At 57.8% G+C, this 57,671-nt stretch carries 51 protein-coding genes (2 of these 51 only partly in view); 32 read left to right on the forward strand and 19 right to left on the reverse strand.

Annotation, left to right across the window (positions count from 1 at the left end; all coding sequences use genetic code 11):
• Positions 1-99 carry the 5' portion of an alkene reductase gene (locus J4P41_RS02100; RefSeq protein WP_426065950.1) on the reverse strand. It extends 996 nt beyond the left edge of the window, so only the first 99 of its 1,095 coding nucleotides appear in the window; it begins with the start codon at positions 97-99; the stop codon falls past the left edge of the window.
• A 127-nt stretch (positions 100-226) separates the two neighbouring features.
• On the opposite strand from J4P41_RS02100, the gene J4P41_RS02105 reads away from it, so the two are divergent.
• Complete coding sequence (locus tag J4P41_RS02105; RefSeq protein ID WP_426065951.1) at positions 227-1,126, forward strand: LysR family transcriptional regulator; 900 nt, start codon at positions 227-229, stop codon at positions 1,124-1,126.
• A gap of 474 nt (positions 1,127-1,600) precedes the next feature.
• Here J4P41_RS02105 and J4P41_RS02110 read toward each other — a convergent pair whose 3' ends face one another.
• Both J4P41_RS02110 and J4P41_RS02115 read right to left on the reverse strand, forming a co-directional pair.
• Entirely contained in the window at positions 1,601-2,371 is a 771-nt protein-coding gene (locus tag J4P41_RS02110; protein WP_426065952.1) for an exodeoxyribonuclease III, read from the reverse strand.
• Positions 2,372-2,375: 4 nt separating this feature from the next.
• Positions 2,376-2,720 carry a HesB/IscA family protein gene (locus J4P41_RS02115; protein ID WP_415515410.1) on the reverse strand — a complete coding sequence of 115 codons (345 nt, stop codon included), beginning with the start codon at positions 2,718-2,720 and terminating at the stop codon, positions 2,376-2,378.
• A 185-nt stretch (positions 2,721-2,905) separates the two neighbouring features.
• On the opposite strand from J4P41_RS02115, the gene J4P41_RS02120 reads away from it, so the two are divergent.
• The 10 genes from J4P41_RS02120 to J4P41_RS02165 all read left to right on the forward strand — a co-directional run bounded on the left by J4P41_RS02120 (position 2,906) and on the right by J4P41_RS02165 (position 12,521).
• The gene (locus tag J4P41_RS02120) at positions 2,906-4,069 is read left to right on the forward strand and encodes a deoxyguanosinetriphosphate triphosphohydrolase (protein ID WP_426065953.1); all 1,164 of its coding nucleotides are present in this window, start codon (positions 2,906-2,908) and stop codon (positions 4,067-4,069) included.
• A 45-nt stretch (positions 4,070-4,114) separates the two neighbouring features.
• Positions 4,115-5,923, forward strand: coding sequence for an arginine--tRNA ligase (gene argS, locus J4P41_RS02125; RefSeq protein WP_426065954.1), 1,809 nt, complete (start codon positions 4,115-4,117; stop codon positions 5,921-5,923).
• Positions 5,920-7,047, forward strand: a complete 1,128-nt coding sequence (locus J4P41_RS02130; RefSeq protein WP_426065955.1) for an SPOR domain-containing protein — start codon at positions 5,920-5,922, stop codon at positions 7,045-7,047. Before argS ends, J4P41_RS02130 begins: the two co-directional genes overlap by 4 nt.
• A gap of 10 nt (positions 7,048-7,057) precedes the next feature.
• Positions 7,058-7,816: a segregation and condensation protein A gene (locus J4P41_RS02135; RefSeq protein ID WP_211567434.1), complete on the forward strand. Its 759-nt coding sequence runs from the start codon at positions 7,058-7,060 to the stop codon at positions 7,814-7,816.
• Positions 7,798-8,403 (forward strand): SMC-Scp complex subunit ScpB, encoded by a 606-nt coding sequence (gene scpB / locus J4P41_RS02140; RefSeq protein ID WP_426065956.1) that lies wholly within the window; start codon positions 7,798-7,800, stop codon positions 8,401-8,403. The genes J4P41_RS02135 and scpB overlap by 19 nt, the downstream gene beginning before the upstream one ends.
• A gap of 9 nt (positions 8,404-8,412) precedes the next feature.
• Positions 8,413-9,003, forward strand: a complete 591-nt coding sequence (locus tag J4P41_RS02145; protein ID WP_023945147.1) for a Sec-independent protein translocase subunit TatA/TatB — start codon at positions 8,413-8,415, stop codon at positions 9,001-9,003.
• Entirely contained in the window at positions 9,000-9,779 is a 780-nt protein-coding gene (gene tatC, locus J4P41_RS02150) for a twin-arginine translocase subunit TatC (RefSeq protein WP_010502703.1), read from the forward strand. Before J4P41_RS02145 ends, tatC begins: the two co-directional genes overlap by 4 nt.
• A 14-nt stretch (positions 9,780-9,793) precedes the next feature.
• Entirely contained in the window at positions 9,794-11,056 is a 1,263-nt protein-coding gene (gene serS / locus J4P41_RS02155) for a serine--tRNA ligase (RefSeq protein ID WP_426065957.1), read from the forward strand.
• Positions 11,057-11,070: 14 nt separating this feature from the next.
• Positions 11,071-11,787: an META domain-containing protein gene (locus J4P41_RS02160; RefSeq protein WP_426065958.1), complete on the forward strand. Its 717-nt coding sequence runs from the start codon at positions 11,071-11,073 to the stop codon at positions 11,785-11,787.
• Between the two features lie 344 nt (positions 11,788-12,131).
• Complete coding sequence (locus J4P41_RS02165) at positions 12,132-12,521, forward strand: helix-turn-helix domain-containing protein (RefSeq protein ID WP_426065959.1); 390 nt, start codon at positions 12,132-12,134, stop codon at positions 12,519-12,521.
• 68 nt (positions 12,522-12,589) lie between these two features.
• On the opposite strand, the gene J4P41_RS02170 is transcribed toward J4P41_RS02165, so the two are convergent.
• On the reverse strand, positions 12,590-15,055 hold the full coding sequence (locus tag J4P41_RS02170; RefSeq protein WP_426065960.1) for a helicase-related protein: 2,466 nt from the start codon (positions 15,053-15,055) through the stop codon (positions 12,590-12,592).
• Positions 15,056-15,191: 136 nt separating this feature from the next.
• On the opposite strand from J4P41_RS02170, the gene J4P41_RS02175 reads away from it, so the two are divergent.
• From J4P41_RS02175 to J4P41_RS02185, 3 genes are all read left to right on the forward strand, one after another.
• Positions 15,192-16,079 (forward strand): ferredoxin--NADP reductase, encoded by an 888-nt coding sequence (locus tag J4P41_RS02175; RefSeq protein ID WP_426065961.1) that lies wholly within the window; start codon positions 15,192-15,194, stop codon positions 16,077-16,079.
• Positions 16,080-16,106: 27 nt separating this feature from the next.
• A complete protein-coding gene (gene gorA, locus J4P41_RS02180; protein WP_426065962.1) occupies positions 16,107-17,507 on the forward strand; it encodes a glutathione-disulfide reductase in 1,401 nt (466 codons plus the stop codon).
• Between the two features lie 75 nt (positions 17,508-17,582).
• Positions 17,583-19,622: an FUSC family protein gene (locus J4P41_RS02185; protein WP_062023906.1), complete on the forward strand. Its 2,040-nt coding sequence runs from the start codon at positions 17,583-17,585 to the stop codon at positions 19,620-19,622.
• Positions 19,623-19,637: 15 nt separating this feature from the next.
• On the opposite strand, the gene J4P41_RS02190 is transcribed toward J4P41_RS02185, so the two are convergent.
• The gene (locus J4P41_RS02190; RefSeq protein WP_426065963.1) at positions 19,638-20,459 is read right to left on the reverse strand and encodes an alpha/beta fold hydrolase; all 822 of its coding nucleotides are present in this window, start codon (positions 20,457-20,459) and stop codon (positions 19,638-19,640) included.
• Positions 20,460-20,544: 85 nt separating this feature from the next.
• A complete protein-coding gene (locus J4P41_RS02195) occupies positions 20,545-21,000 on the reverse strand; it encodes a hypothetical protein (RefSeq protein WP_026017498.1) in 456 nt (151 codons plus the stop codon).
• A gap of 94 nt (positions 21,001-21,094) precedes the next feature.
• On the opposite strand from J4P41_RS02195, the gene alkB reads away from it, so the two are divergent.
• The 8 genes from alkB (at position 21,095) to J4P41_RS02235 (ending at position 31,477) form a co-directional block, all read left to right on the forward strand.
• On the forward strand, positions 21,095-21,751 hold the full coding sequence (alkB, locus tag J4P41_RS02200; RefSeq protein ID WP_426065964.1) for a DNA oxidative demethylase AlkB: 657 nt from the start codon (positions 21,095-21,097) through the stop codon (positions 21,749-21,751).
• Between the two features lie 48 nt (positions 21,752-21,799).
• Positions 21,800-23,194: a class II 3-deoxy-7-phosphoheptulonate synthase gene (locus J4P41_RS02205; RefSeq protein WP_034881170.1), complete on the forward strand. Its 1,395-nt coding sequence runs from the start codon at positions 21,800-21,802 to the stop codon at positions 23,192-23,194.
• Positions 23,191-24,381: a nicotinate phosphoribosyltransferase gene (locus J4P41_RS02210; protein WP_426065965.1), complete on the forward strand. Its 1,191-nt coding sequence runs from the start codon at positions 23,191-23,193 to the stop codon at positions 24,379-24,381. The genes J4P41_RS02205 and J4P41_RS02210 overlap by 4 nt, the downstream gene beginning before the upstream one ends.
• Positions 24,378-24,836 (forward strand): hypothetical protein, encoded by a 459-nt coding sequence (locus J4P41_RS02215; RefSeq protein WP_062017172.1) that lies wholly within the window; start codon positions 24,378-24,380, stop codon positions 24,834-24,836. The genes J4P41_RS02210 and J4P41_RS02215 overlap by 4 nt, the downstream gene beginning before the upstream one ends.
• A gap of 121 nt (positions 24,837-24,957) precedes the next feature.
• Positions 24,958-27,627, forward strand: a complete 2,670-nt coding sequence (locus J4P41_RS02220) for a M16 family metallopeptidase (protein WP_426065966.1) — start codon at positions 24,958-24,960, stop codon at positions 27,625-27,627.
• Positions 27,628-27,703: 76 nt separating this feature from the next.
• Positions 27,704-28,210, forward strand: a complete 507-nt coding sequence (locus J4P41_RS02225; RefSeq protein ID WP_426065967.1) for a DUF523 domain-containing protein — start codon at positions 27,704-27,706, stop codon at positions 28,208-28,210.
• Between the two features lie 80 nt (positions 28,211-28,290).
• Positions 28,291-30,108: a M3 family oligoendopeptidase gene (locus J4P41_RS02230; protein WP_426065968.1), complete on the forward strand. Its 1,818-nt coding sequence runs from the start codon at positions 28,291-28,293 to the stop codon at positions 30,106-30,108.
• 7 nt (positions 30,109-30,115) lie between these two features.
• The gene (locus J4P41_RS02235; protein WP_415577254.1) at positions 30,116-31,477 is read left to right on the forward strand and encodes an ABC1 kinase family protein; all 1,362 of its coding nucleotides are present in this window, start codon (positions 30,116-30,118) and stop codon (positions 31,475-31,477) included.
• 42 nt (positions 31,478-31,519) lie between these two features.
• Here the strand turns inward: J4P41_RS02235 and J4P41_RS02240 are convergent, their stop codons facing one another.
• Entirely contained in the window at positions 31,520-32,008 is a 489-nt protein-coding gene (locus J4P41_RS02240) for an Lrp/AsnC family transcriptional regulator (protein WP_426065969.1), read from the reverse strand.
• 93 nt (positions 32,009-32,101) lie between these two features.
• Between J4P41_RS02240 and J4P41_RS02245 the strand changes: the two genes are divergently transcribed.
• On the forward strand, positions 32,102-33,082 hold the full coding sequence (locus tag J4P41_RS02245; RefSeq protein ID WP_426065970.1) for a DMT family transporter: 981 nt from the start codon (positions 32,102-32,104) through the stop codon (positions 33,080-33,082).
• Between the two features lie 41 nt (positions 33,083-33,123).
• On the opposite strand, the gene J4P41_RS02250 is transcribed toward J4P41_RS02245, so the two are convergent.
• On the reverse strand, positions 33,124-33,537 hold the full coding sequence (locus tag J4P41_RS02250; RefSeq protein WP_061931565.1) for a hypothetical protein: 414 nt from the start codon (positions 33,535-33,537) through the stop codon (positions 33,124-33,126).
• Between the two features lie 158 nt (positions 33,538-33,695).
• On the opposite strand from J4P41_RS02250, the gene uvrB reads away from it, so the two are divergent.
• The 5 genes from uvrB to gshB all read left to right on the forward strand — a co-directional run bounded on the left by uvrB (position 33,696) and on the right by gshB (position 38,832).
• Entirely contained in the window at positions 33,696-35,903 is a 2,208-nt protein-coding gene (gene uvrB, locus J4P41_RS02255; protein WP_426065971.1) for an excinuclease ABC subunit UvrB, read from the forward strand.
• Positions 35,904-35,969: 66 nt separating this feature from the next.
• Positions 35,970-36,851 (forward strand): aldose 1-epimerase, encoded by an 882-nt coding sequence (locus J4P41_RS02260; protein ID WP_426065972.1) that lies wholly within the window; start codon positions 35,970-35,972, stop codon positions 36,849-36,851.
• Positions 36,851-37,351, forward strand: a complete 501-nt coding sequence (gene greB, locus J4P41_RS02265) for a transcription elongation factor GreB (RefSeq protein ID WP_426065973.1) — start codon at positions 36,851-36,853, stop codon at positions 37,349-37,351. Before J4P41_RS02260 ends, greB begins: the two co-directional genes overlap by 1 nt.
• Positions 37,352-37,361: 10 nt before the next feature.
• Positions 37,362-37,769, forward strand: coding sequence for an NUDIX hydrolase (locus J4P41_RS02270; protein ID WP_426065974.1), 408 nt, complete (start codon positions 37,362-37,364; stop codon positions 37,767-37,769).
• Positions 37,770-37,854: 85 nt separating this feature from the next.
• Complete coding sequence (gene gshB, locus J4P41_RS02275) at positions 37,855-38,832, forward strand: glutathione synthase (RefSeq protein ID WP_426065975.1); 978 nt, start codon at positions 37,855-37,857, stop codon at positions 38,830-38,832.
• A 28-nt stretch (positions 38,833-38,860) separates the two neighbouring features.
• Here the strand turns inward: gshB and J4P41_RS02280 are convergent, their stop codons facing one another.
• Entirely contained in the window at positions 38,861-39,046 is a 186-nt protein-coding gene (locus tag J4P41_RS02280; RefSeq protein WP_023945204.1) for a hypothetical protein, read from the reverse strand.
• Positions 39,047-39,208: 162 nt separating this feature from the next.
• Here J4P41_RS02280 and J4P41_RS02285 point away from each other — a divergent pair, with 162 nt between their 5' ends.
• The 3 genes from J4P41_RS02285 to J4P41_RS02295 all read left to right on the forward strand — a co-directional run bounded on the left by J4P41_RS02285 (position 39,209) and on the right by J4P41_RS02295 (position 42,092).
• A complete protein-coding gene (locus tag J4P41_RS02285) occupies positions 39,209-39,889 on the forward strand; it encodes a class I SAM-dependent methyltransferase (protein ID WP_010502747.1) in 681 nt (226 codons plus the stop codon).
• Between the two features lie 83 nt (positions 39,890-39,972).
• Entirely contained in the window at positions 39,973-41,148 is a 1,176-nt protein-coding gene (locus J4P41_RS02290) for a cbb3-type cytochrome c oxidase subunit I (protein ID WP_426065976.1), read from the forward strand.
• A complete protein-coding gene (locus J4P41_RS02295) occupies positions 41,145-42,092 on the forward strand; it encodes a heme o synthase (protein WP_010502749.1) in 948 nt (315 codons plus the stop codon). The genes J4P41_RS02290 and J4P41_RS02295 overlap by 4 nt, the downstream gene beginning before the upstream one ends.
• Positions 42,093-42,214: 122 nt before the next feature.
• On the opposite strand, the gene J4P41_RS02300 is transcribed toward J4P41_RS02295, so the two are convergent.
• From J4P41_RS02300 to J4P41_RS02325, 6 genes are all read right to left on the reverse strand, one after another.
• Entirely contained in the window at positions 42,215-43,120 is a 906-nt protein-coding gene (locus J4P41_RS02300; protein WP_426065977.1) for a Tim44 domain-containing protein, read from the reverse strand.
• On the reverse strand, positions 43,120-44,454 hold the full coding sequence (locus tag J4P41_RS02305) for a TldD/PmbA family protein (RefSeq protein ID WP_426065978.1): 1,335 nt from the start codon (positions 44,452-44,454) through the stop codon (positions 43,120-43,122). The genes J4P41_RS02300 and J4P41_RS02305 overlap by 1 nt, the downstream gene beginning before the upstream one ends.
• Entirely contained in the window at positions 44,451-45,716 is a 1,266-nt protein-coding gene (locus tag J4P41_RS02310; protein WP_211567411.1) for a M16 family metallopeptidase, read from the reverse strand. The genes J4P41_RS02305 and J4P41_RS02310 overlap by 4 nt, the downstream gene beginning before the upstream one ends.
• Positions 45,717-45,782: 66 nt before the next feature.
• On the reverse strand, positions 45,783-47,183 hold the full coding sequence (thrC, locus tag J4P41_RS02315; protein WP_010502753.1) for a threonine synthase: 1,401 nt from the start codon (positions 47,181-47,183) through the stop codon (positions 45,783-45,785).
• A 22-nt stretch (positions 47,184-47,205) separates the two neighbouring features.
• Positions 47,206-48,210 carry a hypothetical protein gene (locus J4P41_RS02320; protein ID WP_426065979.1) on the reverse strand — a complete coding sequence of 335 codons (1,005 nt, stop codon included), beginning with the start codon at positions 48,208-48,210 and terminating at the stop codon, positions 47,206-47,208.
• Positions 48,211-48,247: 37 nt separating this feature from the next.
• The gene (locus tag J4P41_RS02325) at positions 48,248-48,604 is read right to left on the reverse strand and encodes a hypothetical protein (RefSeq protein ID WP_061931586.1); all 357 of its coding nucleotides are present in this window, start codon (positions 48,602-48,604) and stop codon (positions 48,248-48,250) included.
• Positions 48,605-48,757: 153 nt separating this feature from the next.
• Here J4P41_RS02325 and J4P41_RS02330 point away from each other — a divergent pair, with 153 nt between their 5' ends.
• Positions 48,758-50,446 carry a tetratricopeptide repeat protein gene (locus tag J4P41_RS02330; protein ID WP_426065980.1) on the forward strand — a complete coding sequence of 563 codons (1,689 nt, stop codon included), beginning with the start codon at positions 48,758-48,760 and terminating at the stop codon, positions 50,444-50,446.
• Here the strand turns inward: J4P41_RS02330 and J4P41_RS02335 are convergent.
• From J4P41_RS02335 to J4P41_RS02350, 4 genes are all read right to left on the reverse strand, one after another.
• A complete protein-coding gene (locus tag J4P41_RS02335) occupies positions 50,415-53,261 on the reverse strand; it encodes a [protein-PII] uridylyltransferase (RefSeq protein ID WP_426065981.1) in 2,847 nt (948 codons plus the stop codon). The genes J4P41_RS02330 and J4P41_RS02335 overlap by 32 nt on opposite strands.
• A complete protein-coding gene (gene mutS, locus J4P41_RS02340; RefSeq protein ID WP_426065982.1) occupies positions 53,258-55,888 on the reverse strand; it encodes a DNA mismatch repair protein MutS in 2,631 nt (876 codons plus the stop codon). Before mutS ends, J4P41_RS02335 begins: the two co-directional genes overlap by 4 nt.
• 94 nt (positions 55,889-55,982) lie before the next feature.
• A complete protein-coding gene (murJ, locus tag J4P41_RS02345) occupies positions 55,983-57,539 on the reverse strand; it encodes a murein biosynthesis integral membrane protein MurJ (RefSeq protein WP_426065983.1) in 1,557 nt (518 codons plus the stop codon).
• A gap of 64 nt (positions 57,540-57,603) precedes the next feature.
• On the reverse strand, positions 57,604-57,671 hold the 3' end of the coding sequence (locus J4P41_RS02350; protein WP_007282397.1) for a hypothetical protein. It continues 169 nt past the right edge of the window; the window shows 68 of its 237 coding nt (coding positions 170-237); its start codon lies beyond the right edge, outside the window; its stop codon occupies positions 57,604-57,606.

Consider the following 57,671-nt stretch of genomic DNA (forward strand, 5'->3'; position numbering starts at 1 on the left):
GCCTTCACTGGCTCTCATTCGGGTGAGGGGGGCCATGACAATGCGATGGCTCAAGCGTGTTGGCCCAACGAAACGTGGTGTGAACAGAAGGTTCGTCATGATGCGGTTCCGGTCTTTGAGGAGACTGTCCGGAGTGGATGCGTCTCATGACCGTGAGAGTGGCTATTCTCATTAGGCGGATGTAGACTGTTTTTAACAATATTTGTTATTCTCAAAAGGAATAAACATGGACCGCTTTCAGGCTATGACGGTGTTTGCTCGTGTTGTGGAAGCTGGTTCTTTTTCAGGCGCTGCCCGGTTGTTGAATATGGGGCAGCCCTCCGTTTCCAAGATCATTGCACAGCTGGAAGCGCATCTGGGCACAATCCTCCTGTTACGCTCGACGCATGGCCTTGCGCCGACAGACGCAGGTCAGCGCTATTACGAACGCATTGTCAGAGTTCTTGAAGACGCCATGGAGGCGGATAGTCTGGCCCGAGGGAGTGACAGAGAACTCACAGGGCATTTGCGGATTGCATTGCCGACGACTTTTGGCCGTCTGCACCTGATACCCAGACTGGGAGAATTTACGGCCCGGTATCCGAAGCTTGCTCTGGATGTGCAGATGGATGACAGGCGTGTGGATCTGATTGCGGAGGGGATCGATATGGCCCTCAGGATTGGTCGTCCGGAAGAGACGTCCGTCGTTGGGCGGCGTCTGGCGTGGGGTCATCGTTCCCTTCTGGCCAGCCCGGCCTATCTGGAGCAGACGACCATGCCGACCTGCCCGGCAGATCTGAAAAATCATAGAATGATTCTTTATTCGCAGACCCGTCAGGTTCGAACGACATTCATGAAAGGAGAGGAAACGCAGGACGTCTCTCTGCACTCCGATCTATGTCTGAGTGCGGCGGAGGGAATTCGTGCTGCCGTCCTTTCAGGGCAGGGGATGACCGTTGCAGCAGACTGGATGTTCGCTCCCGAACTGATTTCCGGTGAGGTGCAGCGTTGCTTGCCTGACTGGTCTCTGCCGCCGGTGGAACTCTGGCTCTTGCTTCCAGCCGGGCGGATGGTCAGCGCCAAGGTTCGCGCCATGGCTGATTTTTTTGCCGAGCGGGTACAGCCGTCTTTGGGTTTGGAAAATTGAATCTCCTGAGCCGCGGAGACGTTACAGAGTGAAGACCGGAATCTTTTTTCCGCCACAGATCGGCCCAATCACTGCCTTGTGAGATCTGCAAAGTGTCGCCTTTCACACCGTTACCGTGAAAGGAGCGAGACGTATGCTGAAACATCTATCGGGCTTGCTCGCTGTTTCGACACTTTTTGTGGGTGCGATGGCATTGCCGCCGCTGAGCGGGACAGCGCATGCTCAGTTTGTCCCCTATAATGGGCCGTATCGACAGACGCCTCCCCCACCGCCTCGCCCGCCCAGGGAGAGAATTCCCTCTCATGCGCGGGGGATGCGATGGGTGCCTGGACACTGGGTCTGGATTGGGAACGGTTATCAGTGGACGCCCGGCCGTATGGTCCGCATCCGGCCTCCTGCACCTCCACGGCCGGCTCCCGCTCCGTTTTATCCCCGATAAAAGTTCGAAGGCCGCCCCAGTTGGGCGGTCTTTTTTTAACGCAGGGTGACGAGGACAGGAACGTGATCGGAGGCTTTTTCTGTAGCCCGCTCGTCACGGTCGATTGTGAAAGAGACAAGCCGTTCGGCCACGCGCGGGGACAGAAGGGCATGGTCGATGCGCAGACCCGAGTTCCGCTGGAACGCAGCGGCCTGATAATCCCAGAAGGTATAATGGCGGCCCGTAGGCTGAACAGCGCGCAGGGCATCCGTCAGACCGAGCCATTGCAGGCGGTTGAATGCTGCCCGTGTTTCAGGCCGCACCAGTGCGTCAGTCGGTGAAAGCGCGCCGGGAGCGAGATCTTCGTCTGTCGGGCAGACATTGTAGTCACCAATGAAGGCGAAGGATTTTTCGCTTTCGAGAAAGGGCTTCGCCCGGTTGGCGAGGGCCTCAAAGAACGCCATTTTCTTGGCATAGCCGTCTTCGCCGCCTGAATTGCCGTTTGGTAGATACAGATTGCCAATCGTGAGACCATCCATGCCCGCTTCGATATAGCGCGCGGTTGGATCTTCAAAACCGGGAAGGTGATGGGTCGTCACTTCAAATGGACGGCGGCCAATCAACGCAACGCCGTTATAGGCTTTTTGCCCAGTTGTGGCGACATGTAGGCCAGCTTCCTGGAAAACAGTCGGGAACTGGCTGTCCTCGCATTTGATTTCCTGAAGGCAGAGCAGATCGCATTCCGGATGGCGTTCCAGCCAGTCCTGAACGAGATGCGCGCGGGCGCGGATGGAATTGATGTTCCAGCTTGCAAAGGTAAAGGACATTCTATCAGGCCAGCGAAAAGCTTGTGCCGCAACCGCAGGCTGAAGCGGCATTGGGGTTCGTGACCGTGAAATGCGCGCCCATCAGCTTGTCCACGAACTCCAGTTCGGCACCTTCCAGAAGATCGAGGCTGGTTTCATCTACATAAACTGTCGCGCCATCGCGTTCGATCACGACGTCATCGTCATTCTTCGTACGATCCAGCTTGAACTGATACTGGAAGCCGTTGCAGCCACCGGCCAGCACGGCAACCCGCAGAGCCAGCCCTTCAGGTTCCGGCTGGGCGGAGATGATTTCCAAGATCCGCGCAGCAGCGCTGGCAGACATGGTGAAGGTGGGTGTGTCGGACATGGCTCGTTCCTGATTTCTGAAGCACTGCTGCAAGGCAGGACGGTTCTGGTCCTGATTATATGGCCTGACTAGCCCCAAGGGCAAAGGGGGTGAGTTGCGTTGCCATCAGCCTGTCGTAGAATAACACCTGTGATCCGACGAACAGCGTGCGTTTTGCGCCTGCGGATCATCGGGAGAGGGTGTTGATGGCTGCCATTTACGCGGTTCAGGAAAAAGGCGCTCGCGGAAGACTGTATCCGGAAGTGGAAAGCCCGGTTCGTTCACCCTGGCAGCGGGACCGGGATCGTGTTCTGCATTCGGCCGGCTTCCGGACCTTGCAGTACAAGACGCAGGTTTTCATCAACCATGAAGGCGATTTCTTTCGCACCCGTCTGACGCATTCCCTTGAAGTTGCGCAGATTGCCCGTTCGATTGCCCGCAGCCTTGATCTGAACGAGGATCTGACGGAAGCGCTCGCACTGGCGCACGACATGGGCCACACGCCGTTTGGCCATGCTGGGGAAGATGCTCTTGCTCTGGCCATGCAGGATTGGGGCGGCTTTGATCACAATACGCAGTCTCTTCGTCTCGTGACGTCTCTGGAGACGCGGTATCATGCTTTTGATGGCCTGAACCTGACATGGGAAACGTTGGAGGGGCTGGCCAAGCATAACGGTCCGGTCAAGCGCCCGACACCATATCTGGCAGAATATGACGCAAAGCATCATCTCGACCTCAGCAGTTATGCGTCTGCCGAAGCGCAGGTCGCGGCGATGTCGGATGATATTGCCTATCATGGTCATGATCTGGATGACGGGTTACGTGCTGGGCTGCTGACGTTTGAGGATATTGAGGATCTTCCACTTGTCGGCGATGCGCTTCGGGCCTCCCGTGAGATGGAGCGCCCGACAAATCGTGATGCGGCGGATCAGGCGCAGCGTGTGCGTCATGAAACCATTCGCGTAGTCATTAACGCTCTGGCGACGGATCTGACGGAACAGACACGTCGGAATCTGGAAGCCCTTAGCCCCCAGTCAGCGGATGATATCCGTCATGCCGATCATGCGGTTGTGGCGTTTAGTCCGGAAATGCGGGAAAAGAACAAGGCGATCCGCAAATTTCTTTATGCGCGCATGTACCGTCATTGGCGGGTCAATCGTATGGCGCGGAAAGCCAAGATCGCACTGGCCGAAATCTTTACAATCCTTTCGGAAGAACCGGGCCTTCTACCAGACCCCCTCAAGGACCGCGCCAAGGCTGCGGATGACATGGAACGGCGACGTCTGGTGGTGAATTATATTGCCGGAATGACCGATCGTTTCGCCATGGAAGAACATCGACGGTTGACGGACCTCTCCGTGCTGGGCTGATAGAGCCTCTTCAAGACGTTACAGGTTACAGGAATCGAACTGAAAATGGTCGCTGCACCCACTGCCCATACGACTGACTGCCTTTTTGCCCGCACCAGAGACCAGGTGTGCGAGGCCCTGCGGTCCGTTGTCCCCGGCCTGCCGGAAGAGGTGGTGCAGCGCGTTGAAGTGACGCCGCCGCGTGATCCGTCCCACGGGCATATGGCGACGAATGCCGCTCTGCTGGCCGCTAAGCCTGCAAAGCGGAAGCCTGCCGATATTGCTGCCGAACTGGTGCTGAAGCTCGCCGAACTGCCAGACGTCGATCACGCCGAGGCCGCAGGGCCGGGCTTCGTAAACATGACGCTCAAGCCGCATGTCCTTCAGGGTATTGCCAAGACCGTTCTGGAAACAGACGAGGCTTATGGCCGTTCCACGATGGGGCAGGGTACGCGGGTCAATGTAGAATACGTGTCCGCCAACCCGACCGGGCCGATGCATGTCGGTCATTGTCGTGGTGCCGTGGTGGGTGATGCGCTGGCCAATCTGCTTCAGGCAGCGGGTTTTGGCGTTACGCGCGAGTATTACATCAACGATGCCGGAACGCAGGTTGTGGCTCTGACATGGGCGACATACTGGCGTTATCTTCAGGCCATCGGCACACAGATTGATGCCGAGACATTCAGTCCGCTGACGCCGAATGGTCTTCAGTATCAGGGGGATTATCTGATCCCGGTGGCTGAGAGTATTGCGGCCAAGCATGGTCGCGCGCTCGCCAATGACGATGGCAGCCCGGCTGACCCGTCTGTCTGGTTCGAGATCGTCCGTCGTGAGGCGCTTGAGCAGATGATGGCGGCGATCCGTACGGATCTCGAAGCCCTCGGTATTTCGCATGAAGTGTTTGCCAGCGAAGCTGAAACGCTCGCCAGTGGACGCGTTGATGCTGCTATTGCCAAGCTCGAAAGCAAGGGCCTGTTGTACGAAGGTGTTCTGGAGCCGCCGAAGGGCAAGATGCCGGAAGACTGGGAGGCCCGCCCGCAGACGCTGTTCCGCTCCACGGATTTCGGGGACGATCAGGATCGTGCGCTCCGTAAGTCTGACGGCACGAACACCTATTTCGCCAATGACATCGGCTATCATGCCCAGAAGGCCGAAAATTCAGACGTTCTGATTGACGTGCTTGGCGCGGATCATGGCGGTTATGTCTCCCGGATGCGCGCTGCGATTTCGGCGTTGACGGATGGCAAGACCGGCTTTGAAGTCGTGATGTGCCAGATCGTTCGCGTTGTGAAGAACGGCGAGCCGGTGAAGATGTCCAAGCGTGCCGGCACGTTTGTGACGTTGCGTGATCTGCTGGATGAAGTGGGCCGTGATGCGGTGCGCTTCACGATGCTGACCCGCAAGGCTGACGCGCAGATGGAGTTTGATCTGGATGCTGTCGTTGCCCAGACGCGTGATAATCCGGTGTTCTACGTTCAGTACGCTCATGCGCGCTGTCGTTCGGTCCTGCGTTCTGCCGAGACGATGTTCGGTGTCGATGCCGTGACGCCTGAGGCACTGGCGAAGGCCGATCTTTCCGGTCTGTCTTCGGATGTGGAACTGGCGGTGCTACACCGTATTGCGTCTTTCCCGCGCTCGGTAGAATCTGCTGCCGCTGCACGTGAGCCGCACCGTATCGCGACCTATTGCATTGATCTGGCGTCTGACTTCCACGCTCTGTGGAATCGTGGACGTGAGGATACGACCCTGCGATTCCTGCATGAAAACGACCGTGCGACGAGCTTGGCCAAGCTGGCTCTGGTCTCCGCAATCGCTGGAACGCTGCGGTGCGCACTGACCATTCTTGGCGTTGTTCCGGTGGAGGAAATGCGATGACCCCTGACAGCGACGACGATCGGAATTTCCGGGACCCGGGCGATTATGGATCAGGCCCGGCCACGCCCCCACCGCGTGGCGGGCGTGAGCGCCTGAGCAGCGATTATGACGAAGACGCGCCGCCGCGCCGTCGCCCTGCATCGGCTGCGGGGAATACGGAGCGGGCAGGGGGCGTGACCTCCTTGCTGGGCAGTGATCCGGCAACGCGCAAGCTTGTTGGTGGAGCTGTCGGTATCGGTGCGGTGTTGCTGCTGGCGGTGGGGGGCTGGTCCCTTATGGGGGGGCACCATGGTGGCATTCCCATCATCGGGCCGCCGCCAGGGCCTGTGAAGGATGTTCCGGCTGATCCGGGTGGCATGCAGATCATGGGCAGTGATAGCGGCGACACGGATCTGACCGGGAACGGAGAAGCACATCTGGCTCCCGGTCCCGAGCAGCCCGATGCAAAGGCGCTGGCGCGCCAGTATGGTGTCCAGCCCGGCACGCCTGCGACCCCGGCTGACAAGCCTGCCGCAGCGCCGAATGCACCGTCTTCTGACGCTAAACCGTCTGATGGTGCTGTACCTGCCTCCCCGGATGCGCCTTCTGATAAAGCTCCGGCTGCGGTTCCGGGAGCGGCTGCGACGCCCGATGCTACCAAGGCGCCTGCGGAAAACGCGGTACCTGAAGAGGATGCCGACGACGCAGAGCCCGCGAAGCCTGCCCCGGAGAAGCCGGTCCCTGCGCCGAAGCCGAAGGCTCCTGAAGCCCCGGTTCACAAAGCTGCGCCAGTTGCTCCGGCCAAGCCTGTGCAAAAGCCGCTTCCCCCACCGGAGCCGGTGCCTGAAAATGTTGCGCCAGCCCAGAAGGCAGCCGCAACGCCGAAGGCTGAAACGGGTGGAGCGCGTGAAGTGCAGCTTGCCGCACTCGATAGTGAGGCGGCCGCACGTAAGGAATGGGAGACCCTGCGCCATCAGGCTCCTGCTTTGTTTGCCGGACACTCACCGCTGTTCGAAAAGACCACACATGGTGACAAGACGTTCGTGCGTCTGCGCATTGGTGGCTTTGAGGATCTGAAGGCGGCCCGTGCGTATTGCGTGAAGCTGCACGCGCAGTCCATCGCCTGCACTCCGGCCCAGTTCTGAGAGACCGGGCTTGAGCGAGGTTCTGCATCTGACGCTGGATGGGTTCGAGGGGCCGCTTGATCTGCTTCTCGACCTTGCCCGCGCCCAGAAAGTGGACCTCGCAAAGATTTCTATTCTTCAGCTCGTCGAGCAGTATCTGTCCGTGGTCGAGCAGGCCCGGGCGGAAGCTCGTGCCTTGCGTCTGGAACTTGCGGCGGACTGGCTCGTCATGGCGGCCTGGCTGGCCTGGCTGAAGTCCAAGCTTCTGTTGCCTGCGGAAAGTGGTGGGGAGGATGCGGAAGAGGCTGTCGAGCAGCTTCAGGAACGTCTGGTCGAGCTGGAGCGGATGCGTGCCGCGGCTGCATGGCTTATGGAGCGTCCTCGCCTCGGCATTGATGTGTTTCGTCGTGGGGAAGGGGAAGACCACACGGAAATTGATCGTTCCGGCTTGCGGGTTGATCTGTCTGCCCTGATTACGGCCTATCTGTCCGCCCGGCGACGTACGAACCGCAAGCGTGTTTATGCACCGCGGACCCGTCGGTATTGGAGTGTGCAGGACGCTCTGGCACGTCTGCGCCGAATGCTGGGAACGGACGCTGTTACGGACTGGCAGACCCTGACATCCCTGTTGCCCGAACATCTGGCCGATGACCCCGAAACCGGGCCGTATGGACGTAACGCTGCACTGGCAGGAACACTGCTGGCCGGGCTGGAAATGGCGAAGGGCGGTGCGGTGGAACTGCGTCAGCCCGAAGCTTTTGCTGAAATTGAATGGCGGGCGGTGTCGTGACATCTGACGAGATGAGGCGCGGCTGTCTGCTTCTGGAAGCCCTGATTTTTGCCAATCCGGAACCGGTGCGGCCGTCTGTCATGGCGGAGCTTCTGAAGGCTCAGGGTCTGGATCTGACAGTTTCGGATGTTTTGGTTGCGCTGTCCGAGCGTTATGCGACTCATGCGATCGAGCTTGTCGAGGCTGCCGGGGGCTGGCAGTTCCGGACGCGACCGGAATATGCCTCCGCGCTGACAAAAGTCGTCGAAAAGCCGCGCCGTCTGAGCCGGGGTGCGATGGAGACCCTCGCCATCATTGCGTATCACCAGCCCTGTACGCGGGCTGAGATCGAGGCCATTCGCGGCGTGTCTCTGGGGCAGCCCATTCTGGATGCATTGCTGGAAGACAGCCTGATTGCTCCGAAAGGGCGTAAGGAAGTTCCGGGGCGCCCGGTTCTGTGGGGCACGACGCTGGCTTTTCTGGAAAGTTTCGGCCTGCCGGATCTGGGTTCATTACCCAAGCGGGAAGATTTCCTTCTGGACAGGGCCCCGACGGAAGCGGCACCAGAAGCGCCTTCCCCCGTAGGCGAGACTGACGGGACGGGCTAGGATTGTTGCATGTTTGACTTCAGTTTCTCGGAAATAGCCCTGTTTGTCGTCGTGGCGATGATTTTCATTCGCCCGAAGGATCTGCCGGTTGCCATCCGCACGCTTTCGAACGGCATCAAGGCCATGCGCCGGATGGCAGGTGAGTTTCAGTCCCATATCGACGATATGGTGCGTGAGGCAGACCTGTCCGAGACGCGCGACCAGCTTCGGGATCTGAAGAACTTCAATATCCGGGATCGTGTGACCCGCGCCATTGATGGCGACAATTCGATCCGGCGGAGTCTTGAACTGGATACGACCGGCGCATCATCCCGGCCGTCCACGCTCAATGATCTGCCGCAGGTTCCCGCGCCTCCGCCGATGCCACCACCGTCTTTCGGTGGGGGCGACAGTAAGCCTTACAACGCCATGATGCAGGATCAGGCGGAGGAAGGGTTGAACGATGATATCGTTGATGCGCCCTCCATCCTGCCGCCTGCGACGGCGCGACGCCTGATGCATGAACGCCCCCGTTGGCGCGCCCCGGATATTCTGCCGCCTGTCATGGCTATTCATCATGGCCGACGCGTCGCCATTTCAAGCACGGAGAAAGACGCGTGACGGACTCGGATGCCATCAATGACACCCCGATGCCTCTGCTTGACCATATCGTTGAGCTGCGGCGCCGGCTGATCTGGTCCATCGGGACGTTCGTGATCGCTTTTGCCATCTGCTATCATTTTGCAGGCGATATTTATCGCTTCCTTGCCGCCCCGTTGGGGGACATCATGCGGCAGAAGGGCGAGCAGCCGCATCTGATCTATACCGCGCTGTATGAGGCGTTCTTCACCTATATTCGTGTGGCAGTCTTCGGGGCGACGTGCCTGTCTTTTCCGATGATTGCCATTCAGGCGTGGATCTTTATCGCGCCTGGTCTGTATCGCAGCGAGAAGAAGGCGTTTGCCCCGTTCCTTGTTGCCACGCCCGTCATGTTCACCATTGGCGCCGCATTAGCCTACTATGTGGTTTTCCCGTTCGCCTGGAAGTTCTTCCTGTCGTTCCAGACATCCGGCAATGGCGGGATGGATATCGAGCTTCAGGCCAAGGTGTCGGAATACTTGACCCTTGTGACGAAGATGATCCTCGCCTTCGGGATCTGTTTTGAACTGCCCGTGATCCTGACGTTGCTGGTCCGGGTCGGGTTGATCGGGACGGCACAGCTTAAGAAATTCCGTCGCTATGCAGTTGTGGCGTCCTTCGCCGTGGCGGCCGTGATTGCCCCGCCGGATGCGATTACCATGCTGAGCCTCGCCATTCCGCTTGTGGCGCTGTACGAGGTATCCATTCTTGTGGCGCGGCTGGTTGAGCCGAAGCCCGTGACTGACGAAGAAGACTGACGGAGCCCTGAACCATGCATGACCTGAAAGCCCTGCGCGCCGATCCGGCCGCATTTGACGCTGCTCTTGAGCGTCGGGGCCTGTCACCTGTGGGGCAGAAAATCGTCTCGGAAGATGAAGAGCGCCGTGCCGCTCTGGCCGCGTTGCAGGAGGCTCAGGCCACCCGCAAGACCTTGGCCAAGGAGATCGGGCAGGGCAAGCGCACGGGTGCCGATACGTCCGCTCTGGAAGCGCAGGCGGTCGAACTGCGTGACCGGATTGTGGGTCTGGAAGAGCGTGCGGCCATCATTGAGAAGAGCATCGACGATGTTCTGGCGTCCCTGCCAAACCAGCTTGATCCGTCCGTGCCGGATGGAAAGAGCGAGGATGAGAACGTCGTCGTTCATTATCGCGGCGAGAAGCGTGACTTCACATTTGAGCCAAAGCAGCATTTCGAGCTGGGTGAAGCTCTTGGCCTGATGGATTTCCCGACGGCCGCCAAGCTGTCGGGGACGCGCTTTGTGGTTCTGCGTGGCGCTCTGGCCCGTCTGGAACGTGCGTTGGGTCAGTTCATGCTGGATACGCACACGAGCGAGTTTGGGTACAGCGAGACCAGCGTTCCGCTGCTGGTTAATGACGATGCCATGTACGGGACGGACAAGCTGCCGAAATTTGCGGAAGATTCTTTCCGTACGGAAGATGGCCGCTGGCTGATCCCGACGGCGGAAGTTCCGCTGACGGCCTCTGTCATGGGCGATATTCTGCCCGCAGATGCTTTGCCGATCCGTTTGACGGCACTGTCCCAGTGTTTCCGCTCTGAAGCAGGCTCTGCGGGCCGTGATGTGCGCGGGATGCTGCGCCAGCATCAGTTCACGAAATGCGAACTCGTTTCCATCGTGAAGCCTGAAGACAGCGATGCCGAGCACGAGCGCATGACACAGGCTGCCGAGACCATTCTGGAGCGCCTTGGCATCACGTTCCGCCGTATTCTGCTGTGTGCTGGTGATACGGGTTTTGGTGCGGCCAAGACGTATGATCTGGAAGCGTGGATTCCGGGGCAGCAGGCTTGGCGAGAGATTTCTTCCTGCTCCAATACTCGCGCATTTCAGGCACGGCGCATGAAAGCCCGGTATCGCTCCGAGAATGGCCCGGCCTTCGTGAATACGCTGAATGGTTCCGGTCTGGCTGTCGGACGCACCATGATTGCCGTCATGGAAACGTACCAGAACAAAGATGGCAGCATAACCATTCCGGAAGTCCTGCGTTCCTATATGGGTGGATTGACCCGTATAAGTTGAGGATTATTTCTGACATGATGACACGCCGTTCTGCTTTGTCTGTTCTGGCTGGGAGTGCTTTTGTTTTTACATCTCAGGCAGCATCTCCAAAGACTCTCAGCGGAACGGTGGTGTATCGGGAAAAAATGGCGCTTCCTGTGGGCGCCGTGCTTTTTGTCAAGCTGGAGGATGTGTCTCTGGCTGATGCTCCAGCCAAGGTTCTGGCCGAAAGTCGGCAGACCATTCAGGGCGCTCCGCCTCTATCTTACACGTTGCGCGTTCCTGGTCTGGAGCGTGGCAGGCAGTATAGTCTGCATGCCGAAATCCGTGCGGGAAACGAAATTCTCTTCACAACCACGGAAATGCATTCTGTGAGTGAGCCAGATATTCTGGTCACGAGAGTTTCAACGCCTGCGGCTGAACTGCCTTATGGAAGCTGGACGGTTCAGTCTCTCAACGGAAAAGCGATACCAAAGACTGGGCGCCCGCCTCAACTGACGATTGGGCGTGATGGTCGAGTGTTTGCATACGGTGGCTGCAACAGGTTGATGGGACAGGCTGAGATCGTGGATCATGCGATAAAATTCAAATCGTTTGCCATGACACGCATGGCGTGTATTGGATCCGGAATGGTCTTTGAAAATCTTTTGGTGAAAACACTGGACGGTATCCGTTTCTGGTCCAGAGACGAAGCGGGACGTCTGATCTTACATTCTGACAATGAGGCTCAAGTTGTTCTTCATTCTGAGTGATGCGTCTGGCAGAGTAAAATAAACTTATGAGTATTTCGGAAAGTTACTTTTTATATTTTTTGGTAAAGTAGAGTTATTTGTCAATTTATTGTAAACTTTGAGCTGAAATAAAAATTATTTGCAATATTGGCATGTTTTTACGATAGCAGACTCGTTGTTGTCGTTTTTTACGGTCTTGAGAGTACGTCTCTCGAAGTTCGATAGGGGGCACAGAACCCGGCAGATACCGGAATGTGGAGTAGAGCAGTCAAGCGCGGGGTGTCGTGGTGTCACGACTGGTCAGGACTGACGGACTTTTCGGGATGTGTCGGGAAGCAGGTATTGAGCGTAGGGTGGATGAAGACATGAGTGACGTGACGGATAGTGCTGAGAAGGCACGGATTTCGCCGGGTCTGGAACTTGGAAGGCGTATTCGCCTGCTACGGGAAATGGCAGGATTGAATCAGCAGCAGCTGGCCAACAAAGTAGGAATTTCCCGTTCTGCCGTAGCGTTCTGGGAAACGGGTCGGTCAGGACATGTGGGGAAGCATCTTGGTGATCTTGCCGAAGCGCTGGGCGTGGATGCGGAAGTCCTGCTGACGGGCATGGCCTATAAGGAAATTCAGGAAACGCTGACGCCGGATGAAAGCATGTTCCTGAATCTGTATCGTCAGTTGAATCCGCTAATCAAACTTCAGGCGCAGAAGTGGATTGAACGTCGGGTTCGTCAGGCTGAAGAAGACGCAGGGGACTGAAGCATCCCTTCTTGCGCGTCTCCCTTCAGAAAAGAGCGAGCCTCTCCGGGTAAACAGGAGGGGCTTTTTTAGTTCCTTTTTTTCGGACCAGAGGGTTTCCCACGCTTTTTGAAGCCCTCCTTGAAGGGGGGCTTGCCAGATTTGCCAGCAAAGGGCCGATCGCTTCGTCCCTTGGGCTTGAAGTTGCCGCGCTGCTGCTTCTGGCTTTCGCGCATCCGGCTCTGAGTGCGGAGAACCTGTTCGATCCAGTCATTCAGAATGGACGTATTGATTTCTGCGTTTTGTTGCGCCGGATAGGCCTCCGGAAAACGCAGAGCCAGCCAGCGCCATGCGACGAGACGCTTGTGGCGTTTTTCAGCGCGTTCGAGTTCTTCGCGACCCGCCTGTTCCGGATGGGGCAGACGACCGGTTCCTGGGGGAGGGACGGGGCGACCCGCGGCATGGTCCGCAGCCCACGAGACCAGACGCTGGATACCATTGTCCCGTTCATCAATCGGGCACATGGCATAGGTCCAGCGGGTGGTCAGATCCAGACCTTCCACGCCTTCCAGAGCCGCTGCGATTTCAAGAGACTGTTCCATGTCCGCCAGACGATAATTGGGGTCGTCTGGCCTTAGAACGGCGCGTTTGATGCGGGTCAGGACGCCGTAGAGGCTGTCGCTGCCAATTTCTTCGGCAACGGCTCGGACGATGTCGGAATCCGGCTGAACCAGAGGGCGTAGTTCCGTGACCGGTTCCGGTGGGGCAGCCAGCATCTGTCGCACAAACGCAGGGCTTCCGGATTCTGCCAGAACACAGACCAGACCTTCTTCGTGCTTGCCGAAGCGCCCGGCCCGGCCACCAATCTGTTTGACTTCCTGCGAGATGAGATCGCGTGTCTGGCGTCCGTCGAACTTTCTCAGGGCGCTGAAAACGACGCGACGGATGGAGAGGTTCAGGCCCATCCCGATGGCATCGGTGGCGATCAGAATATCCGCGTCACCATTGTTGAAACGGGCGGCTTCTGCACGGCGGACTTCGGGGCTTAGAGCGCCATAAACCACCGCAACCCGTCGCCCGCGCGCCATGAGTTCGGCGCGCATGTCCAGCACTTCGCGGCGTGAGAACGCAATGACCGCATCGCCAGCTGTGAGTTCGCTGAGATGAAGTGTGCCTCCCGCTTTGAGGGGGCTTTTTCGTTCGAGGTGGATTTCGTCTACCGGGTCGTCGCAAAGTTCGGCAATGCGCTTAACCAGCGGGATGCAGTCGGCAGCACCCAGAATAAACACATGGCGTGCTGGAACGCCCATAATGGCAGCGGTCCATGCCGCACCACGATCGGGGTCCGCCAGCATCTGGGCTTCGTCGATGATGGCGACGTCCACAGGTTTGTGGAACGGGCACATTTCAACCGTCGCCGCCAGATGGCGTGCGCCCGGCATCTCGATGCGCTCTTCACCCGTGGCAAGGGATGCAGGGACGCCACGATTAAGGAGGGCTTCCCGGAATTCGTGCGCCAGAAGACGAAGGGGAGCAAGGGCGAGACCGCTCTCCGCGTTGGCGAGGGCGTTCAGCGCTGTATAGGACTTTCCCGAGTTGGTTGGTCCCGTAACGAGTGTGATGCGGCGCTTGAGGGAACGTGCTGTCCGGAAATGGGCTGCAAACCGGTCCAGCGCGGCAACGCGGGCGATGGCAGCATTACCGACCTTGGTGCCACGTTCCAGAACTTCTGGTCGGGCCGGTGTTGTACCGCGCCATTCGGGAAGGCGAGCGCGGAGCTTCTTCAGTTCATCCGGATCAAAGAAGAACAGCTCGATGCCATCATCACGTGTTTCGCGTTTGGCGATCGGAAGACGATTTTCCGCAACCCAGCGCAGGGCTTCACGCCGTGAGCAATGGAGAATGCCTGGGACCTCATCGAAGCTGACAAGATTGGCTTCCCATTCCTTCAGACGCTCGAGTTCGCGTTCCCGGCGGCGCTCGGCACGGGCCTGAATGTCAGCCTGCTCACGGGCGCGACGCTCTTCGGCCAGACGCAGATCGTCCTCGAAGCCCAGATCAACGCTGCCGAAAGCGCCTGCAATGCTGCGGGACAGCTTTTCAAGCTGACCGCCTGAAAGAATCAGCCCGGCATCTGCCAGATCAGCCCGGACTTCTTCCAGAACGCTGCGTGGCGAGTCTCCAAGATCCTGCCAGCGCGAAACCAGAACATCGTCCAGCGTCAGACGCAGAGCCGCAATGTCGGCACGGGGATCGTGCGTGCGGGCTGCGGCTTCCTGTGTGTCGGCTTTCGTGACCCAGACTTCGCCGGCGCGACGGGCCACATTCATGAGCTGGGAGGCCCATGTTTTGCGGCGCACAATACACAACGCGTCGATCAGGGCTTCAGGAGGGAGGGTCGCCTTGTTCCCCTCAAGCCGACGCGCCACCTGCCGCAAAAGGGCGGGTCGCTCACGCGGGGTAATATCCAGCGGCGTTCCGAAGTCGGCTTCAGCCTGATTCAGGGCGCGTTCGGCGGGGGAGAGGGGGGCGTCGCTCACGGAGTCGTCTGTCATGAAAAGACTTTTGCGTCATTCAGCTATCAGGTTCAACGCAGATGGGTTTTCCGAAATGTGATGATTGCGCTAAAAGGTCCGGCTCTTATCAGGTCCGAGACCTTTGATCCGCGCCACACCGGAGACAGAAACCGATATGTCCACACCGAGTTTTGCCGCCCCGACTCCTGAGATCGACGAGCCCCTGACGGGCCTGGCGCCGTATGAAGGCCATCCGAAACAGTACCGTCTGGCCGAGCCAAGCAAGGAATACGCTCATCTGTATCCTGCAAAGGTTTTGACCGTTCACCACTGGACGGATCGTCTTTTCAGCTTCACGACAACGCGCGATCCGGGCCTTCGGTTCGAGAACGGCCAGTTCGCAATGATTGGCATCGAGGTCGAGGGCAAGCCGCTGCTGCGTGCGTACTCCATTGCCTCGGCCAATTACGAAGATCACATGGAATTCCTTTCCATCGCTGTGCCGGATGGTCCGCTGACCTCCCGTCTGCGTCATGTGAAGGTTGGGGATACGGTTCTGATCGGTCGCAAGCCGGTGGGGACGCTGCTGCTCGACAACCTGAAGCCGGGCCGCAACCTGTACTTCCTGTCCACAGGCACGGGCCTTGCGCCGTTCATGAGCCTCATCAAGGACCCGGAAGCCTACGAGCGCTATGAGAATGTGATCCTCAGCCACACGGTCCGTATCTCTGGCGAGCTGGCTTATGAGAACCACATCCGTCATGAACTGCCGGAACATGAGTTCCTGGGTGAGTTTGTTGCCGAGAAGCTGAAGTACTATCCGGCTGTGACGCGTGAAGATTATGCCGTCACGGATCGCATCACGAAGCTGATCGAAAGCGGCAAGATTTTCGAGGATCTGAGCATCGACAAGCTCGACCCTGAACATGACCGCGTCATGATCTGCGGTTCGCCGGAAATGCTTGCGGATACGGAAGCACTGCTGGAGCGTATGGGCTTTGAGGAAGGCAACATGAGCCGTCAGGGTTCTTATGTTGTTGAAAAGGCGTTCGCAGAGCGCTGAGACCAGAGGCACGGAAGGCCGGGATTTATGCAGGAATTCGATCTTTTCGTCATCGGAGCCGGGTCGGGTGGGGTACGCTGTGCGCGTATCGCTGCCCAGAACGGCGCGCGCGTCGCGATTGCGGAGCGTCGTCACTGGGGCGGAACCTGCGTCAATCTCGGCTGCGTGCCGAAAAAGCTGATGGTCTACGCGGCAGAGTATGGCCGTGAGATCGATGATGCCCGCGCCTATGGCTGGGACGTGACGCCAGGACAGCATGACTGGCGCACGCTGATTGATGCCAAGGACCGCGAGATCGAGCGGCTGAACGGCATTTACGTCTCGATGCTGAAGAAAGCTGGCGTTGAGCTGTTCACAGGCGATGCACGCTTTGTAGACGCGAACACGGTTGAAATCGGCCCGTCTGAGCTTGCCCCGGATGCCACGGTTCAAACCGTTCGCGCGAAGAACATCGTCATTGCGACGGGTGGTGCACCGACGCGCCTTGATATTCCCGGCGCAGAGCACGCGATTGTCTCGGATGATGCATTCCATCTGGAGAACCGGCCTGAGCGTGTTGCCATTATTGGCAGCGGTTATATCGGGATTGAGTTCGCAGGGATTTTCGCGGGTCTCGGCTCGCAGGTGGACTTCGTTTATCGTCAGGATCTGCCGTTGCGTGGGTTTGACGAGGAAATGCGTCGCCATATCGCAGAGTTGGTGCCTCTGAACGGTATCACGTCCCATCCAGGCAGCACGCCAGAGCGGATTGAAAAGACGTCTGAAGGGTATCGCCTCCACCTGAAGGGTGGAAAGGTCATCGACACCGACTGTGTCTTTATGGCGACAGGGCGTCATCCGAACCTGAAATCCCTGCGTCTGGATCTGGCCGGGGTAGAGGTCACGGACGGTCGGATTGTCACGCGCCTTGAAGATGCCAAGACGAACGTTCCGGGCGTTTATGCTATCGGGGACGTGACCGATACCTATAACCTTACGCCGACAGCGATCGCCGAGGGGCATCTTCTGGCGGAGCGTCTGTTTGGTGAAACAGGCCGCGAGTGGTCTTTTGCCACGACGCCAAAAGCCGTGTTCTTCAGCCAGCCGCTCGCATCGGTAGGTCTGACTGAAGAAGAGGCTGCTGAACACCACACGCTTGATATCTATACCTCCTCCTTCACGCCGATGCGTCAGTCGCTATCTGGTCGTAAAGGCAAGGCGTTTATGAAGCTGGTTGTGGATTCAAAAAGTCAGGTCGTGCTGGGTGCCCACATGATTGGCCCGGATTCACCGGAAATCATCCAGGGGCTGGCCATTGCCGTCACGGCAGGTCTGACCAAGCGTGATCTGGACCGCACGATCGGTCTTCACCCTACAAGTGCGGAGGAGTTCGTGACAATGCGGACGCCAGCGCGCCATGTTCCTCCTTCTTCCGATAAACAGAACTGATATTCCGATGGTTCATGACGATCCTTTGCCGCCCCTGAAGATCATGAGCCATCACACAACAGGGCAGGTGCAGGCGTGAAACTCGGTTGGCTGTTTGCGCCGTCCATCACGTCCGTGATGTTCGCCCTGCGCACGACGATTGCTGCTTTGCTGGCGCTTGCGATTGCTCTGTGGATGGAGCTTGGTGAACCGCAATGGGCGGCAATGACGGTCTGGATCGTCGCACAAAACTCTCGTGGAGAAAGTATTTCCAAAGGGCGCTGGCGGCTTGTCGGCACAGTTGTCGGCATGATTACTGCCATCGCCTTGATGGGGATGTTTCCGCAATATCCGTGGCTGTTCCTGCCAGCGCTGGCGATTTGGGTCGGGCTTTGTGCCGGCCTCGCCACGCTGACGCATAACTTCCGTGGTTATGCCCTCGTTCTGGCGGGCTACACCTGCACGATTATCGCGCTTGGTGCCGTTAAAGAGCCAGACAATGTGTTCAATATTGCCATGGCTCGCGGGACATATATTTTTCTCGGCGTGATCTGTGAGATGGTTATGGGAATGGTGTTCGTTCCCAATGTGGCGGATCGGGCTCGGGAAGAGCTGCGCAAACGCCTTCAGGCCATTCTTACCAAAGCCAGCGCGGCTCTGACGGATGTTCTGAACCAGAAGCCGAACGCCACGGATACGCTTTGTGCGCTGATGGGGTCGCTTCAGGCGTCCAGTGATCAGATCGAGTTCTCCCGCATCGAAATTCGCAGTCAGGGCAATGAAGTCGAACATGCGTATGTGACGCTGGGTCTTGTAGCGCGTGTGCTGTCACGCGGGCTTGGCCTCAAGACGCGCATGACATCTGTGTCCCATATTCCGCAGGCGCTCCTTCCGTTCCTGAGGGATATGGCGGTGGCGATTGAAGGGCTGCCCGCACGTCTGGAGAGCGATCGACGCGGTATTGCGGCCCTTGTTCAGACCGAGGCTCTGCTGGCGGAATGTCGAGGGCGGATGCAGGCCGTCCTGCCGAAGGACGATGAAGATTCTCTGAATGAAGGCATTATTCTGACGGGTGTCGAGGTCATGATTTCGGACCTCTGTGAAACACTCCGTTCTTATCGGGCGAGTGTGGACGGTGCACCGATTTCCGAGCGTCACCGCCTGACCCGCAATACGGACTGGCGAGCAGCTGTTCGAAACGGGGTGCGGACCATGGCGGCGCTTCTTTTCGGGGCGTATGTCTGGGAAGTGACGGCCTGGCCGCAGGGCAGCGTCTTCTTGACCTTCATTGCAGTGGTCTGTGCCCGGTTTGCGACTTTTGAGAATACGGTGCTTTTGAGTGCGGCTTTCTTCTACGGTGCAGTTTTTGCAGCGTTGGCCAGCATTATTCCTGTGTTTGTCGTGATGCCAGTTACAGCCAGTTATGTATTTTTCTGTCTGACAGTCGGCTTTTTCATGATGCTCGGTGGCCTTGCGACCCGTAATCCGGCCACGGCTGTTATGGCCGCGTCTTATGGAACGTTCTTCCCCTTCCTGCTGGGTATGGACAATCAGGGGCGTATGGATGAGCTGTCATGGCTTAATACCACCATTGCGCTTCTGTTGGGTCTTGGGGCCGGTGTGGTGATCTTCCGGGCTGTTCTGCCGTTTACGCCGCGTCGGGCGGCGGAAGTTCTGCGTTATCAGCTTAAGCGCAGTCTGCGGCGGCTGGCGTTGCCGGGTGTGGTGATGGACGAATATGTCTGGATCAATGATGGCACGCAGAGCATGGAGCGTGCGGTTCGCTTTGCGGGATCTCTGGAAAGTGACCGTGCGGAAGAAATGCTGCGCGGTACCCTGTCTGTCATGACCGTAGGACGAAACGTGTTGATGCTGCGAAAGCTGGCCCAGCATGGAAGCCTGCCGGATACCGCGGTAGCCGCCGTGGACGGACTGATCCGGAACCTGCTACGCCGTAAGCTGCCGCTGACCCATACGGCAGCGACTATCGAGCCGACCCTTGCCGAACTTTATGCACTGGAGCGGGAATCACAGGACACATCCATCCGGCATGACCTCGTTCTCGCCATTGGGTCCCTGCTGATTGTGCAATCGGAACTGCCAACCAGCAGGGCATTCCTCAGAGCAACGACCTGAAGCAGGTCGTGCTGTTCAGGACGCGAGGAACTTCAGAAGATCCTCGTTGACCTGTTCCGCGTGGGTCAGGAACAGACCGTGCGGGGCACCATCATATTCCAGGAAGATCGAGCCTGGGATCAGGTCTGCTGCGCGGCGTCCAGCGATGTCAGCCGGAACGGCGCTGTCGGCAGTGCCGTGGATGATGAGTGTTGGAATAGTGAACGCCTGAAGGTCACTGCGGAAATCTGTTTTTCCCCATGCATCCACGCAGTCGAGGGTTGCCATCGGGCTTGCCATGCTGGCCAGCGTGAAAGACCAGTCGAGCACGCCTTCGCTGACCGGATGATGCAGCATGCTCATGCCATAAAAGCCGGGGAGGAAGCTTTTCAGGAACGCAAAACGGTCCTGACGGATTTCCTGCTTGATTCCGTCGAACACGGAGATATCGACGCCGTCCGGATTGTCCGAGGTTTTCAGCAGGAACGGAACGATAGACGCCAGAAGCACGGCTTTGGAAATTCTGGCGCGGCCATGGCGGCTCAGATAACGGGCGACTTCGCCGCCACCCATTGAGAAACCGACAAGTGTTGCGTCCCAGAGGTCGAGCTGTTCCAGAATGACGGCCAGATCATCTGCCAGAACGTCATAGTTGTAGCAGTTGATGGGGTGGCCTGAGAGACCGAAGCCGCGACGGTCGTAGGTAATGACGCGATACCCGGCTTCAACGAGGGCGAGGGTCTGTTTTTCCCACATATCCCCCGTTAGTGGCCAGCCATGAATGAGAACAACGGGGCGGCCTGCGCCCATATCCTTAACATGAAGGCTGGTTCCGTCAGTTGCAGTAATATAGGGCATGGGTTCTGCTCCTCATATGATCTGGCTGGATGATACCAGCCCCATCCTGAAGAGCAGAACCCTTTTGCGGAAGATTGGTTGCGTCTTACCAGCCGTTACCGCGCGGGGCGGTCCAGCCGTTTCCGGTCGCATCACCCAATTGCCCGGACTGGGTATTGTTGCTGCCTTGATAGGCTGAGCCGAACTTGGACAGATTTGCGCCTGTTACGCTGTCACGCTCAACGCCAGCTTCATGATCCGGATCAGGGCCATGCTCGAATTCAGTGCTTGGGGCATCCTGATATCCGGGCGGGAGAGAACGGTGGCCACGGGCACGGAAATGCTCGCCGCCATTGGTTTTCTGCTGCGTGGATGGAGCCTGCGCCTGCGTGCTGTTCTGTTGAGGGGCGGCATCGTATGGCTGACCAAATGTGGTGGTCTGAGCCTGAGCTACCCCGCCCAGCAGGGCGGTTGCCAGCAGAGCGTGGCAGAAGAAGCGGGAAAAGGGCAGCATGGAGTCTGGTCCTGAACCAATCATGGAAATCAACGGCCCCATCACCATATGGGAAGCAGAACCGCATACTCTCTTTTATAATCGGCTCGGTTGGGCTGCGGTTCAAGAGTTCTTTTCCCGGATCAGGGAAGCGGGGGATGATATGGAGGATCTCTTTGCGACGCTGAGATGTCGTACCGACCTTGCGGATGGAGCGGTGCTTCTTCCCGGTTTTGCAATATCTTGTGTGGAGCAGCTGCTGGAAGGTATCCGGCATCTTGCTCTTGAAACGCCCTTTCGGACCATGAAAACGCCGGGCGGCCGGACCCTGTCTGTTGCGACAACCAGTTGTGGAGACTGTGGCTGGTATACGGACCAGAAGGGATATCGGTATGTGCGGACAGATCCATTAACCGGGAAGCCATGGCCCCAAATGCCAGATATGTTTTTTGAACTGGCCTGTACCGCAGCAAAAGAGGCTGGTTATCCGGATTTTTCTCCGTCTTCATGTTTGATCAACCGCTATGAGCCGGGGGCAAAGATGGGGCTGCATCAGGATCGGGATGAGGATGATCTGTCCTCCCCCATCGTTTCGGTCTCTCTTGGGGTTCCGGCCCGCTTTGCGTTTGGTGGTTTATTAAAGACGGACCCGGTGCAACGGCATGATCTCTTCCATGGAGATGTGGTCGTGTGGGGAGGCATCTCCCGCCTTGCCTGGCACGGGGTTTCGCCCATACGCGAAACATTCCATCCGCAGACAGGTGCCATGCGTTACAATCTAACTTTTCGCGCTATCAACGCTGCGCTTTTTCAGCCATAAACAGCGCCCCGCAATTCTGTTCACTTACTGACCTCCGGAGGGCATTCAATGCACCCCTCGACCAAGACCCAGACGTCCGACAACACGATGTCATGGTCTCCTGCAAGCTGGCGTTCCCGTCCGATCGTCCAGGCTCCGTCTTATGAAGACGAAGCTGCGCTTGCCGCTGTCGAGGCACGTCTGCATCGATATCCACCGCTGGTTTTTGCGGGGGAAGCCCGCCGTCTGAAGACGCGTCTGGCCGCAGCCTCCCGTGGAGAGGCCTTTGTGCTTCAGGGCGGCGCCTGCGCTGAGAGCTTTGACGAATTCACGGCCGATATCGTCCGCGATACGTTCCGCGTGCTGCTTCAGATGGCCGTGGTTCTGACATTCGCCGCCAAGGTGCCGGTCGTGAAGATTGGGCGTATGGCAGGCCAGTACGCCAAGCCGCGCTCGTCCAACACGGAAACGATCAATGGTGTGACGCTACCGTGTTACCGCGGTGACATCATCAATGGTCCGGAATTCACGGCAGACGCCCGTATTCCTAACCCGGCCCGTATGGAGACCGGATACTTCCAGTCGGCTGGCGTGATGAACCTGCTGCGCGCTTTCGCAAATGGCGGTTATGCAAACCTGCATCAGGTTCATAGCTGGAACCTCGGCTTTGTTGAGCGTTCTCCGCTGGCGGCGCGCTATCGGGATCTGGCTCATCGCATTGATGAGACGCTGTCCTTCATGCGGGCCTGTGGTTTTGACGCGGCTGCGTCCCAGATTGATGAGACAGAGTTCTATACCTCTCATGAAGCGCTTCTGCTGCCATATGAGCAGGCTCTGACCCGCATCGACAGCACCAGCGGTGACTACTACGACTGCTCGGCACACTTCCTGTGGATTGGGGATCGCACCCGTCAGCCGGATGGCGCGCATGTGGAATTCCTGCGCGGCGTTCAGAACCCGATCGGCATCAAGGTTGGCCCGACGACCACGGTTGAGGATCTGGAAAAGCTGCTCGAAATCCTGAACCCGAATGACGAGGCAGGTCGTATCACGCTGATCTCGCGTATGGGTAAGGACAAGGTGCGCGAGCATCTGCCGCCGCTTCTGGATGCCGTCATCAAGACGGGCCGTACGGTCACATGGCTGTGTGACCCGATGCACGGCAACACGACGACGACGTCCAGCAAGGTCAAGACGCGTTCCTTCGAAAGCATCCTCGGAGAAGTCCTTGGTTTCTTCGATGTTTTCGAGGCTGCAGGCCGTCGTCCGGGTGGTATTCACCTTGAAATGACGGGTCAGGACGTCACCGAATGCATTGGTGGCGCGCAGTGTCTGACGGAGGCCGATCTGGGAGATCGGTATGAAACATTCTGTGATCCGCGTCTAAATGCGGAACAGTCGCTTGAAATGGCGTTCCTTCTTGCTCATGAACTGACAGGACGACGAGCAGGAAAGCAGGAATGAACTCTTCCGTTTCTCAACGTGCACTAAACCAGTCCAGCGGTGTCCTTGGCCCGCTGGATCGGAAAACAATAGAATCCCGGACGGACGCGTATTTCGCGCGAACCCGACAGATCGTTGAACATTTCGGGGACTCACAGGTCACCTATGCAGTGTTCATCCGGCGTCCGGTGATTGCGGCTTGTGGCATTGCCGTCACCTGGCTTCGTAATGTCGCCAAAGAGCAGGGCTTCGATCTTCAGATCCACGAGGTATATGAAGAAGGGCAATGGATTGGAGCCGGTGAGCCCATCCTGTACCTGACCGGCCCTTTCAGCTGCCTCGCTCCTCTGGAAACACTCTTGCTTCAGCGTCTCGGGGCGTGCTGCGTGGCTGCACATAATGCCTATCAGATGTCCATGGCGCTCCCGGATGTTGCATTTCTGGCTATGGAAGCCCGCCACTGTGCCGGTTTCGAAATGCAGGAGCAGATGGGCTATGCGGCGGCCGTCGGATCCCAGGCCGCCCAGAAAGAAGGGGCTCGCGGGTTCATTGGGAATGCCAATGACGCGACGTCGGGTTTCTTCGGGCAGGATCATGGGCTTGGCACTATGCCTCATGCCCTGATTGGGTATGCGGGTTCGACCCTGCGCGCTGCTGAAATGTATGTGGATGTTTATCCAGATGATCCGCTGACAATCCTGGTAGATTATTTCGGGCAGGAAGTGACGGATGCTCTGGAAGTCTGCCGGCGCTTTCCGGAAAAAGCGGCAGCCGGTCAGTTGAGTGTTCGTCTGGATACGCATGGTGGTCGCTTCCTTGAGGGGCTGGACCCCCAGTCATCCTATGCCGTACTGGAACGCTACACACCGGGTACGATCCGCCGTTATCGCTCGGATGCGGAATTGCGGGATCTGGTGGGGACGGGTGTTTCTGCAGCGGCGATCTGGCGGATGCGGGAAGCGCTGAATGAGGCTGGTTTTCCGAAGGTGAAGATCACGGTGTCTTCAGGGTTCAATGCGTCCAAATGCACCACGATGCGGGATGCTCATGCACCGATCGACGTCGTGGGCAGTGGTTCTTTTATTCCGGATCGCTGGTCCGAGACCTATGCAACAGCAGACATCGTGGCCTATGACGGCACGCTTCGCGTCAAGGTTGGGCGTGAATTTCTGCTGAACAAGGCACGAGCCGAACAGGGGGCCTCATGAGCGACGAACCGGAAAACACCCAAGCCGAGACCGCAGGGCAGGCCCAGTCCTGGAATGTCCGGATTATTGATCTGTCCGGTGCATCCGAGGATGACACTGTTGAAGTTGTGAAAGACTTCATGGATCTGATGCACGCGAATGCCTATGCCCGTGCCTATGTGCGAGATAGCATCGAGCGTTGCCGGGTTCCGGGTGCGACGAGCAAGGAAGTTCTGGAAAGCTGGTTTGCGTTCGGTGAGAACGCCGAAGTGGTGGACGCTGGGGAAGATGGCTGGAAGTCTTCCACGGAACTGGAAGATTTTGCCGCCAATCCGGCAACGGATATGGAGCGCGACTGGCGTGCCATTGATCCACGCCGTCTGGTGGATGATGATGAAATCGCCGGGCCGCCAGATGTTGATGACGAAGACGATGATGAGGATGACGAAGACGCTCACGAAGTTATTCGTCACTAAAAAGGATCGCCCCTGCAATCGCAGGGGTTGTCACCCTGTCATGAGAGGCAGGTTATAAAATATCCACATGACTTTGGTATTGTAACTGTTACGTTACATTGACCGATACACCAATGAAGTCATGTCGATGCATATTTTTCAGAAGACATTTCTAGCCGTTTCTCTGCTTGCAGGGCTGGTCTGCTCAACGGCTTATGCCGCAGATATGGCACGCGAGACTTTGCCGAATGGTATGCGTGTCGTTGTGGTTCGCAATCCGCTTGCGCCTGCCGTCAGTGTGCAACTGACCTATATGGTAGGGTCTGCCGAGGCGCCAAAAGGCTTTCCGGGAACTGCTCATGCGCTAGAACACATGATGTTCCGCGGAACGCCCTCCCTTAGCGGGGATCAGCTTTTAACGGTAATGGGAACGTTGGGCGATCAGTTCAATGCTTTCACGCAAACGGACCTGACCCGTTATCACTGTTTGATCCCGGCGCAGGATCTGGATGTGGTTCTGCATATGGAAGCAGACCGGATGCAGCATCTTTCTCTGGATGCGGGAGAATGGGCGAAAGAGCGGGGAGCCATTGAGCAGGAAGTCTCGAGGGACTTTTCAAATCCGAGGTACAAAGCGGAAGACCAACTCCTGCCTGTTCTGTTTGCCCATAGTTCTTATGACCATACACCTCTTGGAACGCGGTCCTCCTTTGAGGCAACAGATGTAAAACTGCTGCGGGACTTCTATACCAAATGGTATGTCCCGAATAACGCGGTTCTGGTCATTGTAGGGGACGTTGATCCTTCGGCAACCCTGAAGAAAGTTGGAAGGACTTTTGGTTCCATCCCAGCGCGCCCGTTGCCAGAGCGTCCACCCATTCCCGTTGGGGCTGTTGTTCCGCAGGCGCTCACTGTGCAGACGAACTATGCTGTTGATATCGTGGCCCTGCTCTGGAGAGGGCCATCCCTTCGGGACAAGGACGGTCCTGCGGCAGCCGTTCTGGATGCCGTTCTTTCAAGCCGCCGTGGCCCTCTTTACCCGCTGGTTCTCCAGCACAAGGTCTTGGCGACGGGACTGAACGTCGACAGAAACATTTATACAGGAACCATTGAGGCTTCTCTGACAATTCCCAAAGGGGGTGACACGAAGGCTGCCTTGGCTCTTCTCAAGGCGACGCTTGATGATATCCGGACCAAAGGCGTGTCGTCAGATGTCGTAGAAGGCATGAAAAAGCGGTGGCTGGCATCAAAAGACTTTGAAAAAAACTCCATCCTAGACTTGGGCGGCCTCTGGTCCGGTGCTGTTACGGCAGAAAATACTGATAGCCCTGATGCGTCCTTTGATCGCTATGCGAAAGTGACTGTGCAGGACGTCAATGCTCTGGCTCGCAAGCTGCTTGATCCGCAACATGGTGTTGCGATGACAATGTTGGCCTCAGATCATGGCAAGCCGCCAGCCGGTAAAGGTTTTGGAGGCTCGGAAAGTTTCGCAGGGCAGGGAAGTGCGACAGGACCGCTTCCGGATTGGGCCCAACCTGTTAGAAACGTACCTGCACCGCCAGTGTACACAGCCCCGGATGCAGATTTCACACTTCCGAACGGTCTGCGTATTGTGGTGCGGACCAAGCATGTCAGCCCAACGGTCTTTCTGTTCGGCCATATAAAGTCCAATGCGAATATTCAGACACCGGCGGGGAAAGAGGGTGTTGGCGCTCTGACGGCCCAGTTGTTTCCGTTTGGTTCAGTAACGCGCGATCGGGAGACACTGGAGAAAAGCCTGGATGATCTGGCGGCCAATGCCAGAGGCGGTGTGAATTTTTCCGTCAGTGGTCGGACGCAGGATTTCGATGCGGCTCTCGCTATTCTGGCAGACCTCGAATTGCATCCCGCATTCCCGCAATATGCGTTTGATCTGACGCGCCAGAATATGATCCGTGTGCAGGCAGGTATTGAGCAGACGCCTGGCTATCGCCTTCAGCAAGCCATTACGAAAACACTGTATCCTGCGAACTCTCCCGCGCTTCGTGTGCAGAGTGTAAAGAGTCTTTCGGGCCTGACGCGCGAAGACGTACTCTCCTATTATCAGTCCGTTTATCGGCCAGACATGACGACGATAGAAGTTGTCGGCGATATTTCTGTTGAAGAGGCCCGTAGAAAAATTACGTCAGCGTTCGGGGACTGGAAAGTCACGGGGCCAAAGCCGGACGTTGATCTGGCGGCCATTCCGTTCAATCCGGTTCCGCCGGTGCAGTCTGTCAGCGACCCGGTCCGGTCACAGGATGTCGTCATCATGGCACAGATCAATGCTCATGGATGGAATGACCCTCAACGTTATGACATGACATTGGCCGACATCATGTTGACCCACGGGTTCGACAGCCGTTTGTATCAGGATCTTCGGGTCAGGACGGGATATGTTTATACGGTTGGGTCGCAGGCTTCTGCCCAGAAAAATTTCGGGATTTACGGTGTTTCGTTCGGCGCTGATCCGGGTTCTATGAAAGCCGCACGGCAGCATGTTGTGCAGGAGTTGCAGATCATGGCGGCAGAGCCGGTGCCTGTTGAGGAGCTGAACAGGGCGAAAGCTCATCTGATCCGTGACATGATCCTGTCAAACGCTGTCATGACGGCACCCAGCGGTCTTGATAGCGTTCTGACACTGCAGGGGCTGGGTTGGGAGCATTTGAACGATGCCGCCAAAGCCTATCAGGCTGCGACACCTGAAAGTGTTCAGGCGGCATTCAAAAGCTATGTTCGGCCGGATGGATTTGCGACGTTCGTGTTGGGGCCGATGCCTTCGGGCCTGAACTGAGGCATAATCAGGAGGTGTTCTGTTTCCGGGCAGAGGAGGGTATCAGAAGAGAATTCTCAGAGACCCCGGACGCAGGATGCCGCAGTTTGTGAAGATCCGAATTCTGGTGAGTGCCTGTCTGCTGGGGCAGCCGGTCCGATATGATGGCAAGGCAAAGACCCTTTTGCATCCGCTGCTTCAGCAATGGCAGGAAGAAGGACGGCTGGTCGTGGTCTGTCCTGAGCTTGCGGGTGGGATGCCGGTTCCACGCCCTCCGGCGGAAATTGGGGCACGGCAGGATGGAAAGGACGTTCTTCTGGGCGTAGCGCGGGTGACCGATACGTCAAGTGCAGATGTGACGGATGCGTTCGTCGCGGGAGCGCGGATTGCGCTGACTGTCGCGCAGGCACAGGGGTGTCGGTTCGCATTACTCATGGAGGGCAGCCCGTCCTGTGGCAGCCAGATGATCTATGACGGCAGTTTCAGCGGGCAGAAACATGCCGGAGCGGGTGTAACGGCCGCACTTCTGCGTCAGAACGGGATTGAGGTTTTCAGTCAGGACACTATTGAAGATCTTGGCGTCGTTTTGCAGCAGGCACTCTGAAAGCCGTGTTCGGTCATTTACTACGGATTTGTCATCAACCGCCCGTTTGACCCGGCGGCAGGGATGTCTAAATTCAAAGGATGAACAGTCAGAATCTCTCCGCGGCCACAGGCCTTTCTGCTCCTTCAGCCGAGAGCGATACTCCGCCGCGCTGGGACCTGTCCGATCTGTACGCGTCCCTGGACGATCCGACGATTGAACAGGATTTCACGGCTCTGACATCCGCTGCACGAACGTTCAGTGAAACCTGGAAGGGGAAACTGGGACAGGCTGACGGCGCCGCTCTGGCCACTGCTTTTGCCGAGTATGAGCGGATCGAGGAAGGGCTGGGGCGTATCGGCTCCTTCGCCCAGCTTGGCTTTGCCGCCCATACGACGGACCCAACCTGGGGTCGTTTCACTCAGGGCGTGCAGGAGCGCATCACGGATATTTCCGCGGATCTGCTATTTTTCTCGCTAGAACTGAATCGTGTGGATGATGACGTTCTTGCGCGAATCACGACAGCGCCTGAGATGACAAAGTGGCAGCCGTTCCTGCGGGATCTACGGGTTTTCCGCCCGTACCAGCTTTCCGATGAAGTTGAGCAGGTTCTGATGGACAAGTCGGTGACGGGGCGCAATGCCTGGAACCGACTGTTCGATGAAACCATGGCCAGCCTGACTGTCACGCTTGATGGGGAGACAAAACCCCTCGGTGCGGCGTTCAACACCCTCACGAGTGCAGAACGTGAAAAGCGTGCTACGGCTGCGGAGCAGATCAGTGCTGTTCTGGCCGATAATTCCCGTCTTCTGACAATGATTACGAACACGCTCGCCAAGGACAAGGCGATCGGGGACAAGCTCCGTGGTTATCCGCGCCCGTCCAGCAGTCGCAACCGTGGCAATATGGTTGAAGACGAAGTTGTGGACGCTCTGGTCAGCGCTATTGATGAGGCTTACCCGCGCCTGTCTCATCGTTATTATGCGATGAAGGCCAAGTGGCTCGGTCTGGACAAGCTGGAGCACTGGGACCGGAATGCGCCTCTGCCGGGCGTGGCGGATACAGTGATTTCTTGGGAGACTGGTAAGGAGATTGTTCTGAACGCCTATACGGGTTTCGATCCGGCGCTTGGGACACTGGTAGACCGCTTCCTGACGCATCCGTGGATTGATGCGGAAGCTGCGCCGGGCAAGTCTTCGGGGGCTTTTGCCCATCCGACTGTACCATCCGTTCATCCCTATATCCTGATGAACTATCATGGCCGCGCTCGTGACGTGATGACGCTGGCTCATGAACTGGGTCATGGTGTGCACCAGATTCTTGCAGGGCAGAAGCAGGGCTATCTGAATTCCGCGACACCTCTGACGCTGGCTGAAACAGCGTCTGTCTTCGGTGAGATGCTGACCTTTCAGTCTTTGCTTGATCGAGAAACCGATCCGAAGCGCCGCCGCCATCTTCTGGCGGCGAAAGTGGAGGACATGCTGAACACGGTAGTCCGCCAGATTGCGTTCTATCAGTTTGAAGTGCGCGTGCATGATGAACGGGCCAAAGGTGAGTTGTCCGCAGAGCAGCTTGGCTCCATCTGGCGCGAGGTACAGGAACGCAGCCTTGGCCCGGCGTTTCACTTTACGCCGGATTATGATGCCTATTGGTCCTACATTCCGCATTTCGTGCATTCGCCGTTCTATGTTTATGCCTATGCCTTCGGTGATTGCCTGGTGAATGCGCTGTATGGCGTCTATCAGGATCAGCCTGACGGTTTTGCTGACAAATATCGGACCATGCTCGAAGCTGGCGGAACGCTGCGCCATAAAGAATTGCTGGCGCCGTTCGGTCTTGATGCGACGGATCCGGGTTTCTGGCGTAAAGGACTGGATGTAATCTCGGGTCTGATTGATCAGCTCGAGCAGGAGGGCTGAGGGCACCATGGCGCGCGATCTCGATAATACCGGTTTGATGGGCGAACTTCGCCGGATGGCCCGGACATCTGGTGCAGTCGGCGGCATCGCTGCGCGCCTGGCTGGAAACCGTCTTGGCATCAAGACGGACAAGGGTGTTCACGCGGAAGGTCTGAAGTCTTCGCTGGGCAATCTGAAGGGACCGTTGATGAAGGCGGCCCAGCTTCTTTCCACCATTCCCGGTGCCCTCCCGGATGAGTATGCGGAAGAACTGGCTCATCTTCAGGCGAATGCACCCCCGATGGGCTGGAACTTCGTGCGTCGTCGAATGACGGCGGAGCTGGGGGCCGGCTGGGAAAAGAACTTCCGCTCTTTCAGCCATGACGCCGTGGCGGCTGCCTCATTGGGGCAGGTTCATCGGGCCCGTCTGGTTGATGGACGCGAAGTAGCCTGCAAGCTCCAGTACCCGGACATGCAGGGCGCGGTGGATTCCGATCTAAGGCAGTTCCGTGCGGCTCTTGGTGTTTACAAGCGGTTTGAGACGACGATCCGTCAGGACGAGGTTTACACCGAATTGTCTGACCGCCTTCGGGAAGAGCTGGATTACCGTCGGGAAGCCAGCCATCTGCGCCTGTATCGGGACATGCTGTCCGAAACCCCGACTGTGACGGTTCCGGCCCCCATTGAAGAACTGTCCACCGGCCGCTTGCTGACCATGGACTGGGTCTCGGGTCGCAGCATGAAGACGGTGCTGGCGTCTGATGCAACGCAGGAACAGCGCGATGATATGGCGCGGGCGTTGTTCCGGGCCTGGTACACGCCGGTCTATCGCTATGGCGTCATTCACGGTGACCCGCATATGGGTAATTTTACCGTGCGGGATGATTATGGTCTGAACCTGCTGGATTTCGGTGCCGTCCGTATCTTCTCTCCTCGCTTTGTTGAGGGCGTGGTCGATCTGTTTGCGGCTCTGCGGGACAATGACGAAGATCGGGCCTTCCATGCTTACAGCAAATGGGGCTTTGAAGGGCTTTCCCGCGAAACGGCTGCTGTGCTGAATGAATGGGCGCGGTTCTTCTACCGTCCACTGATGACGGATCGCGTTTGTGCCATGCAGGAGAGCAATGATCCGGCAGAAGCCAAGCAGGTTCTGGAACGGGTCTATGAAGGGCTGAAGCGTACGGGGGGCGTAAAACTGCCTCGTGAGTTCGTTCTGATGGACCGGTCAGCCATTGGGCTGGGCAGTGCGTTCCTGCGTCTGGGAGCACGTCTGAACTGGCACCAGATGTTCCAGGAGTTGATTGAAGGCTTTGATGTGAATGTTCTGGCTGAGCGCCAGAAAGAAGCACTCGCTAAAGCCAAGGTTCCTCCAGCGATTTCATCTCGCTGAACCAATTGAAAAGGCGCTTCTCTCAGGGGGGGGCGCCTTTTTTCATGGAATGAGGATCTCGCTTCCGGTTTTGACGCGGTCCAGCGCAATCAGACTGCGATAGCTGGCAACGGCTTCGTTCTGCGCAAACAGGCGGCGCGTTGTTTCTTCGTATGTTGTCATGTCCTGTGAGACGATGATCAGCATGAAGCTGACCCCGCCCGTCACATAGTAGCATTGCTGAACTTCTGGCGCGGCGCGAAAGAGAGCCTTGGCCGCATCAACAGTCTGAATCCGTTCGTCCGTCAGCATGACTTCAACGATGGAGGTGATGCCCATCTGAACGGCACGGGCCTCTACTGTGGCGCTGTTGCGGGTAATGACGCCGGATTTTTCCATGGCGGCAATGCGTCTCTGCACAGCCGCAGCAGACAGATTGACCTTCTCGGCAATCTGGCGCTGCGGCATTTTGTTGTCTTTCTGAATGATCCGCAGGATGGCGCGGTCAAACGGGTCCAGGGAGCGGGAGGGCGTAGGAGGCTTCTTGGTCATGGGATGAGTTTTTGTTGCATTTGATCCCCCAATCAAGAGCGCAAAACTCGCCGAACCGATGATATGCCTCTCGTCCCCAGAGGAAAGATTATCGTGAACACATCGTCGCATCATTCAGACAGATCCAGTCAGACCACATTGGGAATTCTGTGTGGCGCAGGGGCGGGGGCGTTGTGGGGGCTGGTTTTTCTGGCTCCCGAACTGGTGCGGTCTTTTGCGCCTCTTCAGCTTTCGGTGGGGCGATACCTCGCTTACGGTCTTATCGCCGTCATTCTGATTGCTCCCCGCTGGAACCGTGTTTTCTACGCCGTCAAATTTCAGGACTGGAAAGCCCTGTTCTGGCTCTCTTTGTTTGGCAACACGCTCTATTACGTTCTGGTGTCTTCCGCCGTGCATGCGGGGGGGATTGCCCTGACGTCGCTTGTGCTGGGGTTCATGCCGGTGGCTGTGACGATCATTGGCAGTCGGGATAAAGGTGCGGTGCCGCTCAGGTCTTTGCTCCCGTCACTAGGATTATGTGCGGCCGGTGCGGTGTGTATCGGGTGGCAGGCGCTGACCATGCCCTCACCGTCAGGGCAATCCGTGATGGGGTTGGTTTATGCGCTGGCTGCTTTGACGTGCTGGACGACCTATGCCGTGTGGAACAGCCGATGCCTGATGCGTCTGCACCATCTTTCGGTGCATGACTGGAATCTGCTGACCGGACTGGTCACGGGAGGGCAGGCGGTGGTTCTGTTGCCTATTGCTGTGCTGGTGTCTTCAGGCGGTCACTCCCTGCCGGAATGGGGGCGCTTTGCACTTGTTTCGGCAAGTGTTGCCGTGATTGCCTCTTTGTTCGGAAATGCCCTGTGGAACCGAATGTCCCGACTTTTGCCGCTGACCATGACGGGCCAGATGATCCTGTTTGAGACACTGTTTGGTCTGACTTACGGATTTTTGTGGGAGCAGCGAGCGCCGCGTGTTCTGGAAATGGCGGCGTTTGCTCTGGTGATCGGGAGCGTTCTGTCCTGCGTCGCCGTTCATCGCAGGTATTCAGCCCGCGAGACGCTGCCAGTCATGGATCTTGCGGCCTGATGAGTTCTGCTTTTGTCAGTGGATGATCGGGCCAGACAGTCTCAGAAGATTTCCTTGATGAGATCATTCCCGATACTGAAACCGGCGCCAGCTTCAACGGAACGGGCAAAGCCAGAATTGAGGATATTGGAAAAGAAACTGTTTTCAGCCGGTTGTTCCACGGCCTGAACAGGAGGCTGTGCTTGATATGGCTGGGGCGAGACATAGGTGTTCTGGCTGTTTGCCGCGCTTTCAAGCGCTGCATGCAATTGCTGGAGCAGGGTTGTGACCTGTTGTTGCTCGGCCTGAAACGAGAGCGCGACTTCCCGCAGATCCAGTGCCCATTCCCGAGCCTGCATGTCTCCGCTCTGGGCCGCACTCTGCATCTTGGCGCCTAGCGTCTGGAGAGAGTGTGCGGATTGCTGGGCCTGTTCCTGAAGTTGGTTGTATGTCTGCTCGATCGCGTGGATGTCCATGATCGGTTTCCCTTCAAAGATACGCGGCCTGAATACGCCCTCTTGGCGAGTCCCTCCATCCTTTTCAGCAATAGAATGACATAAAGATACGTTGCCGGAACGCCTTCCGTGCTGCTGCGCTCTTGTGATGTTCCCGTTTCTTTCCCATCTTGGATCTCATGGCCAAAAAACCCTCCGCACTCCGCAATGCGACCGCAATGCCCATGACGGCCTTTATTCCTGAAAAGCAGCCTGCAAAGGCCAAGACGCGGAAGTTCGTGGTCAAGGCGGATTATGAGCCGGCAGGCGATCAGCCCACTGCCATTTCCGAGCTTGTGCAGGGCGTGGAGAATGGGGAGCGCGATCAGGTTCTGCTGGGCGTGACGGGGTCCGGCAAGACGTTCAGCATGGCGAAGGTCATTGAAGCGACGCAGAAGCCGACGCTCATTCTGGCTCCGAACAAGACTCTCGCCGCACAGCTTTATGGCGAGATGCGGCAGTTTTTCCCTGATAATGCCGTCGAATATTTCGTCTCGTACTACGACTACTACCAGCCGGAAGCCTATGTTCCGCGGTCAGACACGTATATCGAGAAAGACAGCCAGATCAACGAGCAGATCGACCGGATGCGCCATGCGGCCACGCAGGCACTTCTGGAACGGAATGACGTTATCATCGTCGCATCCGTGTCCTGTATTTACGGTATCGGGTCCGTTGAGACGTACTCGAAAATGGTGGTCCGGCTTGAGGTCGGGGGCGAGATTGATCGCGAGAAGCTCATCAAGGCGCTGGTCGAACTCCAGTATCGTCGAAACGATGCCGGGTTTGAGCGCGGGACGTTTCGTGTGCGCGGGGAGCAGATCGACATCTTCCCGGTTCAGAATGAAGACCGCGCCTGGCGTGTCTCGCTGTTTGGTGATGAGATTGACCAGATCACAGAATTCGATCCGCTGACCGGCAACAAGACGGCGGATCTGGCGGAAATCAGCGTTTACGCAAACTCCCATTACGTCACGCCGCGCCCAACGCTGAATCAGGCGATGATTGGCATCAAGAACGAGCTTCGTAAGCGGTTGGAGGAATTCACGGCTGATGGAAAACTGCTGGAAGCCGAGCGGCTGTCCCAGCGAACGACCTTCGATCTGGAAATGATCGAGACGACCGGCGCGTGCAAAGGCATCGAGAATTATTCCCGGTATCTGTCTGGCCGTGGGGCGGGCGATCCACCGCCTACACTGTTCGAATATTTGCCCGAAGACGCGCTGCTCATCGTGGATGAAAGTCACGTCACGGTTCCGCAGATTGGCGGCATGGAGCGTGGGGATAGAGCCCGGAAATCCGTCCTTTCTGATTATGGGTTCCGCCTCCCGTCCTGCATCGACAACCGGCCGTTGGCGTTTGGGGAGTGGAATGCGTTCCGGCCCCAAAGTATTTTTGTGTCTGCCACGCCGGGCCCATGGGAAATGGAACAGACAGGCGGCGTTTTTGCCGAGCAGATCATTCGCCCGACAGGTCTGATTGACCCGGTCACGATCGTGAAGCCCGTTGAAGGACAGGTGGATGATCTGCTGCATGAAGCGCGTGAGACCATTGCACAGGGTGGTCGCGTTCTTGTCACGACACTGACCAAGCGTATGGCCGAGGATCTGACGGACTATCTGGGCGAAGCCGGGATCAAGGTCCGGTATCTACATTCTGATGTGGATACACTGGAGCGGATCGAGATCATTCGGGACCTGCGTCTGGGCGCTTTTGACGTTCTGGTTGGCATTAACCTGCTGCGTGAAGGGTTGGATATTCCAGAATGTGCGCTCGTCGCCGTTTTGGACGCAGACAAGGAAGGCTTCCTGCGCTCCCGCACGTCGCTTATCCAGACGATTGGCCGTGCCGCCCGTAACGTGGATGGGCGTGTGCTGCTCTATGCAGACAAGATGACGGACAGCCTGACCTTCGCCATTGAGGAAACGGCTCGACGTCGGACCCGTCAGATGGAGTGGAACGAGGCGCACGGTATTACGCCGATGACAGTTCGTTCCAAGATTGGCGATGCACTGTCGTCCATCTTCGAGCAGGACTATGTCACAGTCGCGCCTGATGAGGCCGGGGATACCGAGCAGTTTGTCGGGAAATCCCTGCCAGTCACCATTCAGGAACTTGAAAAGCGGATGCGTGAAGCCGCTGCCAATCTGGACTTTGAACAGGCGGCGCGTTTGCGTGATGAAGTGCGGCGTCTTGAAGCGATTGATATGGGGCTAGAGCCGCCGCCGGTTGCGACATCGACGGCCGGGCGGCCTGGAGGGGGCAAGAAGCCGAAAGGTCCGACGCCACTTGGCCCAGGCGGCGGCGGGTATGATCCGGCCAAACGCAAACGTGGCGGTCGTCGCTGATCGGGGTATATGGGGCGACCTCCGGTTGCCCATGACCGACCGTCACTATCAGGATTGCAGACTGTCATGATCGAATTGAGCCGCGGTAAGAGCCGCCTGACCATTCTTCCCGAAACGGGAGGCGCCGTGGGTGTCTGGCAACGGGACGGGAAAGACATTTTTCTGCCAGTCCCGAACGAAGCTCTGGCCGCGCAGAAGGGGAAAGCCGTGGGGGCATATCCGCTGATTCCCTATTCCAACCGGATCGCGAATGGACGTTTTTCATTTAATGGGCAGGATTACGATCTGACCCCCAATATGGGCGATCATCCTCATACGATTCATGGCAATGCGTGGGAGCAGGAATGGACGGTCGCCCATCAGGGTGCGAGCCATGCTGTCCTGACGCTGGATCATGTTCCGCAGGACAATGACCGGCAATGGCCCTTCGCTTATCGCGCGGTTCTGTCCTATCTGCTGACTGACGATGTGCTCGATGTCCACATGGTCGTCGAAAACCGCGATACGGTCGATCAGCCGGTCGGTTTTGGCTTTCATCCGTTTCTGGCAGCCGAGGGGCTGGCGACACTTTCGTTCGATGCGGAAAAAGTCTGGCTGACTTCACCGGATGGCCTCCCTGTTGAGTCCGTTCCGTGTGAAGGCGAATGGTCTTTTCACGCTGCAAAGGATGCTCACGCGCGGTCCATTGATAATTGCTTTGCAGGTTTTGGGGGAACGGTCGGGCTTGATCGTCCGGACGCAGGCGTAAAAGTCTCAGTAGAAGCTGATCCGATCTTTACACACCTAGTCGTTTTTACGTCTCCTGATGGACCTTTCGTCGCTGTGGAACCGGTGACGAACATGACGGATGCGGTCAATCGACCTGATATTCCGGGCCGGGGGCTGCATATCCTCAAGCCGAAAACGCGGATTGGTGGCCGGATGCGTTTTCGTGTCGGGGCCGTCTGATGTCTGAAAAGACGCCGCTTTCGCATTACCTGTCACCAAAGGGTGCCGCTGTTATGCGCGCGGAACTCAAGGAACTGGCGCAGAAGGAGCGTCCTCGTATTGTCGAGATCGTATCCTGGGCGGCCGGGAATGGAGATCGGTCCGAAAACGCGGATTACCAGTACGGCAAGCGTCGTCTGCGCGAGATTGATCGTCGGCTGCGCTTTTTGGGGAAGCGGCTGGAAAACGCCGTGATTGTCGATCCTGCGGCTCAGACCACGCGTGATCGCGTGTTCTTCGGGGCGACGGTGACGTATGTTGATGAGGATGACACGGAACATACCGTGACGATCCTAGGGGTGGACGAGTCGGATCTCGTGCGGGGGGAAGTCAGTCTCATTTCTCCGATCGCACGTGCCCTGATGCGGACACGGGTTGGCGACGTCGCGATGTTGCAGACGCCGCGCGGGCCGGTTGAGATCGAAATCCTGAAAATTACTTACCCTGACCCTCAGGACTGAAGGGGCATCTGTGCAATCTGAACCTCGCATCGGATGTGGTGCCGCCATTCTCGTTGACGGAAAGCTGCTGCTGATCCGCCGTAAAAAAGCGCCTGAAGCCGGATGCTGGGGACTTCCGGGCGGAAAGGTTGATCTCTTTGAACCTGTTGCCCGGGCGGTTGAGCGAGAAGTGGCTGAAGAACTCGGCGTTACAATTCATGCCCGACAAATGCTGTGTCTGGTGGAACAGTCTGATCCCGCCGCAGGTACGCACTGGATTGCGCCCGTTTATCTGGTCACCGAATTCACGGGCGTACCAGCCCTCATGGAGCCTGAAAAACACAGTGCTTTCGGCTGGTTCGCTCTCGGGGAACTGCCCTCTCCACTGACAACGCCGACCATTCAGGCTGTAGAGGCACTTCACGGGCATCCACTCTAACAACAGGCCCATGCCCCGGCTTTGAAAAAGTTCTTCTGCCCGCTACAGAAGAATTCTCAACGTTTTTTCAGTTGGAGTTTCCGACATGTCCCGCTCACTCCGGGTTGCCGTACAGATGGACCCGCTAGAACAGGTCAATATCGACGGCGACTCCACTTTTGCCCTCATGCTTGAAGCGCAGGCGCGTGGACACGAGCTTTGGGTTTATCCTGTTTCCACCCTCAGCCTGACGGAAGGGCAGGGGAAAGGCGGTCGCCTTCAGGCTCGCGCCCGTCGTGTTGAAGTCCGCCGTGTTCGTGACGATCATGCGACGTTTGGGGAAGAAGAAATCCTTCCGCTGGGCGAGACGGACGTCATTCTGATGCGTCAGGATCCCCCGTTCGACATGGGCTACATCACAGCAACGCATATGCTGGAGCATGTTCACGGTGTTGGTGAGGGGCTATCTCTGGTCGTGAATGATCCGGTTGCGGTCCGGAATGCGCCGGAAAAGCTGCTGGTGACGCATTTTCCACATCTGATGCCGCCTACACTGGTGGCGTGGGACCCGCGGGATATTCTGGCCTTCCGCGAGAAGCATCAGGATATCATCGTCAAGCCGCTTTACGGCAATGGCGGTGCAGGCATTTTCCGTATCAAGCCTGATGATGAGAACCTGAAAGCCCTGTTGGAAATGCATTTTGCACGGACCAACGAGCCTCTGATGATCCAGCGTTATGAACCGGCTGTCCGTCAGGGCGACAAGCGCATTATCCTCGTGGACGGGCACCCGATCGGAGCGATTAACCGTGTTCCCGCAACAGGTGAGGCGCGTTCAAACATGCATGTTGGCGGGCGCGCCGAGCGTGTGGACCTGACGGCTCGGGACAAGGAAATCTGTGAAGCGATTGGCCCGTATCTTCGCGATCACGGCCTGATTTTCACAGGAATCGACGTGATTGGAGACTGGCTGACGGAAATCAACGTCACCTCACCAACCGGACTTCAGGAACTCGATCGTTTCGAAGGCATCAACAGTGCAGGGCTGATCTGGGACGCCATTGGACGGCGTTATCCGTCCTGATTGGAAGGGAAGGCGGCTGAAAGCGAATTCAGCCGTCGATTTTCCCTTCCGGTTCCGGCTTGTAGCGGATTGGTTCTGCAGGGGTGTCGGAAACCGGGGTTTTGTCTTTTTCAAACCGGTTTGCAAACCAGACTGCGATCTGTTTGCGGAAATACAGGGTGTAGATGCCTATCCACACAACAAGGCAAAGCAGGATCAGAAATATATTCAGCATCTGTTGCGCCCAAAATGATGAAAAACGGTCGAGTTAGTGACCATCCGCAACCCGTGTCTTGCCAGATGCATATCCGGAAGGGCAAGAAGGAGCCAACTGAACTACGTTTCCGGATATGCTCTCCAGTCTTGAGGGGAGCGGACACAGAAGGTCGCATAGAATATGTCTTCAACCCTCTCCCCGCGTTCCGCACTGGATGCGGAGGCCGTCAAAGCGGCCTATCGTCGATGGGCCCGCGTTTACGATACTGTTTTTGGCGGTATTTCCGGTTACGGGCGCAAGAGGGCTGTTGAGGCTGTCAATGCTCTCCCGGGTGAACGGGTCCTTGAAGTCGGCGTTGGAACAGGACTCGCGCTTCCGTCTTACACGCCAGAAAAACGGATCACCGGCATTGATCTTTCAGAAGACATGCTTGACCGGGCACGGATGCGCGTTCTTCAGGATCGTCTGACGAATGTGGACGATCTTCTGGAAATGGATGCTGAGGCCACGACTTTTGAAGATGACAGTTTCGATATTGCTGTAGCGATGTTCGTGGCTTCCGTTGTGCCCCATCCAGATCGTCTTCTGGCAGAACTCAAGCGTGTTGTTCGGCCGGGCGGGCATATCCTGTTTGTAAATCACTTTCTTGCAACGGGTGGATTGCGCCTGACAGTTGAGCGGGGAATGGCCCGTGCATCCCGTTCACTGGGCTGGCATCCGGACTTCGCAATCGAGTCTCTTCTTCCCCCGGAAGACCTGAAACGCGCTACTCTGACGCCTGTTCCGCCTGCAGGGCTGTTTACGCTCGTGACATTGCCGCAATGCGAGAGTAAAAGCGACGCCGCAGCCCTGGTCGCCTGATCGGCGTATGGTTCCGGTATAACCGGCGCCGAGTATTCCGACGCTCGCTGCGGTATTCCTTGGCAGGGACCGACTACGCGACCATGACTTATCAGGCCTTCGACTCTACCCCCGTTCTTTCCAATAGACGGATCGGAACATCCTTCATTCTGCTGGCGCTGTTTGCCGGTCTTCTGGGTGGGTCGTTGGCGTTGCCATTTCTTCAGACACATCCGACAGCAGGGCTCGCGTTCTGCCACGGGATTCTGATGGCATTTTTCGTGATTTGTCCGGCTGCGCTCGGCGGGTTTGGCCAGTGGCTGCTTCCTGCCGAACTGGGGACGGACAGAACTACGCTTCCTGCCTTTAGCCTGGCCGGTTTCGGTTTTCTGTCTTCGGGCGTTGTCCTGCTGCCGTTGCAACCTCTTCTGGCTCTTGCACTCTGGGCCGTCGGCGTTCTTGCGCTCGCAGTGGATATCATCACGACTGTCCTCGAGGGCCGGACGCGCCTTTTTCGTACGCTGTCTCCACTTGCCTGGTCTATGTTGGCCACGGCTTCAGGCGTGGCAATTGTGGCCCCAACGCTTGCGGCTGTTGTGACCCGCATGCTGATCAATGATGCCCCTGACAGTGCGGCTCAGGGTCTGATCGGGATGCTCCATCTTCCTGAGACGGCGTTGATGCTGACGCCTGCTCTTGGTCTGGTGTGCCATCTTCTGATGCCGCGTCCGGATACGAATAGTTTTTCAGGCCGCGTTGCGCCTTATGTGTTCGGATGTATGTCCGTTCTGGGACCGCTCTGCTGGATGGATAGTCTTTTCGGCGGAATGTCGGGTCTCTCCCAGAGCAGCCTTGTCGCTCTGACGCAGTTTCTTCCGTCTTTTGTGCTTGTGGCGACACTTTGCGTGGATGTCTGGAAGCAGAAGCGCGCCTTGGACGGTACAACGCTTTGGGCGTTGGGGAGCCTCGTTCTTTTCTCGGCGGGCTGGATTGCGGAGTTCATGCCGGGGCATGCGCTCGACCATACTGCTGCGGCATTTGGCGGCGTGATGGCACTCTGTGGCGGGTTCTACGCCTGGATGATGCGCCTTCTGCCAGATCATATTCCTGCGCCTCTCAGTCGTCTTCATGCAGGACTGACGTTCGTGGGGGCTCTTTGCTCCCTGACGCCGGTTCTGATGCCTGTCGGCGAAGGACTGATGGGCCTTAGCCTGCTGACATTCGGGCTGCTGGGACTGTTCCTGATCAGGGAGACCGGGCGTGCCCGGGTCAGAGCATGAGCGAGACAACCCCTCTAGCCCCGTCGGGGCTTTTTTCTGTTCTGGGTGCTGACGGCGACTCGTCTTTGAAGGACTGGCTTGCGCTCCTGAAACCACGTGTCATTTCACTCGTGGTCTTTACGGGCGCAGCAGGCATGGCGGTTGCGCCGCGATGGCCTTCCATCCCCATCGGGATCATTACCATCCTGTGTATCTGCATTGGGGCAGGAGCCGCCGGTGCGATCAACATGTGGTACGACCGCGATATCGACGCGATTATGAAGCGTACGAATGTCCGACCTATCCCAGACGGACGGATGCCGGCCGATAGTGCGCTGATCTACGGCGTGGTACTGTCAGTTCTGTCTGTGCTTGTGCTTTGGCTCGCAACCAATGCTCTGGCCGCTGGTATTCTGGCGTTCTCGATCTTCTTCTACAGCGTGATCTACACGATGTGGCTCAAGCGGAGCACACCACAGAATATCGTTATTGGCGGTGCGGCGGGAGCGTTCCCACCCATGATTGGCTGGGCTGCAACCATGAATTCCATGGCTGTTTTGCCTGTCGCCATGTTTGCCATCGTGTTTCTGTGGACGCCGCCCCATTTCTGGTCCCTGTCGTTGTATGCCTGCAAGGATTACGACAAAGCCGGGATTCCGATGCTACCGGTCGTCAAGGGCGCACGACACACGCGCTGGCAGATTCTGCTCTACACATTCATTTTGACGGCTGTTTCTCTGGTTCCGTCTTTCGTCCATGAATGTGGACTGTTCTACACGGTTACAACCAGTCTGCTTGATCTCGGATTTATTCTCTGCGCGGTTCGTGTGCTGATGGATCAGCAGGACGCTCAGGGCGTCAGCCTTACAAAAGATAAGCCAGCACGGTTCGCGTTCCGCTACTCGCTGGCGTATCTGTTCTTCTTGTTCTGTGGATTGTTGGTGGATCGGGTGCTGCTATCATGAAAACAACAACCGATCTTGCCGCCAAGCGGCGTCAAAGCCGGATCGTGGGAATTGCAGGAGGGGTCATCACCCTCGCTGCAATCTTTTACGTGATTACCCTGATCCGCTTCTAAGGAAGTTTCTCAGCCACCCTGCTGGATGGCTGAGAGGATCCAGTTTCCGCGCCCGTCAGCACGAACAAACGTCCAGAGTTCCGTGACTGTAACCGGCTCGGTCGAACTGCCGTCAATGACATTACCAAACGAGTCTGTCGTCACGTCGGTCATGGAATACTGCATGGCGACTGTGGCGTAGGTCAGGTTGCGTTCACGCCAGGCTTCCGAAAGGTCACCCCGCAGAAAGCGGACGTTGGAGACGATATTCCGTGCGCCACGGCTCGCCAGATCGGACAACTGTTCGTTGAAGTAACCTGCCATTTCCGGCGTTGTCATAGACGACAGGGCACGCATGTTCTGTGCGCTCCAGGCAGACTGGATGTCGAGCAGCAGGCGCTGGAAGCTGGTGTAATCGTCGTTGCTTAGTGTTACTGGCGCATTGCCGCTGGCTGTACCAAATGGCGTTGCAGCAGATGAACCGGAGGCGCCCTGACGGCGATTAAACAGGCGCAGAACGAACATGATCAGCGCGCCAATCACGAAAACCTGGAACAGGAAGCCGAGGATCGACGTCCCGCCTGTCATACCCCCAAAGAAACCGTGCCCACTCAGCATTCCAAAAAGCCCCGCTCCCAGTAGACCGCCTGCAAAACCCGTCATGAACGGGTGGCGGTTTGGGAAAGAGGGACGGTATCCTGGTGTCATGGGCGCCATCGGACGAGGGGTGGCGGACTGGGCACCGTAGTTGGACTGCGGCGTCATGGTCCGGTCCATCGGGCGTGTCCAGCTCGGCGTAATGGAGGTCCGGGGAGGCGCGCTCCAGGTACGGGATCCACGGCTGCCCATGGACGACCCTCCACCCGGACGGGCATCAGCGGAACCCAGCACACAAAGAAGTGCACAGGCGATAGAGAAAAGACGAAAATTACGCATCAAAGTCCTGCAATGCTCATGCCATCAATCCGGATGCTCGGCGCATTCACGCTGTTCCGGAAGGAAAGATCACTGGCTGGAACCATCCGGGTGAACATGTCCCGCAGATTCCCGGCAATCGTGAGTTCCGCTACCGGCTCAGCAAGTTCACCGTTGCGGATCATGAAGCCGGAAGCCCCACGGCTGTAATCCCCCGTCAGCATATTGACGGACGATCCCATGAGTTCCGTAACCAGAATCCCTTCCTTTATATCGGAACGCAGTTCGACGGCGGAAAGATCACCCGGTGCAAGATGAAGATTTGTCACACTTGGGCTTGGCGGCCCCGAAACGCCCCGGCTGGCTCGACCATTTGAACGCAGGTCCAACTGGCGGGCGCTCCGTGAATCCAGCAGCCATGTCTGCAAAACGCCGTCGATGACGAGATCCAGCACATTGGCTGCACAGCCTTCCCCATCGAATGGACGTGAAGCAGGACCGCGGACAAGGCGTGGATTGTCTCTGACTGTCAGACCTGCGCTGAGGATTCGTGTGCCCATAGCCTCTTTCAGGAAGGATGTGCCACGCGCAATCGACGCACCATTGATCGCGCTGACCAGATGCCCGAGCAGACTGGAGGAAACGCGGGGATCATAGATGACGTCATAAGTGCCCGTCTTTGGACGGCCTGGATTAATGCGGGCAACAGCGCGTTCACCAGCCAGACGGCCAACGCTCTCAGGCGCGTCCAGATCTTCCAGATGGACGGTGCTGTGATACGCGTAGTCGCGCTGCATGGACGCCCCTTCGCCCGCAAGAACGCTGGCGCTGAGGGAGTGGCCGGTGCGGCTGTAGCTGCCCATGAAGCCAGCGGATGTGCCTAAGGCAATCACAGTGCGGCCGTGTCCGACGGATGCGCCGTTAGTGTTAGTGACGCCTGATACCGCCAGAGCGGCCTCCTCGGCTTCTCGGGCGCGGCTCAACAAGGTGTCCATATCTGGTGATGCCGTGTCGGACAGATCCAGCCCTTCAGCATCGAAATGCCCGATCATGGCGTCAGGAGCCAACCCTCCAAAGCGGTCTTCCGGCACCACAAGCGCCATGGCGCAGGCCTGTTCTGCCAAGCGATCAAACTCAGCATCATCCAGCACGCTTGTCGAAACGGAAGCTGCTTTCTGGTTACGGAAAACCCGCAGACCGAGGGCTACGCTTTCAGAGCGCTCGATGCCTTCGGGAACGCCTTTTCGCACCATAGCAGACTCGGATTCGTTCCGGATGAAAATGGCGTCGGCATGGTCGGCGCCGTGACGTTTTGCCGCAGCAAGAAGGGCTTCAACGTGACGGGTTGTACTCATGCAGCAAGCCTCGCGGTGATGTCGTCCATCGTCGGCATGTTCTTGACCGGACCGATGGCTGTGAAGGTGGGTGTGCCAGCGAAGATTTCGCGGGCGACGCGCAGGATGTCCTCTTCCGTCACGGCATCAATCTTTCCAACCGTTTCGGTTACGGGGACGGGGCGACCATGGATCTGGATCTGGCGGGCGAGCTGCTCACAGCGGCTGCCTGTGCTTTCCAGAGACATCAGCAGAGAGGATTTAAGCTGGGCACGGGCACGGGACAGTTCTTCTGCTGTCAGGCCATCCTGAAGGCGCTTGAGTTCGTCGATCATGACCGGGACAAGCTCGGCCGTCTCGGCTTCACCAGTGCCTGCGTAGAGGCCAAACAGTCCGCTGTCGCTGAAGGGGGAAGCGAAGGAATAAACGCTGTACACTAGGCCACGGCGCTCCCGGATTTCCTGGAACAGACGTGAGGACATGCCGCCACCCAGAAGGGTGGAGAGGATCATAACCGCGTAATGATCGGGATGGTGATAGCTGACGGATGGGAAGCCCATGACCAGATGGGCCTGATCCAGCTCGCGTGTCGTGCGCAGATCGCCACCCGCATAAGCTGCCCCACGAGGGCGGGGCGTCTGATGTGTTGGCAGATCCCGGAAGTGTTCTTTCACCAGATCGACAACCTGCTGATGATGCAGGTTTCCGGCGGCGGCGATCGTGATGTTGTGCGTGGTGTAGTGTTCACGCATGTAGCCCATCAATGTCTCACGCGTCATGCCGGAGACAAGCTGTTCTGTACCGAGTGTCGGGCGACCCATGGGCTGTTCCGGGAAAGCGCGTTCCTGAAACTGGTCGAAGATGATGTCATCCGGCGTGTCATTCGCCTGACCGATTTCCTGCAGGATGACCCCACGCTCGCGCTCGATTTCTGCATCCAGAAACGTACTGTGCGTCAGGATATCGCCGATGATGTCCACACCGAGAGCCAGATCTTCCTTGAGAAGCTTGACGTAATAAGCCGTAGTTTCACGGGCGGTATAAGCATTGATGTAACCGCCGACATTCTCAATTTCCTCGGCAATCCGGGAGGCAGAGCGGCGCTCGGTTCCCTTGAAGGCCATATGTTCAAGGAAATGGGACACACCGTTGTTTTCGGCGGTTTCGTCACGGGTGCCAATCGAGACATACGCCCCGAACGAGACGGTCTCAACGCGATCCATGCGTTCCGTAATGATGGTCAGACCGTTGTCGAGCGTAGTGACTTCAATCGTATCGGGCATGAGTTTCCGTAAGTCATAAAAAGACAGGCTCCCTGAGATGGGGAGCCTGCGGGAAGGAACAAGGTATTAGTGGCTTTTGAGATGGGTACGGACCGCATCCTGAATGCCAGTGATCTGACTGCTCATCGTGTCATAGCGTTCCGGACGCTCGAAAAGATCAGCCAGATGTGGAGGCAGGGCAGCTCTGATGCCGGTCGCTGAGAAGACTGCATCCGGGAATTTGGCGGGATGAGCCGTCGCGGCGGCGATCATCGGAATACCGGGTTCCTGAAAGCGTTTGCCGACAGCCAGACCGATGGCCGTATGCGGATCAGCCAGATAGAGGCTCTCATCATAGAAATGACGCATGGCTTCGCTGGTCTGCTCATCATTGAGCGTCATACCATCGAAGACGTCTTTCATGCGCGTCCAGGCATCATGCGGAACAGCCATACGGCCAGTTTCGCGGAACTCTCTCATGATCGCAGCGCAACGCGTTGGGTTACGGTCCAGAAGTTCGAACAGGAGGCGTTCGAAGTTGGACGAAACCTGAATATCCATTGACGGCGACAGGCTGGGCTCAACCGTGCGGACGCTCATGTCGTTTTCCAGAAGGAAGCGCGTGAGAATGTCGTTGCGGTTTGATCCGATGCACAAACGGCGGATGGGGAGGCCCATCTGACGGGCAGCCCAAGCCGCAAGTACATTGCCGAAGTTGCCGGTCGGAACGGAGAAAGACACTTCCCGATCTGGTGCACCGAGAGCCAGCGCTGCACGGACGTAATATGGGATCTGTGCGGCGATACGTGCCCAGTTGATGGAATTGACGGCGGACAGGGAGACTTCGTCCCGGAACGGCTGGTCGGCGAAGAGCGCCTTGACGATATCCTGACAGGTATCGAAGTCACCTTCGACAGCAATGTTCAGAATGTTGTCGTCGGGTACGGTCGTCATCTGGCGACGCTGGACTTCCGACGTGCGACCCTTCGGATGAAGGATGACAACTGAAAGACGTTCACGTCCACGGCAGGCTTCAATGGCGGCCGAACCGGTATCGCCGGATGTTGCGCCGACGATCGTGACTTTCTGGTTTCGCTGGGTCAGAACATGGTCGAACAGGCGGCCAAGCATCTGCATCGCCATATCTTTGAAGGCGAGCGTCGGGCCATGGAACAGTTCGAGCGAGAACAGGTCCTGCTCGACTTCGCAAAGCGGTGCTACGGCCGCGTGATCGAAACCAGCATAGGCATCTCGGGCCATATCGCGCAGGGTATCGCGATCAATGGCACCTTCAGAGAACAGGGAAATGACTTCAGCCGTTAGATCTGCGTAGGACAGAGCGCGCCAGTCCCGGAATGTCTGGGCGCTGATTTTGGGCCAGGTCTCCGGCATGTAGAGACCGCCGTCTCCAGCAAGGCCGGCAAGCAGAATGTCGGAAAAGTTGGGGGCGTCGGCGGTCAGGTCGCCGCGAGTAGATCGGTAGCGCATGCCGCCTTTATATCACGACCTTCTATGGCAAGGCGATGCGAAGAATGTGCGGTTTTCCATCTTCTGATGTCAGAACACTGACCTCATGATCGCCTGAAACCGTCAGTGCCCCTGCATCAAGAAGACGTTTGTCCCGAACAAGGATCAGCGGATTGCGGTCGCTGCCGAATTTCAGCAATGCCCCATCAGTGATGTCAGACATATAGAAAATATTGTCTGCGGACAGGGTGAGGCCGCCCAGGCTAGGTGTGTCACGCCATTCGACGATCCCATCAAGTTGTTCCACGGGCGTGAAAGCCGGGTCGGTAAGAAGGGCGCTGCCAATACGATAAAGGGGGCCACAGGCAGGCATATAGAACAGCCACTGGCCTTTGGCATCCAGCGCCAGAAATCGCACATTTCCGCCTGTCAGCGGATGATTGTCAGGACCATTGGTTATCTGGTCGTTCCGTTTAAGGGGGCGGCGACCTGTTACGGAGGGATCATAGGGAAGAAAACGCTGCGCCTTGCCGTCTTTGAGGGCCACTACAACGAGAGCAGCCTGTCCTTCATCGGTCAGATAAGCGTAATTTCCATCGACCTGGATGGCCGTGAAACGGCTGTCTGCGGTGTGGCCACCTTGAAGAGGAATTGTTTGAAGCAGTTTTCCGCCTGAGGATAACTGAACGAGCGCGGCTTCTGGGGAGGCAGCCAGTCCCCAAAAAATAGTGTCCTGTTTGGTGAGCGCGGAAAGAGGCGGAATTTTTGCTCTTTCAGTCTCATTCTCAGGAAACGGATGTTCCTGATTGGCCGAATCGATGAGGACAGGCCGCCCATCTACATCCAGCCCCAGGAGAGACAGGGCATTATGCTGCGTCAGGGCCGTAAGCTGAATATTCTCAAGTTGGGCATCCGTCGTAATCCTTGCTGACTGAGGCGCGTCTTTCCACGGATGATCGGCATACGCAGGAAAAGCGAACAGACAGGACGTTCCCAGAAGAACGGCGGAGACGGAATGCAGAAGCCAGCTTTTCATGGTTCGAGACATCGGCCTGTCTGGAAAATTTGACAAGACCGAAAAGGGATTAATTCTCCAGTGTCAGCTCTGAGCAGGCTTTGTCAGTAAACTTCGCACTTGGAGAAGATGAGCCTGCTTTTTCCGGAATGCGGGAATCTTGGTTTGTTGGGAGGGGCGCTGGGCGCGGATTGGATAGCCAGGGGGCATGTTCATGCTCCACAGGGAAAAGAACAGCCGCATGCATCAGGAGAGCGGAATCGATGGTCTGGCATTCAATGGACCAGCGTTGATCGGGCATACGGGAAATGTAGTGCCCTGACGCAGTTTGTCTGACTTCAATCGGGAAGGTTCGTGTCGTCATACCCTGACGGACTGTCGCGAAAACCAGGCCGGGAACATTGCCTGTCCGTTGTTCAAGATGCATGGTCAGACGCCTCTGATTGTCTTGTTCACACGCACCATGCTGTCCAAAGACTGAATACTTCGTTAACGGCTTTTAATATTCACCGGATATATCGGTACGTTGTGACGGAGATGTACCGGCTTTTCTTTCTCCTTCCGGTTTGACGGAAACACGATGCGCAGCCTTTCTTCTGACCCCACCCGATATGCTTTTGAATGCTTTGCTCGGGGAGATCTGAGCGAAGCGGCGCGCTGGTTTCAGGATATTCTGACGTCTGATCCGACGCAGCCGGATGCTCTGCATGGTATGGCCTGTCTGGCACGTGCCAACGGCCGAAACGCTGTGGCGATTGCGCTATGTGGAAAGGCCCTTAAAGCGGCTGAGGGCCTCCCGCGATCCCGGCTGGCCCGTATTCATCTCACGCTGGGTCTGGCCTTAATGGCGGAAGGTCATTCGGAGCCTGCACGTGCTGCTCTTGTTGTGGCTCAAACGCTTCAGCCTTCTGATCCGCGTACGTCGGCGGCTCTTGGTGAGGCGTTGCTGCTTCTGGGGCGGCGAGACGAGGCGAAAGAGGCCTTTGGAGAAGCGGTCAAACTTGCTTCAGATGAGACGGATTATCTTACAAGGCTGGCGCAGATTTATCTTGAGGATGGTCAGGGGGATCAGGCTGTTATCTGCTTTGAAACAGTCACGCGCCGCTGTGCACAGGACGGACGGGCCTGGGCAAATCTCGGAGCCGTTCTGTTCGGGCTGGGGCAGTATGGAGAGGCGCGGGAAACTTTACTGCGGTCCTGTGAGCTGGGGCCGCGAACGGCGGAGACGCTGAATAATTTTGGTCTTGTTCTGATGGCGCTGGGAGATTTGCCACAGGCGCGATCCGTTCTCGAAGAGGCGCTGTCGCTTCGACCGGAGGATGGCCGTGTTGCCAACAGTCTGGGTACGGTTCTCATGGAAATGGATGAGGATACCGTAGCGGGAGCGCTTTTTAGTGCTGTTATGGAGCGTGAGAGCGGTTTTGACCGGGAGCAGGCGCGCTTTAACCATGCGACACTTCTTCTGGGGCAGGGCGTTTTTGCTCAGGGATGGAAGGAATTTGAAAGCCGCCATTCTTTGTTGGGGTATAGGCCGCAGGTTCCCGCCTGGGATGGTTCCTCCGGGGAAGAACCGATTGCGGTCACAGCGGAGCAGGGGCTGGGCGATAGCGTGCAGTTTCTGCGGTTTCTGAGGGAAGCTGCAAAGCGCCGTCCTTTGAGGCTTCAGTTCCCGGCTGCTGATCTTGTGTCTTTCATGCCTCAACTGGGGGCATCCCGAATTCTGGATCGCCAGGGCCCGGTAGAGAGCGAAGTCAGCCTTCTCAGCTTGCCGTTTGTTCTGGGTGTTCAGGGCGCACCAGACCAAAAGCCTTATCTTGAAACAGGTTTGGACCCGGCGCCGAAGACGATTGGTGTATGTTGGGCGGGCAATCCATCATACCGCTTTGATTCGAGACGCTCGTTGAAGTCAGAGTGGCTGGATCCGTTGAGAAACGTTTCAGGCTTGAGGTTCGTGTCTCTTCAGCGTGGTGAATGTCCGGGCTGGATGGAAAAGGTCGATCTCTCGACTTTGCAGGCTTTGACATGCGCTGTCAGCCAATGCGAACTGGTGATCAGCGTTGATACGTTGGTTGCTCATGTTGCGGGGGCGACAGGCCGCCCTCTTTGGCTTCTCAATCGGCGAGGAGGAGACTGGCGTTGGAAAGATGTGTCCTGGTACCAGAATGTTCGACAGTTTCGGCCTGACGGCTTTCTGCCTGAGGACTGGCCACTCGTTATTGAACGAGTGGCCGAAGCCCTTAGAGTGTGGGAGCGGCAGCCGACTTCTTGACAGGGAGTGGTGTCAGTGAAGACAGCAGGGAGTCACGGATATGGGCCAGTCGAGCCGGGTCCGTGATTTTCATGCCCAGAAGATCGCGGACGTAGAAGACGTCCACAGCGCGCATCCCGTAAGTCGTAATATGGGCCGAGGAAATCTGAAGGGATTGCTGGCTCAGGGTCCGCGTAATGTCATGGAGCAGGCCTGGTCTGTCACGGCCATTGATTTCAATGACGGTATGACGGTCTGAGGCTGTGTTATCCATGACCACTCGGGGCGGAACATGAATGGCGCGCATCCGGCGCGATGCGCCACGATGGCGGGCTTCGGCAATACCTTTTTCCAGATCCAGACGACCAGACAGAGCCTGCTCAACAAGATGATTCAGGCGACCAAGCTGGTGCGGGTCTTCGAAAGAGCATCCATCTGCGTCCTGAACCCAGAACGTGTCCAGAGCCATGCCGTCGCTGAGCGTGTGAATTCGGGCGTCTACGATGGAAGCGCCGGCAACGGCGAGGGCTCCGGCGATCTGTGAAAACAGGCCCGGATGATCGGCGCAGAGGACGGTGAGTTCAGTCACGCCACGGTCCGGAATGGGATAGGCTTCTACCGTAACGGGAGAGCGGTAGCGGTCCGAATCGTGGATCATGCGGGCGTGGCGCATGTGCGTGTCGGTATCGAAGCCCAGCCAGTAGCTTGGGTAGCCGAGGGACAGGAAGTGTTCGACGCTGCTCTCGGGCAGGAGGGGGGTCAGACCGTCACGGGCAAGTTCGCGGGCATGGCTGACGCGTCCATCCTGTTCCGTAGCGGCCAGTCCGCCTTCCAGAACTTCGGCAACACGGGAGAACAGTTCGCGCAGGAGGGTGGCTTTCCAGGCGTTCCAGACTTTTGGGCTGACGGCGCGCATGTCTGCGATGGTGAGCAGAAGCAGGAGGCGCAGTCGTTCTGGAGACTGGATGGTGTCTGCGAGATCCAGAATGGTGCGTGGATCGTCGATGTCCCGTGTAAAGGCCGTTTGTGACAGCAGGAGATGGTGGAGGACCAGCCAGGAAACGGTGTCTGTTTCTTCCGGATCCAGTCCAAGCTGGGGGCAGATGTCCAGTGCCAGATCTGCTCCAAGTTCCGAATGGTCACCGCCACGGCCTTTGGCGATGTCATGCAAAAGAACGGCGACATACAGGGCACGACGGGACCGCAGATCCTTGGCCAAGGCATAAGCCAGCGGAATTTCATCCGCCATATGTCCGGCTTCGATCTGTCCTATCATGCGGACGGCTTCGATGATGTGCTCGTCCACCGTATAGATATGATAGCTGTCGAACTGCATTTGCCCGACAACGCGGGACCAGTCTGGCAGCAAACGTCCGAGCAGACCTGTTTCGTTCAGGATCGGAAGCCAGAACGGAACATTTTTGGTCTCATCCGCACTGGGTTCACAGAGCAGGTTCAGGAAGATCTGAGCCGTTTCCGGATCATCCCGAAGTTCGACCGCATGACGTTCGTTGCGAATGAGTTGCTGGATGGCGAGGGGGTGAAGTTCCAGATCATGGCGACGGGCACAATCCAGCATGCGGAACATGTCACGCGGATTTTTCGCGAACGTCACGGGTTCGACAGGGCACAGACGCCCCGCAATGCGCTCGAAGCCTTCAGGGCCGGCCAAGGTTTCCGGCTGGGTGTCGCTGGCCTGATCCTGAAGGCGCATCAGGACGATGGGTTGCAGCACATGCGTCAGACGCATGACGTCGCGGGCCGTCAGGAAATAGTGGCGCATGAAGCGCTCGACGCCGCGTTGGCGGCCATGGGTTGCGTAGCCCATGCGGCCACCGATGACGGGCTGAACATCGAAGGTCAGACGTTCTTCAGCACGGCCGGTGATGTAGTGAAGATGCAGGCGGACCGTCCAGAAAAAATCCCACGCACGCCGGGCGCGGTGGGTTTCACGGTTGGTCAGGAGGCCAAAGGAAATGAAGGACGGTGTAGGCACGGCTTCGGCTGGGGCTGCCGTCTGGTCAACCGTCGTAATCGCGCAGCCAAGGGCGGCGCGGCCCATCCAGTTCAGGGTCTGAAGGTCTCTCAGGCCACCACGACCTTCCTTGATGTTTGGCTCCACCATGTACGGATTGTCGCCAAAGCGGCGGTGACGCAGTTCGCGCTCTTCAATTTTGCCGCGTACGAAATCGCACAGCGTATCGTTCTGAAGGTCGGCACCAAGGGCGGAGCGCAGGTCTCGGGCGAGGGTACGATCTCCGTAAAGGGGACGCAGATCCAGCAGGGCCGTGCGGATCGTCAGATCTTCCGCGACGTCCTTGATGCACGCGCTGATGGAGCGGGTGGCATGGCCGACGCGCAGACCGAGATCCCATAGGGCGTAAAGGATGAACTCGATTCGAGACGTAAGGGCGGTGGAGGCGTCTTCCGGAATCAGGAAGAGAATATCGATGTCGCTGAAAGGCGCGAGAAGGCCTGCACCATAACCGCCTGTCGCACAGAGACAGAGCGGTTCGTCGGATGCACCGTCCTGCCGGGCCGACAGGTCTGCCAGGGCGTAGACAACGCTGTCTGCCTGAGCCGCAAGGGCACGTGCGGCTGCAATGCCGGAGATCTGGCGGGTTTCAAACCGCTGACGGATGGCCGCGTGACCGTTGCCAAGGTGGCGACGGAGGACGGAGAGAACATCTTCACGGGATGTCTGCCCCTGGGCTGCAGCATTCTGGAGAGCTGCTTGCAGCGACGGGGTCATGGCTTTGCGGTCAGACAGGGTCGTATCCGTATCGTCAGCGAAAGGGGAAGGATGACTTTCGCCCCAGAAACCCGCTTTTTTCAAGTCCTGTCTCCTGTCGCGAGGCGTTTAAGATCATATAGCGCGGCGAGTGCTTCCCGGGGAGAGAGTTCATCGGGATTCAGAGTCGCAAGTACATCCAGAGCGGGAGACTGTGGCTCTGGTGTCGCAGGGGCGGGGTCTGGTGCTTCTGCAACGGCTTCGAACAGGGGCAGGGAAGAGCGGGCTTCCGCCTGCTCCCGCTCGAATGTTGCTAAAAGGCGGGAGGCGCGGTTGACGACCGACTGCGGGATGCCGGCAAGCTTCGCGACATGCAAACCCCAGCTTTTCCGTGCCGATCCGGGGCGTACTTCATGCTGGAAGATGACTTCTCCGCGCCATTCCTTCACGGCCATGGTGTATGGGGCGAGACGGGGAAGAAACTCCGTCAATGCACCGAGCTCATGGAAATGCGTGGCGAAGATTGTGCGGGAGCCGAGTTGCGTATGGAGCGCTTCAAGCGTGGCCCAGGCGATGGAAAGACCGTCCAGCGTGGCCGTGCCCCGACCAATTTCATCGACGACGACGAGGGATTTTGGTCCGGCCTGATTGAGAATGGCGGCGGTCTCGGTCATTTCAACCATGAAGGTCGAGCGGCCTCGCGCGAGGTCATCCGCGCCACCGACGCGGGAAAACAGCCGGTCCACAACGCCGATTCTGGCGCTTTTTGCGGGTACAGGCAGTCCGGCCTGCGCCATGATGACGGCCAGTGCTGTCTGGCGGAGGAAGGTTGATTTGCCGGCCATGTTCGGACCGGTGAGGAGCATGGCGCGGTGTTCAGGGGGCAGTTTGCAGTCATTGGGAATGAAGCGTGCGTCTGCACTTCCTGATTCCGCCAATGCGGCTTCTACAACGGGATGACGACAGGCGACGAGTTCGAAATCGGTCCCGTCTGTGACGTCCGGGCGGCACCATGAGCCACCTTCAGACAGAAGAGCGCAGGAGCGCAGGACGTCTGCCAAGGCCAGAAATTCCGCCACTTCGTCCAGAGCGGGGGTCTGGAGAATATGCGCGCAGAGTTCGGCAAAGAGGCGGCGTTCCAAGGCGCTGGCTTTGTCGGCGGCTTCCAGAATCGCACGGTCCAGAGCAGCGAGTTCTTCCGTTGAAAAACGGGCGAGGCTTGCTGTTCCCTGCCGGAAAGACAGTTCGGACCGATCCTTCAGCTTCGCACCGGCGGCGGACGGCACCTCAATCACATAGCCGAGCTGGGCGTGGTGGCGGATCTTCAGATTGCCGATGCCGTATTCTTCCGACAGTCGCCCCTGAAGGGCTGCGACAATCCGGCGGCTCTCATCCCGGAGCGTGCGATAACGATCCAGTTCTTCATTAAATCCGACAGCAATGAACCCGCCATCTTCAATACGGGCCGGAAGATCTTCGGCAACAGCAGCTTTTAGGCGATCGAGCAGGGTGTCTGCCCTGCCGTACAATCCGGCTGTTAGAGTACGGATCAGCGTTGGGGTTTGTTCGTCGCAAACGGGCTGCAATAAGCCGGTGAGATCATCTGCGGCGATCAGCGTGTCCCGGATGGCGGCAAGATCACGGGGCTGGCCGCGCCCGGCAGACAGGCGCCCAAGAGCGCGTGCCGGATCGGGGGTGCGTTTAAGAATGTCACCCAGCGATCCCACGAGGCCCGGCACGGATTGAAGCCAAAGCCAGGCGTTCTGTCGGTCGGTGATCTGTTGTGCGTTGGTAAGCGGTGAGGACAGCCATTGTGAAAGAAGGCGTGAGCCGGCGGCTGTAGCCGTGCGGGAGACGACGCCAAAGAGACTGTACTTCGTTTCGCCATCGCGGGTGCGGAGAATGTCGAGGCTGGCGCGGGTGGCCGGGTCGATCCCCAGAACGCCGCTGACACCTTGTGGAATGGGGCGGGACAGGCGTGGAAGCGCACCGGCCTGACTGCGCTGCGCGTAATTCAGCGCCATGGCACAGGCGATGGCCTGCTCGTCCGGGAAGTCTCCCAGCGCATCAAGCTGGGCGACGCCATAGGCGCGGGCAATCAGGGTGCGGGCACTGTCGATGGTCGGCGGGATAGCAACCGGGGCCAGACGGCTCGCATGATCGGCCGGAATGAGTTCCGGATCGGACAGAATTTCCGCAGCGTCGAGCCGGGCCATGAGTTCTGGCAACGCGGCTTCAGGCACCGATGTTGTTTCGAAAGCCCCGGTCGAAATATCGATCCAGGCGGCACCGATCATATCGGACCGACGATTTCCGGAGCGGGCAATGGCCAGCAGAAGATTGGCCCGTCCGGCTTCCAGCAGTTCGTCTTCGGTCAGGGTGCCGGGTGTGACGACGCGGACGATGGCGCGGGGCAGCGGGCTTTTCTGGCCCTTCTGTGGAGACTGTGTCTGTTCGGCGACGGCGACGCGGAAGCCGCGGCGGATCAGGCGGGACAGATAGGCTGGCGCGGCGGCGACGGGCACACCGCACATTGGAATCGGCTCGCCATTGTGGTTGCCACGGGCTGTCAGAGCGATATCGAGCGCCATAGCTGCTGCCTGTGCGTCCCCGAAGAACAGCTCGTAGAAATCCCCCATGCGGAAGAACAGCAGGGCATCTGGCTCCTGATGCTTCAGGTCAAACCACTGGGCCATTGATGGCGTGGCATTCGCAGCAGAAGGCAGGGGCATGAACGTGCCGATGGGTCCAGTCTCCGGTAGTGAAAGGGGAGGGGCGGGAAACTACCCTGTCCCTGCCGGTGTGTGAACCGGCAGGATGACTCTCTCAGCGAGTGCGGCGTCGGGCGATGCGCGTTTGCAACGCCGCGGCTGCGTCCCGGAGTTTCACGACCTTCAGGGCGTCGAGGGAGATGGCATACACCACGCCGCCAAAAATGATTAGCGCGCCAAGCATCCCCAGGCGCCATACTCCGTGCCAGTTTGGCAGATCGGGGGCGACGAATTTCTGGGCTGCGGCCACCCACAGGCCCATCATGATGGCGGCGCCGACGATCCGTGTGACGCGACTCTTCAGGCGGGGATCGGGTTTGAAAACGTCACGACGACGAAGAAGGACGGCCAGAATGGCGACGTTGACGAGTGCGGCGATCGTGCTGGCCAACGGAGGGCCGACATGGGCGAGCGGCTTGTAGAGTGCCAGATTGAGAACAAGGTTCAGGGCAAGTGTGAAGAAGCCGATGCGGACTGGCGTACTGGTGTCGCCCTCTGCAAAGAAGCCCGGTGAAAAGACCTTGATGAGCACGAAGGCAGGCAGGCCAAGCGCATAGGCACGGAGCGACTGAGCGGATTTCATGGCGTCTGCGACCGTGAAATGTCCGTAGCTGAAGAGGCCAGCCATGATGGACGGTGCAAGCGCAATCAGCCCGACGGTGGCGGGCAGCGTCAGGAGGAGCGCGTAATCAAGGGCCCGGTTCAGGCTGGTGTGAAGGGAAACACGATCCTTGTTGGCGACATGACGGGTCAGAAGCGGCAGGAGCGTTGTGCCAGCCGCTGCACCCAGAACGCCAAGGGGAAGCTGGTTGATTCGGTCTGCGAAGTACAGGATGGAGGGAGACCCGACCGGCAGGCGGGTAGAAATGATGGTGTCTACCATCAGGTTCATCTGGGTCACGCCAGACCCGACAAGGCCCGGCCCCATGCGGCGCAGCAGGGCGCGGATGTCCTGTGAAAAACTCGGGCGGATCAGGTGTGGAGCAACTCCGGCACGATGAGCTGCCCAGTAGAGCGCGCCAAGCTGCACAACGCCGGAAATCGTCACGCCCCAGGCGCTTGTGAAGGCAATATTGTGCCAGACATACGCGCCCAGGAAGATGGCGGCGATGCCGATGATGTTGAAGCTCAGATAGGCAGCGGAAGCAGCACCGAATTTTCCAAGACCATTCAGTACGCCGGACACAAGAGCCGCCGCACAGATCATAATCATATAAGGGAAGGTGATCTGCGTCAGTGTCAGGGCCAGTGCGAAACGCTCGCCCTGAAAGCCGGGAGCCAGAATTGAAATGATGAGCGGCATGAATAGTTCGCAGAGAACCGTCAGAATCACGAGCCATGCGACGAGGGCCGAAAGGGCTTGTCCCGCGAAACGCAGGGCAGCCGTTCGGCCTTCTGTTTCATATTTCGCTGTGAACATTGGCACGAAGGCCGCGTTGAACGCGCCTTCGCCAAAGAGGCGCCGGAACATGTTGGGTAGTCGCAGGGACACCAGATACGCGTCCTGCACGGGGCCTGCGCCCAGAAAAGCTGCGAGAAGCTGGTCACGGATCAGGCCCAGAACACGCGAAAGCATGGTCCAGCTGCCAACGGTCAGGAAATTGCGAAGCATTTCCCGTCTCTAGCCTATCCCGTCAGCGGGTAACATATCCTCCTGAAGGCAGGAGGAACGATTTTTATCGCAGAACGGTTTCCCGGGCGTACAACTTCTCGGAAGGGCGCGTCATGCTCGGGCGAACAGCGG

This window comes from Gluconobacter sp. NFX36, assembly GCF_049887835.1.
Classification (GTDB): Bacteria; Pseudomonadota; Alphaproteobacteria; order Acetobacterales; family Acetobacteraceae; genus Gluconobacter; species Gluconobacter japonicus_A.

Excerpts from the sequence above, each read along its gene's own strand:
- J4P41_RS02105 (WP_426065951.1), top strand. The coding sequence starts at position 227 with ATGGACCGCTTTCAGGCTATGACGGTGTTTGCTCGTGTTGTGGAAGCT.
- J4P41_RS02110 (WP_426065952.1), bottom strand. The coding sequence starts at position 2,371 with ATGTCCTTTACCTTTGCAAGCTGGAACATCAATTCCATCCGCGCCCGC.
- J4P41_RS02115 (WP_415515410.1), bottom strand. The coding sequence starts at position 2,720 with ATGTCCGACACACCCACCTTCACCATGTCTGCCAGCGCTGCTGCGCGG.
- J4P41_RS02120 (WP_426065953.1), top strand. The coding sequence starts at position 2,906 with ATGGCTGCCATTTACGCGGTTCAGGAAAAAGGCGCTCGCGGAAGACTG.
- argS (WP_426065954.1), top strand. The coding sequence starts at position 4,115 with ATGGTCGCTGCACCCACTGCCCATACGACTGACTGCCTTTTTGCCCGC.
- J4P41_RS02130 (WP_426065955.1), top strand. The coding sequence starts at position 5,920 with ATGACCCCTGACAGCGACGACGATCGGAATTTCCGGGACCCGGGCGAT.
- scpB (WP_426065956.1), top strand. The coding sequence starts at position 7,798 with ATGGCGGGCGGTGTCGTGACATCTGACGAGATGAGGCGCGGCTGTCTG.
- J4P41_RS02145 (WP_023945147.1), top strand. The coding sequence starts at position 8,413 with ATGTTTGACTTCAGTTTCTCGGAAATAGCCCTGTTTGTCGTCGTGGCG.
- serS (WP_426065957.1), top strand. The coding sequence starts at position 9,794 with ATGCATGACCTGAAAGCCCTGCGCGCCGATCCGGCCGCATTTGACGCT.
- J4P41_RS02160 (WP_426065958.1), top strand. The coding sequence starts at position 11,071 with ATGATGACACGCCGTTCTGCTTTGTCTGTTCTGGCTGGGAGTGCTTTT.
- J4P41_RS02165 (WP_426065959.1), top strand. The coding sequence starts at position 12,132 with ATGAGTGACGTGACGGATAGTGCTGAGAAGGCACGGATTTCGCCGGGT.
- J4P41_RS02170 (WP_426065960.1), bottom strand. The coding sequence starts at position 15,055 with ATGACAGACGACTCCGTGAGCGACGCCCCCCTCTCCCCCGCCGAACGC.
- J4P41_RS02175 (WP_426065961.1), top strand. The coding sequence starts at position 15,192 with ATGTCCACACCGAGTTTTGCCGCCCCGACTCCTGAGATCGACGAGCCC.
- gorA (WP_426065962.1), top strand. The coding sequence starts at position 16,107 with ATGCAGGAATTCGATCTTTTCGTCATCGGAGCCGGGTCGGGTGGGGTA.
- J4P41_RS02190 (WP_426065963.1), bottom strand. The coding sequence starts at position 20,459 with ATGCCCTATATTACTGCAACTGACGGAACCAGCCTTCATGTTAAGGAT.
- J4P41_RS02195 (WP_026017498.1), bottom strand. The coding sequence starts at position 21,000 with ATGGTGATGGGGCCGTTGATTTCCATGATTGGTTCAGGACCAGACTCC.
- alkB (WP_426065964.1), top strand. The coding sequence starts at position 21,095 with ATGGAGGATCTCTTTGCGACGCTGAGATGTCGTACCGACCTTGCGGAT.
- J4P41_RS02205 (WP_034881170.1), top strand. The coding sequence starts at position 21,800 with ATGCACCCCTCGACCAAGACCCAGACGTCCGACAACACGATGTCATGG.
- J4P41_RS02210 (WP_426065965.1), top strand. The coding sequence starts at position 23,191 with ATGAACTCTTCCGTTTCTCAACGTGCACTAAACCAGTCCAGCGGTGTC.
- J4P41_RS02215 (WP_062017172.1), top strand. The coding sequence starts at position 24,378 with ATGAGCGACGAACCGGAAAACACCCAAGCCGAGACCGCAGGGCAGGCC.
- J4P41_RS02220 (WP_426065966.1), top strand. The coding sequence starts at position 24,958 with ATGTCGATGCATATTTTTCAGAAGACATTTCTAGCCGTTTCTCTGCTT.
- J4P41_RS02225 (WP_426065967.1), top strand. The coding sequence starts at position 27,704 with ATGCCGCAGTTTGTGAAGATCCGAATTCTGGTGAGTGCCTGTCTGCTG.
- J4P41_RS02230 (WP_426065968.1), top strand. The coding sequence starts at position 28,291 with ATGAACAGTCAGAATCTCTCCGCGGCCACAGGCCTTTCTGCTCCTTCA.
- J4P41_RS02235 (WP_415577254.1), top strand. The coding sequence starts at position 30,116 with ATGGCGCGCGATCTCGATAATACCGGTTTGATGGGCGAACTTCGCCGG.
- J4P41_RS02240 (WP_426065969.1), bottom strand. The coding sequence starts at position 32,008 with ATGACCAAGAAGCCTCCTACGCCCTCCCGCTCCCTGGACCCGTTTGAC.
- J4P41_RS02250 (WP_061931565.1), bottom strand. The coding sequence starts at position 33,537 with ATGGACATCCACGCGATCGAGCAGACATACAACCAACTTCAGGAACAG.
- uvrB (WP_426065971.1), top strand. The coding sequence starts at position 33,696 with ATGGCCAAAAAACCCTCCGCACTCCGCAATGCGACCGCAATGCCCATG.
- J4P41_RS02260 (WP_426065972.1), top strand. The coding sequence starts at position 35,970 with ATGATCGAATTGAGCCGCGGTAAGAGCCGCCTGACCATTCTTCCCGAA.
- greB (WP_426065973.1), top strand. The coding sequence starts at position 36,851 with ATGTCTGAAAAGACGCCGCTTTCGCATTACCTGTCACCAAAGGGTGCC.
- gshB (WP_426065975.1), top strand. The coding sequence starts at position 37,855 with ATGTCCCGCTCACTCCGGGTTGCCGTACAGATGGACCCGCTAGAACAG.
- J4P41_RS02280 (WP_023945204.1), bottom strand. The coding sequence starts at position 39,046 with ATGCTGAATATATTTCTGATCCTGCTTTGCCTTGTTGTGTGGATAGGC.
- J4P41_RS02285 (WP_010502747.1), top strand. The coding sequence starts at position 39,209 with ATGTCTTCAACCCTCTCCCCGCGTTCCGCACTGGATGCGGAGGCCGTC.
- J4P41_RS02290 (WP_426065976.1), top strand. The coding sequence starts at position 39,973 with ATGACTTATCAGGCCTTCGACTCTACCCCCGTTCTTTCCAATAGACGG.
- J4P41_RS02295 (WP_010502749.1), top strand. The coding sequence starts at position 41,145 with ATGAGCGAGACAACCCCTCTAGCCCCGTCGGGGCTTTTTTCTGTTCTG.
- J4P41_RS02300 (WP_426065977.1), bottom strand. The coding sequence starts at position 43,120 with ATGCGTAATTTTCGTCTTTTCTCTATCGCCTGTGCACTTCTTTGTGTG.
- J4P41_RS02305 (WP_426065978.1), bottom strand. The coding sequence starts at position 44,454 with ATGAGTACAACCCGTCACGTTGAAGCCCTTCTTGCTGCGGCAAAACGT.
- J4P41_RS02310 (WP_211567411.1), bottom strand. The coding sequence starts at position 45,716 with ATGCCCGATACGATTGAAGTCACTACGCTCGACAACGGTCTGACCATC.
- thrC (WP_010502753.1), bottom strand. The coding sequence starts at position 47,183 with ATGCGCTACCGATCTACTCGCGGCGACCTGACCGCCGACGCCCCCAAC.
- J4P41_RS02320 (WP_426065979.1), bottom strand. The coding sequence starts at position 48,210 with ATGTCTCGAACCATGAAAAGCTGGCTTCTGCATTCCGTCTCCGCCGTT.
- J4P41_RS02325 (WP_061931586.1), bottom strand. The coding sequence starts at position 48,604 with ATGCATCTTGAACAACGGACAGGCAATGTTCCCGGCCTGGTTTTCGCG.
- J4P41_RS02330 (WP_426065980.1), top strand. The coding sequence starts at position 48,758 with ATGCGCAGCCTTTCTTCTGACCCCACCCGATATGCTTTTGAATGCTTT.
- mutS (WP_426065982.1), bottom strand. The coding sequence starts at position 55,888 with ATGCCCCTGCCTTCTGCTGCGAATGCCACGCCATCAATGGCCCAGTGG.
- murJ (WP_426065983.1), bottom strand. The coding sequence starts at position 57,539 with ATGCTTCGCAATTTCCTGACCGTTGGCAGCTGGACCATGCTTTCGCGT.